The following is a 57671-nucleotide window of genomic DNA, read 5'->3' on the forward strand; positions in this document are numbered from 1 at the left end:
GAAGTGAAAAAAGCCGAATTCGTGTGTAGTAACACGAGAGTTGACAAATTACCAGCACCAACTTTGCCGGAGTATGCTTTTATCGGACGTTCGAATGTCGGTAAATCATCATTGATTAATGCGATGACCAACAAAAAAGGACTTGCCAAAACCTCTCAAAAGCCAGGTAAGACCCAGTTGATCAATCATTTTATCATCGACGACACGTGGTATTTGGTGGATTTGCCAGGATATGGTTTTGCCAAAGCCTCAAAGACAAGTCGTAATGAATGGGAAAAGTTCATCCGCAGATACCTTACTCACCGGGATAATTTGCAATGCGTTTTCGTGTTGGTGGATAGCCGGCTTGAACCACAAAAGATCGACCTGGATTTCTGCTATTGGCTCGGAGAATGCGGGTTGCCTTTTATGTTGGTTTTTACAAAAGCCGACAAGCAATCGGCTGTCAAATCTGATGCTAATGTTGCGAAGTTTAAAAAATCATTGCTACAATGGTTTGAAGAGGTACCACAGATTTTCCTTACCTCGGCGGAAAAGAAAATGGGGCATGAGCCTATTTTGGATACTATTGCTGAAGTTAACAGCCGATTTGTTCGCCCTGAGCTGGATGGAAACGAACAGTTTCAGCCTAGATTTTAAGTTCGGATGAAAAAATATTTGTCTTTAGTTTTATTTGCCCACAGTGTATTCGCATTGCCATTTGCCTTTATAGGTTTTTTTTTAGCTCTGCATACAACGGAGTATGCTTTTTCGTGGAAATTATTAGTGCTGATGCTTGTATGCATGGTAACGGCTCGTAATGCCGCTATGGCATTCAATCGCTATCTGGATAGAGATATTGATGCGATAAATCCGAGGACAGCCATGCGTGATATTCCTGCAGGAAAGATTTCAGCGAGTAATGCATTGGTTTTTACGATTGTAAATAGCCTCATTTTTATAGGCGCGACGTATTTTATCAATTCTCTTTGTTTTATGCTGTCGCCGGTAGCACTTTTTGTGGTACTTTTCTATTCTTATACGAAGCGTATAACACCCTTATGTCACCTTGTTTTGGGGGCTGGACTGGGATTGGCGCCAATAGGCGCCTATATGGTGATTACCGGGCAGTTTGCAACAGTACCCGTGCTCTACGGCTTTGCAGTGCTGACCTGGGTGAGTGGATTTGATATTATATATGCTTTGCAGGATGAAGCGTTTGATCGGGAAAATCAGCTCAATTCTATACCGGTTTGGTTAGGGACGAAAGGTGCCATGCGCGTTTCTGAATGCCTGCACGTATTGTCCTTTATCTTTATCTTAATACCGGCATTTTTGATGCCCGTAGGCTGGATTTATTATTTAGGGGTGATCTTTTACGCCGCACTGCTCATCTACCAGCATACCTTGTTTTCTTCAACAGATTTAAGCCGGGTCAACCGTGATTTTATGACCACTAACGGCTATGCCTCGGTACTCTTTGCTCTGTTTTACCTCTTGGATATTTGGCTGATTAAATAAACGTTTTAGCATAAAATAAGAAAGGCTTTAGGATTTCCTAAAGCCTTTCTTATTTTTGCATCTAAACCCATATAGATGAAATGAAGAAAAATTTCCTTTTTGCCGCTATTTTAGGTGTATCATTAACCTCACGGGCACAAAAGCTGCCGGCCTATGTAATTCAATATAACCAAAGTTTCAATGGAAATGCAGCTGCTAATCAGAATGCCATTCTGGTTTATGCAAACGAGAAAGAGACGTTTGTAAGTTCAGAGAAAGAAATGAAGGGACAGTTGGCGGCACCCTACGAACGTGTTTTAGTGCAGCGTGATGCGGGCAATTCCCTACTTAAAATTGCTAAACTCAAAGACGGATCAATCATCCTGACAAAAGATGCTCTTGCACTTGGAAAGCAGCAGTTTAATGCAACCAACGAGACTAAAACAATCTTAGGCTACCCCTGTAAAAAAGTGGAAACGAGTATCAACTCTAATAAAATAGAAGTTTGGTATACCGACAAATTGGGAATAAAGGCTGCGCCTACGGAACTGGGTCAGGATCTTGGTTTGGTACTTGAAGTGATCCGCAACGGGAACACGCGCACCTTTGCAACCAAGGTAGAAAAGGTAAAGGCTCTTCCTGAGCAACTGAGGTTAACAGGAAATGAGCAACTTTATGATGAGCTCACCTATAAGGATCTCATCTGGAAGAATCGTTTTGTTCAAATACCGATTTTTAGAAAGGAACGCGTACGTTTCGCTGATGATGTCAGGTCAGATTCTATCTTGCGTTTTGCTCATGGGACAGTTATTGTTAAAAAAGTGAAAATTCCAAAAATAAAGAGCGGTGACAATGTATTTGTACAGTTGGTGGAACAATCCAAAGGTGACGCTTACGATCGCACCGGGTCAGTTTTTATTATCCCGACCAATAAGGCGCAGCACTTTTTGGATGGGATGAAAAATGGCATGGGCACACTGCCGAAGTATGAGAATGGAAATGGTAAGACCTATCAAGGTGTTGTGAAAACACCTTCCTTTGAACCTATTGTGGAATTGATGCGTTTCTTTACACCCTTTGGTGTTAAGCAATTTAACTACCTTCAGTTAAAGGGTAAAGTTTGGCAGGACTCGGTGCTGTACCGTCAAGATGTTTCTGAATTAGCAGGCATGCTGAGCGGACAGGAGGTTTATGTGGGTACCTTTATTGGTAATTTTGATAAAGAGGGTCATGAAGTGAGTGTTGAGTTGACGATACATCCCGGCTTCGATGCCGCCTCACAGGGCAATCTGAAAAAGGTGATGTCTTTATTTACGACGACCAATGTCATGGAAATGGGGGGGCAGGAGTATGGATCTATGTTTGACAAGGAGAAGGGTTTGAAAGTATCTTTTCATTTGGACCAAGACGCTAAAAATGTGCAATTACGTTACATTACCACAGGGCATGGCGGCTGGGGTAAAGGTGATGAATTTGTGCCTAAGGAAAACCGTATTTTCCTCAACGATTCATTACTCTTCAAATATACACCTTGGCGCAGCGACTGCGGGTCTTATCGGTTGTTTAATCCAGCTTCAGGCAATTTCGCTACCGGTTTGTCGTCCTCTGATCTGAGCCGTTCCAATTGGTGTCCTGGTACTGTCACACCGCCCATCTACATCGACTTGGGTGATTTAAAAGCTGGTGACTATACGATGCAGGTACAGATTCCACAAGGAGCTCCTGAAGGAACAAGTTTTAGCAGCTGGAATGTAACGGGTACCTTGCTATTCGATTAATCATTTTTTCATCGCTGTCATGTGCAACCGTATGATGATACATGACAGCGATATTGCCTCATTTTTATTACGTGCGTTAAAGAGGATAAGCGGTCTCGCTTTTAGTTTCCGATAATACAAAGTAGGTCTGTACGGTGTTCACTTGAGGTAATACGGCCAGACGATGTCGCAAAAAAATATGATAGGCATCCATATCTTTGGTGGCAATACGCAACATAAAGTCGTAAGAACCCGCCATTTGGTAGCATTCCATCACCTCGGGAAATTTAGCTACTTCTTTTTCGAATTCATTCAACACTTCAAATGTATGTGCTTTAAGAAAGACCTGAGAAAATGAAATCAGCCCAATACCTATCTTATGACGGTCTAAAATAGCCACTGTTTTCTTAATATAGCCTAAACGCTTGAGCTTTCGAACGCGTTCGTGAACGGCTGCAATAGATTTATTGAGTTCAAAAGATAGCGCTTTGTTGCTCAGTGATGCATCCTGCTGTAGGAGACGTAATAATTTTACATCGATTTCATCTAATTCCATAATCTGAATATTTTCGGTACTGCTGTAAAAATACACTATTGTTCTGTATTATTTACTGTTTTTAATGTTGTTTTACTTAATTTTTATCGAAATTAATGTTATATATTGAATATTATCTTGTCAATAGTCAATTTTGCAACAGAATAATCATTTATTAAAATGGCTGAACAAGAATTATTAAGCGCGTGTTTGTCGCCTACATTGGACAAGAGATTTAAACATCTGTGGAGATTGGTAGGAAATACGCCTATGCTGGAATTGCAGTATACTTATCGAAGTAAACCAGGGCGAATTTTCGTAAAATGTGAGAATTACAATCTAACGGGCAGCATAAAGGATAGGATGGCGCTGTATATTTTGTATAAAGCGTATATGAATTGTCAGATCCGCCCCAGTGATGTGGTGATTGAAGCGACAAGTGGGAACACCGGGATTGCGTTTTCAGCAATCGGTAAAGCTCTTGGTCATCAAGTAAAGATTATTATGCCAAACTGGCTGAGCAAGGAGCGTACTGATATTATCCGCAGTATGGGAGCCGATATTCAACTGATAAGCAAAGAAGAAGGCGGCTTTTTGGGTAGTATCCGTTTAAGTGAGGAACTTGCTTCAAAAGGTGGAGTTTTTCTGCCAAGACAATTCGAAAATCAATATAATGCTGAGGCGCATGAGAAAACCACAGGCTACGAGATTGTGAAGCAGTTAGAAGAGCAAGGCTTGGTGGCGGATGCTTTCGTTGCTGGTGTCGGTACGGGTGGTACGGTCATGGGGGTAGGCCGAAGCTTAAGAAAGCTCAATCCAAATGTCCGCGTTCATCCATTGGAACCTGCAGAAAGTCCGACATTAACCACAGGGCATAAGGTGGGATCGCATCGTATCCAAGGAATTTCCGATGAGTTTATTCCAGCGATTGTGGATTTAAATGAACTTGATGCTGTTGTTTGTGCCAATGATGGCGATGCCATTATCATGGCACAGAAGTTATCGCGGCAATTGGGACTGGCTGTTGGAATCTCTTCAGGTGCAAATGTTATCGGAGCGATTAAATTACAGCGTGAACTGGGCGATGACGCGGTTGTAGTGACCCTGCTATGTGATGACAATAAAAAATACCTAAGTACTGATTTAGTGAAAGAGGAGCCTGTAAAAGAAGGATACCTTTCTACGGACATAGATTTTTCAGGTTTTCAACCTATTTGCAGATTGCCAAACCCGGTATTTGGTGCTTAAAAAAAGATTTAGTTTCATATGTTTATAGTTAACTCGGGGAGTCTCTAGCTCCTCGGGTTTCATTGTTGAAAAACCAATTTAATACCTAAGAATAATACAACATGAAAGTCAATTTCAAACTATTTATCCTCTTGTTGTTACTGATTGCGCCGCTTGGTATGTTTGCCCAGTCTGACACAACAAATTCGATGGAAGGAATCGAATTTACGGACGGCAGCATAAGTCCCGACTCCTTATCTTTTGAAGAATCGCCGGATACTGCTTCGGTCAAGGCTGATGTAAATAAGCCGACCACAGTGGCCGCTGCAGCGGCGACCAAGCCTGCAGCCGAAGGCAAAAAGTCGTTGTGGAGTATTTTCATAGCGGGACTAGTAGGCGGTTTTGCGGCGTTATTGATGCCGTGTATTTTTCCGATGCTGCCTTTGACGGTGAGTTACTTTACCAAACAGTCGGGAAGTCGTGCAAATGGCATCAGTAAAGCCCTATTATATGGATTGTTTATTATAGTGATCTATGTGGCTTTGGGGATGCTCATCACGATCTCATTCGGCTCAGATGCCCTCAATGCGCTTTCGACCGACGGTATCTTCAATTTCATCTTCTTTTTGTTATTGGTCGGGTTTGCGGCTTCTTTTTTTGGCGCATTTGAAATTACATTACCAAGTTCGTTTGTCAATAAAATGGATGCAAAATCAGATAAAGGTGGTTTAGTGGGCTTATTCTTTATGGCTTTCAGCTTATCACTGGTCTCATTTTCTTGTACAGGACCGATTATAGGCACACTGCTGGTGGAGGCAGCCTCGAAAGGCGAAAGGCTAGGGCCAGCGATCGGTATGCTGGGATTCTCTATTGCCTTGGCGATTCCGTTTGGTTTGTTCGCCATGTTTCCTTCTATGCTTAAATCTTTACCTAAATCGGGTGGGTGGTTGAACAGTGTAAAAGTGGTACTTGGGTTTTTGGAACTCGCTTTAGCGTTGAAATTTTTATCCAATGTCGATTTAGCTTACCACTGGAATTGGTTGGATAGAGAGGTGTTTCTGTCGCTTTGGATTGCTATCTTTGCGCTAATGGGCTTATATTTAATTGGTAAGATCAAATTCTCCCATGACAGTGATTTGAAATTCCTATCGGTTCCCCGGACTATTTTGGCTATTGTTGTATTTTCTTTTGTGGTGTATATGGTTCCAGGTTTGTGGGGTGCGCCTTTAAAATCGATTTCTGCTTTTTTACCACCATCGGCAACACAAGACTTTGATTTATCTTCGGGTGTAAGTACCGGGACTGCGCATTCGGACGGGAAAATTAAAAAATATGCTGAAATCTTTCATGAAAGGGGTACCCCGAAAGGATTTGATCCGTATTACGATTATGAACAGGCATTAGCGACGGCTAAAGAATTAAATAAGCCGGTATTAATTGATTTTACGGGTTGGAACTGTGTTAATTGTCGTAAAATGGAAGCGAATGTTTGGACGGACAAAGCGGTAGCCAAATTGTTGAAGGAAGAGTTTGTTATGGCCGAACTTTTCGTTGACGATAAAACAGCATTAGCTGCAAACGAACAATTTGTTTCGAAATACAGTGGTAAAAAGATTAATACAATCGGTAAGAAGAACAGCGATTTTCAAGCAGCTACATTCGATAGTAATTCGCAACCGCTGTATGTAATTGTCGATCCAATGGGCAAAAAACTGGTGCCTCAAAGTGGAGCCAACTATAATGTAGCGGAGTATAAAGCTTTCCTTCAAAGTGGTTTAGATGCCTTTAAACAAAAAAACTAACCCTCCTCATATTCTAATTTTATCCTCCTTGTTGTCATAGGCAAGGGGGATTTTTTGTTGTTAATATTGACTAAAAAGTGGCTGGTTAGGGGCTATTCGAATATGAAAAATGGGGCGGTTCTGCTGGGGTGCGGTGATGTAAGCTTTGGTCAAAAAAAGAAGCCTTGTCCATTTGGGACAAGGCTTCTTTGTATACGATAGATTATGGAAACTATTAGAAGTCAAATCTGACACGGGCACGAATTCCCCAAGCTGGTGCATCGACGTGATCAAGATAATTCAACCGTTTTACGTAGTCTACACGCAATATTTTGAAAATGTTGGAGAGACCGATACTGGCTTCCATATACGGTTGTGAGCCGAAGGTGTAAGAGCTTTGTACACCATCCGAATTGTGCTGCCAAGTAAATACTTTCGAACCATAATTAGGGTCGTCAGGATTGTTTTCTTTGCGCAGTCCACCGTAGACACCCTTGAAACTAAATACCTCCCGTAATTTAAGCCTTTTGATCAAAGGAATCTTATTCAAAAGAAAACCATTCATGTAGTACTGTACATTTAATGATGCGTTATGGTCACTGACAAACTCAAGGAAGTTCATCAGGTTATACGAATTCAATTGATAGGCATAAGTCTGGTTGGCGCGGTGAATTGTTAAGAAAGGGAATGGAATTTCTTTCCCTGCGATATAATTCCCCTCAGCTGTGACGTCTGCAAATCCAAACTGACTAAAATAGAAGCGCTTAAAGGCGCCAACATTGAAGTTGTGATAATTGTATTCACCTTTAGCCAGGCCTTTGATTCCCGCGGTATAGTTGAATGTAAAGATCGGGTATTGATTGAAAATAGGTGTTCTATAAATCTTTCCTTGATAAAACTCTTCATGAGGGGCATATCTAAAATTAACGGACAATTCTGTTGAATTCAATTCGTTAAATAACCTGCTCTCGTTATTGGCATCAATCATTTGGTAGGTTAAGCTTCCGGCTGGCGTTTGTCTGTTAATATTGAAAGCCGCTCCGACCGCCACGTGATTTAAAAATTCTTTTTTGTACTCTAAACCATAATTTGTCTCATAGATATATCGATCATTATCCCCACGTTTGAAAGACAGTAAAAAGTTGTCTTCCTGAATAAACTCGAGCTTTTGCCCAGGAATCTTGGTGTCTTTTTTATAAGATGCCCTGATGTAGTGCATAGGAAAAGAATAGACAGATTTGTTATTGAACGCATAGGTTCCACTGAAAAAATATTTCCATTTCTGGTCTTTAAATCCGTAAGCAGCATAAGTTTCAGCATAGAAACGCTTGCTCAGCGATTCCGTGGTACGGCCACCGACACGCAAACGGAAACCTTCTACGGGATTAAAACTATAGAACGTATTCACAGGACCGATTTCAACCGGACCAGCCTGTTTGTAACCGGAAAGTACCAGCGCGGCGATGTCCATGAATGTACGGAATGAAGGAATCTTTTGTAAGGTATCAATGTTATGATAGATGTTCAATTCGTTTTGCGCAAGGGCAAGTGGGCGCTGTGTTTCAAATAAAGTCTTCATTGCTTTCTTGTTTTCAACATTATAGGCGATTACCGTTGACGGACCATCATAGATACTGTCGGGTTGTTGTATGCCTACTTTATAATTGTTGTAATCCACTGTCCGGCTGCCGCGGATTCCCATACCTTTCTCCGTTAACGAAAAATCGATACCCAGCGTACTTGTTTTTAGGTAGAAGCGGCTTTTGCTATCTTTCTCAAATTTAAGTTGTATCTGAAGATCACGCACGAAATTTAAGTTGATATCATCAGCAACCGTCATGTTGGCGCCCTGAACGGCATAGTGGCCATCCAATGTGACATAGAGTTGGCCTTTGAACAACATATCTGCTTTGTTGCGTGGAAAAAAGCTTAATTCGACTACCCAGGGTTGTACAGTCTTTATGGTATCCGTAATGAAAAACTTATAAAAAGTGGGTGCTGAATTGGCAATCGGACTCAAAAACTGATTAGTAACCAGGGAGATGTTGTTATCATAAATATCGACTTGTTCATAAAGTTTATTGAAGTAAGCTGTCAAACCATCGTTATCAATAAATTTAGGATCAAATTGTGCGCGCTGATCCCCAAGGATATACTGTTTAGTTTTGCTTGGGTCTTTACGATAATAGACCTTTGAGATCTTTTCCTCGATGAAAGCTGGCAAGACATATTTGTTGGCCGTTTTAGCCGAATCGTCTGTTTCGAAAAGAAATTGATAGTTTTTGAAGATCTTTTTATTGACAAATTTTTCCGAAAGATTACTTAATCCTAAGGACATTTTTTCATACTGGTCGTATTGCGCATATTGCTGACCTGCAAGTCTATTTTTTTCCTTATTCTCAATGACTTTTCGGATCAGTGCAACGGCAGGATTATCTTTGTTGCTATATTTTTTCTTTTTGGCCTTGACAACAACTTCTTCCAGCATATTGTCCTGCTGATCCATTAAAATTTCTTTTGTTTGCGTTGCATCATTCGTTACAAAAGCGTCTTTGCTGTCATAACCGATATAGCTTGCTCTAATTTTTACATAAGATGTCGGAAAGACGAGTTTAAATTCACCATTGGCGTTGGTCGATGTCGTGGTTCCGGCAGAAGCTGGAGCACCTACTACGGCGACGGTGGCGTAAGGTATAGGGCTCTTGGTCTTTGCGTCTCTAACGATACCCGTAACAGTTTTATTTTGGGCAAGGGCCAAAGATACCGTTAGCACGAGTGTTATCGAAAAAAAGAATTTAGTTATGAAGGTCTTTGCGTCTATGTTAGCTCTCATTATATTGCTATAATCTTGAAAATTCAAAATTGTTTTCTTGTTCCAACTTTATTTTTGACTTTATAGGTATTAAAATCAAAAAATCAGTGAACAAAGGAAATAAAAAATTAAGAATAATTAAAATTTTATTGTAATATAATAGCAGTGACCAGTTGCGTACTTTTTTGGTGTAAAATATTGTTTACTAAATGTTTATATCAAATTATTGATTTAGGGTACTAATTTTAATACTAGATTTTGACTTGGCGATGATTTTCCGCTGTCTTATTTATTGACTTTTGTAACGATATAGTCAGTCCTATCAAAAATCTGGTTCAATTTCGAAGGTCATTTCTTGCTTTGAACTGGGATGAATAAAAGTAATAGAAGCAGCGTGTAAATGTAGTCTATTGGCTTTTCTACCATACAGATCGTCGCCAACGATAGGCGTGTTTAATCCCTTTGGGTGCACAGCATGCATGCGAAGTTGGTGGGTTCGGCCTGTCAGCGGATAGAATCTAACTCTTGTCTGGTTATTTTCGACGGCCATTTTTTCCCATTTTGTCTGTGCCGGTTTGCCGTAGGTATAGCAGACCATTTGTCGGGGCCTATCCTCTAAGTCAACGCGCAGGGGTAGATCGATTAAACCCGAATTCGCTTCGATAATGCCATCGAGCAAAGCAATATATGTTTTCTTGATGGTGTGCTGTATAAATTGATCTTGAATGAATTTATGGGACGCTTTGTTTTTGGCAACAATCAGCAGGCCGGATGTGGACATATCCAAGCGGTGGATAATAATCGGACCTGCTTCAGGATAGCGTTGGAGAACGCGATTGTAGACTGAATCCTTAACATATATGCCAGGTACAGACAGAAATTCAGCGGGTTTATTGATAATGATGATATCTTCATCTTCGTAAATTTGAGGAAGTTCTATCGCCAATGTAGTTTCCTGCTGCATGGGATTAGGATCTACGACCAAGCCTTCGAGCATATATCCTAAAATTGGTTCACATTTTTTGCGGCAGGCAGGGTAGTAGTTTTTGTGTCTGCGTATTTCGGAGGCAGGGGAACAGCCCCACCAAAATTCGGCTAAGGCGACCGGTGTCATCTTGTTTTCATAGGCATATTGCAAAAGCTTAGGTGCGGCACATTCTCCGGACCCAGCTGGGGGCGTTGTGTTGTCAAAATCTTGGAACACATCCACTACATTTTTGTATTGTCCTTTTGCATTGCGAAAATTATATTGTTCAAAAAGTTGCTTTTGAAGGTTGCCCGAGCGTATTTTTCGCTCTTCTTTAAGCGACGTAATCGTCGATAGCAATTCTTGCAGGTGATCGCTTTCCTGTTTCATGGCGATATGCATTTCATACTGAAAGCGCTGAAGCTGTTGTTTGTCTTTTAAACTCTGGCGCTGCATATCTTCCATGAGTAATGCATAATCTGCATCCGATAAACTGGACTTTAATAGCGTACGTGTTTCCTTTCGATTCTTCTTTTGCGCCTTCAATTTTAATTTAAGAGCGTCAAGTGACTCCCCCCATTCACTTTTTAACAGGTCGAGGTTACGCTTGGCATTTTCCAGCTCGGCACTTGTTTCGAGGTTTTCAATTTTTCGGTTCAGCGCATTAAGATGTACTTCTTCGTTTAGAAAAAAGCTATTATCTTCGAGCATATCGAAAATTGGCGGTACAAAATGCTGGTTTTTATTGCTTCCCGCCAACTTACCGGAAACAGCGGCGAGATAACCAAGTTCTTCGTCCTGGTTTTTAACCACCAAAACGCCAAACATTTTTCCAATGGGAAGTCCCTCTCCAGTGCTATCCAAGCCAAAATTGTGTGTCCATTCGTTCTGCTTTTCAATGTAATGTTGAAGTTCTTGTGCCGCCATTGCGGCAAGAGGGTGTGGCTCATAACAAAACGGAAAGGTAAATCGTGCCGGAAGTTCGATTGTTGAAATATCCTGTTTGAATGTGTGAAAATAAGTGTTGTTTTCCATTTGGTCTGGGGCGTTTCCTCAAAATAAATATGTCGGCAAAAATACAACATTATGTCTTAAATAATTGCTTGATCGTTTTTTTATGTCAATAGGGGATGCGATAATTTGTTCAAATTTGGCGCCTGTATTTTTTGTTTTTATCGCATTGTTTCGGTAAATTTAATCAAGCAATTAAAACATATTAGTTAACAAAAAAAAATACAGAATGAAAACTTCAATTGGAATTAAAGATGCCGACTTGAAAAAAGTCGCCAAGTTGCTAAATGTGCTTTTGGCAGATGAACATGTTGTCTATATGAAGACACGTAATGCGCATTGGAATGTGGAGGGCGCGGATTTTCATGCTGCTCATCTATTTTTGGAATCGCAATACGATGAACTTGCTGAAGTAATCGATGAGGTTGCAGAGCGTGTGCGTACACTGGGGCATTATGCCGTTGGCACCTTTGACAAATATTTAAAGTTGACCCGTTTAACGGAGTCTACTTCCGAAAAGACAGATAGCCTTTCCTATTATAAGGAACTGTTAGCTGATCATGAAGCAATTGCGATGTCGATTCGTGCTGATCTTGCGGCAGTTGAACAGACCGCAGACAATGGTACGGAGGACTTTTTGGTTGGTTTGCTGGAAAAGCATGAAAAAATGGCTTGGATGCTGCGTGCACATTTTGTGAAATAGGCTGTAGTCACTTTACTACAATTCGTATAAAAAATCCTGCTTACAAGAAATTGGCGGGATTTTTTTTGTGTTTTGTTGTCGACACAGGATTAATTTTCTATCTTAAAGAGGAATTAAGCCTTCAGAAACTTTTTAATATATTACAACTATGCTTGAAGACGACAACCTAAATCAAACCACACTAAATGAGGAGGAAAATGATGGTACTTTGGAGAGTATGCATCATGTGAATAATCCAGTATTGGATCTACCTAAAATTGAGAAAAAATACCTAGAAACCATAGTTGACCATAGTCAGAATGATAAATCTTATTATTTTTCCGACAGCAAAGCGAAGGTAGAAATTAAGATTGTAACCGACGAGATCGTACGGGTACGGCTCGCGCCTGAAGGAACTTTTTTGGAAGACTTCTCTTACGCGTTAGCCAAAAAAGATCACCGTGTAAGCATACACCAATGTAAGGAAGAGACAGACCATTATTTAGTCCACACGAACACCATTTCCTGTAAGATCAATAAAAGCGACTTTTTAATTTCTTTTTCGGATCGTTCCGGTAAGCTGTTTAACGCCGATCTGGCACCAATGCATTGGGAGGAAAACCCAGATTTTGGAGGCTACTATGTATATAGTACCAAAGTGGCCTTTGCAAATGAAGCTTTTTATGGTCTAGGTGATAAGGCCACCAAATTGAATCTGAGAGGTAAAAGACTTAAAAACTGGAATTCAGATACTTATGCTTTTGCTTACGATCAGGACCCACTTTATAAAACTATTCCGTTTTATATTGGTTTAAAAGATGGGGAAGCTTACGGAATATTTTTTGACAATACGTTTAAAACATATTTTGATTTTGCTGCCGAAGACCCGGGGAAAACGAGCTTTTGGTCGGAAGGTGGAGAGCTGCAGTACTATTATATTCATGGTCCGCGTATCATTGATGTTATCCGTCGTTACCATACATTGACTGGCACACATTATCTGCCACCATTATGGGCAATCGGCTATCATCAGTGTCGCTGGAGTTATTATCCAGAAGCCAATGTGCGTAAGGTCGCTAAAGAATTTAGAAAGCGGCAGATTCCATGTGACGCCATTTATCTTGATATCGACTATATGGAAGGGTATCGCTGTTTTACATGGAATAAGCAGTATTTTTCAAATCCAAAAAGTATGATTAGTGATTTGGCAAATGATGGCTTTAAAACCGTAGTGATGATCGATCCAGGAATTAAGGTCGATGAGAACTATTGGGTGTTCAGAGAAGGGAAGGAGAACCGGTATTTCTGTCGCCGAGGAGATGATTATTTTATGGAAGGATTTGTTTGGCCAGGACGCTGTCAATTTCCTGATTTTACCAATCCGGAGGTTCGGCAATGGTGGGGTACATTGTATCAGGGCCTTGTGGAAGATGGTGTTGCAGGTTTCTGGAACGATATGAATGAACCGGCTGTATTTGGTCGGGGAACATTTCCAGATGACGTACGCCATCAATACGACGGCCATCGGGGGTCGCATCGTAAAGCACATAATATTTATGGTATGCAGATGGTGCGCGCAACGTATGATGGTTTAAAGAAATTGTATAAAAACAAGCGCCCATTTACCATTACCCGAGCGGCTTATGCCGGTACACAGCGTTATTCTTCGGTTTGGACAGGTGATAATCTGGCTAGTTGGGAACACCTCAAATTAGGAACCTTACAGTTGCAGCGATTGTCAACTTCCGGAATGTCCTTTTGTGGGACGGATATTGGTGGATTCACAGGCGAACCAGACGGAGAATTGTTTACTCGATGGATGCAATTTGGTGTTTTCTCGCCGTTTATGCGTGTGCATTCCGCTGGCGATACGCGGGATCGCGAGCCGTGGAGTTTTGGGGAGGACTGGGAGCAGATTAACCGGAAATTTATTGAACTCCGTTACCAGCTGTTGCCGTATATCTATACGTGCTTTTGGGAGCAGACAAAATATGGTTATCCAATACTGCGTCCAATTTCTATGGTTGAGCAACATATACCAACAAACTGGCAGCGTGAAGAAGAATTCTGTTTTGGAGATAAAATATTGGTATCCCCGGTCTTGCAGCCGGGACAAAAGAGTAAAATTGTCTATTTGCCGGAAGGTTGTTGGTACTATTATTTCAACAACGAAATCTATGCCGGAGGTAAAGAACATACAGTCGCTACGCCGATCGACGAAATGCCGATCTTCATTCGTGGGGGATCTGTGATTCCGGAATATCCAGTGATGCAATATACTGGTGAAAAGAAAATTGAAGAGCTGCAGCTCAATGTTTACTTCGCTGATGGTGTGACGCGTTCGTATGTGTATTCAGACCACGGCGACACTTTTGCTTATGAGCAGGATATTTATCTCGAAAAATGCTTTACGGTATCCGGACTCAACGATTCTTTATCGATCAAGCAAACCAGAGATGGTTTGTTTACCGAACGGTACGAAGAATATAAATTACAGTTAATTGGCTTGCCATTCCGTATTAAGAAAGTTAAGACGGATGGAATAGACACAAAAGTACAACAAGATGAAAAGGGGCGATATTGGATTAATGTCGCACGTGAATTTGATAATATATTGATAGAAGGTTAAACATGGCCAATGAAGTAATTCCGCATAGTCTATTTTCTGAATTTGATGTCGCCTTATTCCAGTCGGGTAAGCACTTTAAATTATACGAAAAGTTCGGTTCACATGAACTGGAAGTCAACGGTGAGAAAGGCGTTTATTTTGCGGTTTGGGCTCCAAATGCAAAATCTGTTGCTGTCTCCGGCGACTTTAATTCTTGGAATAAAGAGCGTGATGCGCTTTATGTGCGCTGGGACGGCAGCGGAATCTGGGAGGGATTTATTCCTGGCCTAGCTAATGGTGAGGCATACAAGTATGTTATTCAGACCTATTCGGGCGAACAGCTTGAAAAAGGCGATCCATTTGCATTTAAATGGGAAGTTGCACCCAGGACTGCGTCGCTGGTACATTCGACTTGGTACGCGTGGCAAGACAAGCAATGGATGCAGGAGCGCGTCATTAAAAACAGATTGGATCAACCGTGGTCTGTCTACGAAGTACATTTAGGATCTTGGGTGCGCGATCCGGAAAGTCCTGAGACTTTGCTGAATTACCGGGAAATAGCCGTGCAGCTTGTTTCTTATGTCAAGGAGATGAATTTTACGCACGTGGAATTTATGCCATTGATGGAACATCCCTATTATCCTTCTTGGGGATATCAGATCACAGGATATTTCGCGGCAAGCTCGCGGTATGGCTCGGCACAGGACTTGATGTATTTGATTGAAGAGCTTCATGCAGCAGGTATAGGGGTGTTGTTGGATTGGGTGCCTTCTCATTTTCCGGGTGATGCTCACGGTCTTTATCGATTTGATGGCAGCAGTCTATATGAACACGAAGATCCAAGGAAAGGCTTTCATCCTGACTGGCAATCCTATATCTTCAATTATGGCCGCAATGAGGTAAGGTCTTTTTTGATCAGTAACGCATTTTACTGGCTGGATCGTTTTCATATTGATGGCCTTCGGGTAGATGCTGTTGCGTCTATGTTGTATCTGGATTATAGCCGAAATGCGGGAGAATGGATTCCCAATGAATATGGTGGCAATGAAAATTTAGAAGCGGTACAGTTTTTAAAAGAGCTAAACGAGGCGGTATATAGTCATTTTCCACATGTGCAGACAATCGCTGAGGAATCTACTTCTTGGCCTGGGGTGAGCAGGCCCACTTATGCGGATGGCCTAGGTTTTGGTATGAAGTGGATGATGGGGTGGATGCACGACACGTTGGATTATTTTAAGGAGGATCCGATTAATCGTCAATATCATCATGATCGCCTGACTTTCGCAACTGTCTATGCTTTTCACGAAAATTTTATGCTTCCGTTGTCGCATGATGAGGTGGTGTATGGAAAGCATTCGCTGATTTATAAAATGCCCGGGGATGAATGGCAGAAATTTGCCAATCTCCGCACATTGTATCTCTTCATGTATACTTTTTCAGGAACAAAATTATTGTTTATGGGGGGCGAATTTGGACAGACGGCAGAGTGGAACGTTAATAAATCGCTGGATTGGCATCTTTTGGACTATGCTCCGCATCAGGGTATGAAACAATTTGTAGCAGAGCTGAACTCCTTATATAAGGTGCAACCGAGCCTTTATCAAAAAGCTTTTGAAGCATCAGGCTTCGATTGGATAGATGCAGGCGACCGTGAAAATTCAGTCGTGGTCTATTGGCGCAAGGGATTTGATGCGTGGGATGATACAGTCGTTGTGCTGAACCTAACACCCGTTGTTCGCGAGCATTTTCGCATAGGTCTGCCTTATGCTGGAGAATGGGAAGTGGTTTTCAATTCTGACGACTTGACCTATTTCGGCTCAGGAATTCATCAGCCAAATATTCATACTGAACACCTGCACTGGATGAATCAGATACAGTCTGCTCAAGTTCATTTGCCGCCATTAGGTGGTTATGTTCTTCAAAGGAAGAAAGAACTAAAGGGTGTCAATTCGGCGGAAGAAAAGGCTGTTAGCGCTGTTTAGCACAGCGCGCAAAAAATTATGTAATGGAATAAGTGTAGATTTAGATGGGAACTTGGTATTGATTTTCAGGTTCGTTATAATGCGTTGTTACAACTAATAGGAAGGCAGCTTTTTGCCTTTAACACAGATAAAATATGGACTTATTCTAATGAAAGTTTTTCACTTAAGTGTAGAATGTTATCCCGTAGCCAAAGTTGGCGGGCTTGCGGATGTCGTAGGGGCACTGCCCAAGTATCAGGCCAAGCTTGGTTGGGAAGCAGCAGTCGTTATGCCTTGGTATGACCGCCCGTTTGTTCGGGATCACGCTTTTACGGTTGTTCACGAGGGGTCTTTTTATCAAGGATCCGAATTGTTGAACTATGCTGTTTACAAGCAGGCGGAGGATATACTGGGTTTTGAACTCTATTTAATCAAGATTCCAGGCAAACTCGATCGTCCGGAAGTGTATTGCTATGCGGATGAGGGTGAGCAATTTATGGCGTTTCAGCATGCGGTATTAAGCTGGTTTAAGGCAAAAGCTATACGGCCTGATATCGTGCATTGTCACGATCATCATGTCGGCTTAATACCTTTTTTGATGAAATATAGCCATGACTACATTCATCTCGCCGATGTAAAAACTGTGGCTACTGTACATAATGGGCAATACCAAGGTTGGACTACGTGGAACAAGGCAGTTTTATTACCTGCTTACGATAGCTGGAAATGGGGGCTGTTGGATTGGGATGGTTTAATTAACCCACTTGCCGCCCTGATCAAATGTTGCGATGCGTATACGACAGTATCTGAAGGGTATCTGGAAGAGCTTTATGTAGAAGCAAATGGTTTGCAGCAGCTTTTTTATGATGAGCGGGATAAATCGGTCGGAATTGTCAATGGTATCGACTGGGAGATATGGGATCCTGCGACTGACTATACGCTAATCGCGAATTATGATGCCAAGCAAGCTTTTGCGGGTAAATTGAAAAATAAAGAGGCCTTGGCAACGCAATATAAAATCGATCCAAAGTTGCCATTGCTCGTTTTTATTGGTCGCTTTGCCACTGAAAAGGGTGCTGATTTACTACCGGATATAATTTTGGAATTAACAGCCAAATATCAAGGTAGATTAGGTATATTTATACTAGGTGCCGGAGATCCTGCGATCCAGTCGCGTGTGAAATTGCTCGTTGATGCTGACGTAGAAAATTTGGACGTGTTCTTTGGTTATGATGAAAACCTGGCACATTGGCTGTACGCGAGTGCGGACTTTCTTTTAATGCCTTCCCGGGTGGAACCTTGCGGGCTTAACCAGCTCTATGCTATGAAATATGGCACATTGCCGGTTGTGCATCGCGTGGGCGGACTAAGAGATACTGTAATTGATCTTGATAACGACGGTTATGGTGTTGGTTTTGACGGTCTGACAATACCTGTAATTACGGAAGCTATTATTCGTGCTACCACTTTTTACGCAAGTAAAAAGCAGTTTGAAGAGAATCAACGTAAAATGATGCGCTTGGATTTTTCTTGGGATAAATCTGCTGCAAAATATATAAGTCTATATAACCAAATAATGTAATTTGATATGTCACGTCACAATGTAGTAGCTATCGTCTTGGGCGGGGGAAGGGGCTCACGTCTGTATCCATTGACCGATCAGCGGTCTAAACCAGCAGTTCCCATTGCAGGGAAATATCGTTTGGTGGACATTCCTATCTCGAATTGTCTTAATTCGGGTTTCAATAAGATTTTTGTATTGACTCAGTTCAATTCTTCATCGCTCAACTCTCATATTAAAAACACCTATAACTTTAGTATTTTTAGTAAGGGGTTTGTCGATATTTTGGCTGCAGAGCAGACCAACGATGGTGACAAATGGTTTGAAGGGACAGCCGATGCGGTACGTCGCTCGTTCCGCAAGTTGGCGAGCATTGATTATGATTATATATTGATCTTATCCGGCGATCAGTTGTACCAAATGGATTTTGATGCCTTGGTAGACTTCCACGTCGAAAATGAGGGTGATCTGACGATTGCGACCATTCCTGTAAATGGAAAAGACGCGACGGGCTTTGGGATTCTGAAATCGGATGAAAAAAATCACATTACTTCTTTTATCGAAAAACCGAAGACGGAGCAATTGGTGGATTGGAATTCCGAAGTGAGCGATCATTTAAAGCGTGAAGGGAGAGAATACCTGGCGTCCATGGGGATCTATGTTTTTTCTAAGAGCGTGCTCAAGCGTATGCTCGAGGAAAATGAAGGGATGGATTTTGGTAAAGAAATTATTCCGGATGCGATCGAAACCCATAGGGTGCTGAGTTACCAATTTGAGGGCTATTGGACTGATATTGGAACAATAGGGTCTTTCTATGAAGCGAATATTGGTCTGACCGATAATATCCCAGCCTTTAACCTATTTGACAAAAATACGGTTTTCACGCGTCCGCGGATGTTACCACCATCAAAAATCTCCGGAACAACATTAATCAATTCGGTTATTTCCGATGGATGTATTATTCAGGCCGATAAGATCGACCGCTCGGTGGTTGGCGTTCGTTCGCGTATCGGGACAGGATCTGTGGTGCGAGGCACTTATATGATGGGATCCGATTATTATGAGGATCTTGTTGATATGGAGGAGGCCAAGCGGAAAAATGTTCCCGTAGTAGGTGTCGGTGAGCGGTGTTATATCGAAAATGCGATTCTGGATAAGAACTGCCGTATTGGCAATGATGTGCGTATTAACGGCGGCCCGCATCTTTTAAATGCTAACCACGCAACTTATACCATTTGTGATGGGATCGTGGTCGTCAAGAAGAATGCGGTTATTCCAAATGGTACGACGATAGGATTGACGTCCATCTAAATTTTATTGTACAAGGGAGATAATTTAGTTGTATCATTTTATGTTATACTTATACACGTCTCTTAAAAGCAATCACCCGGACACAATTTACCTCTAGTGGAAAATAATGTGACATGGTACTGTCTTTGCTGTTAAGGAACATATAATATCATAAAATAGTATGCGATTTAGACAGATTATCTCCCTTTTTTTTGTGTTGTTTACCCTGGTCAACTGCGATACGTCTTTGATGGTGCAGGGGACTGGCGTATTGCGCGATGCAGCGCGTAAATTTGAGCTTCGGAATGGCAATAGGACGGTGATTTATATTCCGATGCGGCATTTGGGCACACGGGTATACTATGATCAGATCCAAAACACCGTCGATTCTCTTCAAAAATCAGGATATGTCGTTTTTTACGAAAGTATAGCCTATCAGGTAGATAGCGCTGCGCAACGTGATCTTTATGACCGCAAGTTCAGAAAGCTGACGGGCAATCGGCTCGCATTGCAGCAATGCATTGAAACACCTGGAGATACTTCAAGAGTACTCCGGGCGCCCATGTACCGTAAGCTGGGGCAGCGAATTATTAGTCAGCCCGATTATTTGTTTTTCCGGGTAGATTATGAGACAGCCGTGAATGCCGATATTCCCAAAAATAAATTGCTTGACGAGTTTGAATACCTGTATGGTACCATCAATCTGGATGCATGTGATTTTAAAACGCCATTGAATGAGCCTTATTCCTGTAAGCCCATGAAGACAGCGTTAAAAAATAAATTTGATAAAGAATTTATCATGAAAAAAAGGGAAGAGAATCTTGCGTCTTTAGTGGCTGATGCTCCGCAGCAAAAGATTTTAATCTTATTTGGAACCTCACATTTTAAAGGCTTTTTGCGTAATTTGCAAGCTCGGGATCCCAAATGGATACAGATCAAATAGTATGTTAGAAAAACTGTTCATTGTACTGCTTATACCGGTAACGATTTATGTCGTATATTATCTGCTAAATCGTACGGCCAAAAATAGCAAAGCCATCAAACGTGTATTGAGTGACGAAGGTAAGGAAATTCTCGAAAGAGAAGTCGCCTACTACCGCAAATTGTCCACTGCTGACCGAGCGGAATTTGAAGCGCGCTGTTTAAATTTTTTGGATACCGTCAAAGTGGAAGGTGTGGGGGTAGAGATTGAACTGAAAGATTATATGATGATTGCTGCAAGTGCGATTATACCTATATTTTCCTTTAAAAAATGGACTTATCCCAACCTAACGAATATTATGGTTTACCCTTCACAGTTCAATACGGCTTATGAATTTGAAGGGCATGCCGATCGCCATATTATGGGTATGGTCGGGGAAGGCGCCATGAACGGACAGATGATTTTGTCCAAGTCTGCTTTGGAGTATGGATTTAGAAATCCAAATGATGGACAGAATACCGCCATTCACGAATTTGTTCATCTCCTCGATAAAACCGATGGTACAGTGGATGGTATTCCAACACAATTAATGGATAAAGCTTCGGTACTCCCTTTTATGAACTTAATACGAACAGAAATTGAAAATATAAAAGCCAATAAATCGGATATTGATGTGTATGGAATGACAAATCCGGCAGAGTTTTTTGCTGTTGCATCGGAATATTTCTTTGAAAATCCAGAAAAATTTAAACAGCATCATCCGGAGCTTTATGCGGCGCTTTCGGAAATTTTTGAACAAACCTAATAATTGATAATTGAAATTTTAGGTGTAAGAAAGGACTATTCGATGAATTGTTCATTATTTTGGGAGCTTCGCTAAAGTTTTGTTAACTCTCTTTATTAACTATAACTGTTATGCCTAAAACTACACTTTACTCTACGATTACCCTAGTTTGCATCCTCCTCTGTAGTAATCATCAGGGGCTGGCCCAGCAGCGTTTCACTCCAGCGCCACCCTTTACGGAAATGGCCGACCCAACAAAAGATACATTATCCGATTGGTCAAATGTTGAAGAGGGATTACACGCTTCCTTTGTATCTATTGATAAACGTTATCCCAAATCCCTAAATCCCAATTTGACTGCCCAACGCGCAGCAACGGTATACGCCTGGAAAGGCGAGCAGGTGTCAGCTCAGTTTATTCTATGGACTTCAGCTGCTGCACCTCATGTAACTGTTTCTGCAGATGATTTAAAGTCCACCACTAGTAAATCGATTCCTGGCGATGTGGTACAGACGCGCTTTGTGCGGTATGTCATGACAGACGAATTTGCGAGTGGATGTGGGTACCGTAAACCAGCGGATTTTAAGGCTTCGCTTTCTGCAGATATGTTGGATAACCTCAAAAGTTACGATCTCGAAGCAAAAAAAGTTCGTCCTGTCTGGGTTACTGTCAAAGTGCCCAATGATGTAACGGGGGGAAATTATCATACAACACTCTCGATTCATCAAAATGGTATCGTGAAAGAGCAGCTGCAGCTGACAGTTATCGTTCAAAACCATGTGCTGCCTCCCGCGTCTCAGTGGAGTTACCATCTGGATCAGTGGCAACATCCTTCGGCAGTTGCTCGCGTGAACAAGGTGAAGATGTGGAGCGATGCACATTTTGAGACTTTGAAACCGACGATGATGCAGTTGGCGGCAGCAGGGCAGAAGGTCATTACAGCTACGCTCAACAAAGATCCCTGGAATGTACAAACCTATGATCCCTACGCCGATATGATCATCTGGAAAAAGGGTAAGGATGGATCTTGGTCTTACGACTATTCGGTATTCGACCGTTGGGTCACCTTTATGATGGGGCTGGGGATCAGTAAGGAGATCAACTGTTACTCTTTATTGCCATGGAATAATGAGGTTCATTATTTTGACGAAGGAAAAAACCAATTGGTCAATGTTACAGCAAAGCCAGGAACAGCGATATTCGAAGCATTATGGTCGTCTTTCTTAAAAGATTTCAGTAAACATCTGCGTGTGAGAGGCTGGTTGAAGATAACCAATATTGCCATGGATGAACGGAGCCGTGAGGAAATGGATGCTGCCGTCGCCTTGTTGGAGAAGGTCACTCCTGAATTTAACATCGCGTTTGCAGATAACCACAAAAGTTACCAGCGTTATCCCAAAAGTATCGATATCAGCGTTGCTGCTGGCGATCCTTTTGATCAGCAAGATCTCATTGCCAGAAGAAAGAAGGGATATGTAACGACATTCTATGTGTGTTGTTCTGACGAATTTCCAAATCAATTTACGTTCTCCGACCCCGCAGAATCTACTTATATGGCTTGGTATGCCCTAGCAGCTGGCTTCGATGGCGCGTTGCGCTGGGCTTTTAATTCATGGGTGCTAGATCCTCTGCGTGATTCTAGGTTTCGCACGTGGCCAGCAGGAGATACCTATATTGTCTATCCACAGGGAAGAAGTTCGATCCGCTATGAGCGCATGCTAGAGGGAATACAAGACTACACAAAAGTGAACATGTTAATCAAAATGTTGGAGGAATCAAATGATCAACTTAATTTAACGAAACTGAATGCGAAAATTGCAAAACTCAATACAGCGAAACGCTATGCAGACTGGAATAAAGACCTCAATGACGCAAAGAATTTTGTGAATGAACTGTCCCAAGAAATCAGACCGAGCGGCAAATAGCCAATATGGGTTGTGCCCGAGGAAATTGGCAAACCATTACCCCTATAATATTGTTGTTAACATGTAGCGGTTGGCTAAACAGCACAAATCGCTTGATTACATTCTAAAATTATATTATGCGTATGAAAAATGTAGCACATCAGATTGTTGACCTTTTAAAGAATGCGGGAATTAAGCGTATTTATGCCGTAACGGGCGATAGTTTAAATTTTTTCAACGAAGCGGTCCACGCCGATGGAACGATGCAATGGATACATGTAAGACATGAAGAAGCTGGAGCATTTGCCGCAACAGCAGAAGCAGATTTACATGGGATTGCCTGTTGTGCCGGTAGCAGTGGACCGGGGCATGTGCATCTGATCAATGGTGTGTATGAAGCCCACAAAACGCGTGTACCGATGCTTGTGATTGCGTCGACGTGTGCTACATACGAGTTTGGAACAGATTATTTTCAAGAAACCAATCCAATCAAATTGTTTGATGATTGTTCTTGCTACAATCAAATGATCACCCGGCCTGAGCAGGTGCAGCGCATGGTTCAGAATGCGCTTCAACAAGCCATATCTAAACGGGATGTTGCTGTTATCGGGCTTCCTGGGGACGTCTCTGAAATGGAGGCGGTCGATATGAATACATCGTCGAAAGTATTTTTTACTGAGCCTCAGGTGAGACCTTCGGACATGGAAATCGGTCGTCTTGCACAGTATATCAATCAGGCCGAAAAAGTGACTTTATTTTGCGGTGTAGGTGCAAAAAAAGCACAAAAGCAGATTGTTGAATTATCGCAAAAGATCCAAGCGCCAGTTGGCTATTCTTTTAAAGCAAAGCTGGATATTCAGCGCGATAACCCCAACGAAATTGGTATGACCGGACTGTTAGGTATGGCTTCGGCTTTTCAAAGTATGCATCAATCGGATCTTATTTTACTTCTAGGGACCGACTTTCCTTATAAGGATTTTATACCTACGAATAAAACCATTATTCAGATTGACATTGAAGGTGAAAAGCTAGGACGTCGATCTATAGTAGATTATGGGCTGGTAGGAGATATCGAACATACCTTAAAAGCTGTATTGCCCTTTATAGAGGCGCGATCCGATACGGAATTTCTAGATAAGCAGTTGGAGTCGTACGCGAAGGTGAAGGAAGATTTAATGACTTACGTAGACGATCGGGGTAGCGAATGTGCTATTCAACCTGAATTTGTTGCCCATGCAATTGATCAGAAGGCCAGTGATGATGCTGTTTTTTTGCTGGATACAGGAATGTGCTGTGTTTGGGGAGCGCGTTATATTAACCAGCGCAAGGACCGTATTATGTTGGGTTCCTTCAATCATGGTTCTATGGCAAATGCCATGCCGATGGCTATTGGAGCAGCATTGACACATCCCGAACGCCAAATTATTGCGTTTTGCGGTGATGGGGGATTGTCTATGTTACTGGGGGATCTTGCAACAATAAAGCAATATAACTTACCTATTAAAATCGTTGTTTTCAACAACCGCTCACTTGGTATGGTCAAGTTGGAAATGCAGGTGGCAGGTTTGAAAGATCAGGAAACCAATATGGTGAACCCCGACTTTGCTCTGATTGCGCAGGCGATGGGTATCCGCGCATTTACAGTAACGCAGCCCGAAGATGTGGATAGGGTACTTAACGAAGCACTCAACATCACCGATGAGCCCGTTTTGCTGGATATTTATACCAATCCGAATGCGCTTGCCATGCCCCCAAAAATATCATTTAGCCAAATGAAAGGCATGACAGAAAGCATGGCTAAGTTGATGTTATCGGGTAATTTTGAAGAAGTATGGGATACCATTAAGTCGAATTATAAGCATTTAAAGTCGCTTTAGTTATTGCTGAGAAACTGGTCAAGAAACACACAATGCCCTCGAAAATCAGCTTCGAGGGCATTGTGTTAAAGTAGAATTTGGAAGAAATATTATCTTAATATTGACGTTGAACAAACCATAGGCTTTTCAGTAACTCTTCCTTACAGCGTCTGAGTTTTTCAATTTTCGATTCTGGAGAAATTCCAACTTGCTCATTAACAATAATAGCTAAGTCTGTTTCAATCGACAATTTTGTGAGTGAATTACATCCACTATCAAATTTCTTAAAGCTTACATCTTTCATACTAATATTGGTTAAGAATTCCTGAATTTTATCACGTACAATTTACTAATAAAAATTAGCTTTACAATAAGCCTTCGATAATTTTATTGTTACTAAATTGTTTATTTTTAATAGCTTATCGGTAACATTGATAGCCTATTTTATTTAATAGATAAACAATTTTTACATTTTTTTGTTTTGTGAATTTTAAAATTCTAAATGTTAGTTATTTAAAACAAAATTTATTTTGAATTGCTTTTTATAGTGTAGATAAAAAATACAATATGAGAATAATCAATTTTGGATTTATACTATTGCTGTGTAGCACTGCTTGCCACCAAGAAAAGAAAAACCAGGAGTCTTCAACGAAGCGGGATACTACTGTGTATGATGCTCGACCATTGGAAGGTTCGATACCTTCTACCGGAAAGAGTACTTATCAATACCTTAAAAATGGCGATACAATTTCATTGGCAGTCGTTATCGACGGGGAGAAGGTAAATGGTGATTTAAGCTATGCCTGGAAGGAAAAAGACCGTAACACGGGACATATTGAAGGGGAATTAAAAGGCGATCTATTACTGGCTGATTATACCTTTTCTTCTGAGGGACAGGAATCTGTCCGACAGGTAGCGTTTAAACTCTCCAAGGAGCATGCGCTGGAAGGTTATGGCGCAATGGAGGAAAAAGCTGGAAAAATGTCTTTTGTTGATATAAACAAGCTAGCATTTGATGAAAAATTCCCGCTAAGAAATGTATCTGGAGATAAATGAGATTAGCTTTGGGATAAAAATTAGTAGGCCGACTAGTAATGCTGTGATGCTGCTTATCATCACAGCAGCTGCGGCTACATCTTTAATCTTTTTTATGGTTGGGTTTTCCTCGTTACAGGTAAAGTCTGCTATATTTTCCACCGCGGTGTTTAATAGCTCACAGACGAACACGAAGCCAATGGAAAATAGCACGGCGATCCATTCGTTTACACTGATGTTAAGTATAATGGAGAGAATTAAGGCGATAACAGCCGCTACGCTGTGCACCCTGAAATTGTGTTCCTCCTGCCAAGCAGTCTTTATTCCGTTGAAAGCATAGCGAAAACTCTTTAATCTTGCACTAAATGAAAAGCTATCTTTTGCCATTGTTGTCATTTCTATTTGATATAAAGATAATGCTTTATGAGGGTCTAGGATGCACGATTTTTAGTCTTTTTTTACACCAAGCTAACCCTGTTATACTATTCATTTTATCTCGTGTTTTAAATCTAAGTCTACTTTGTCCTCCTTTTCTTTCGAATGCCTCCTAATTTTCATTAAATTGCTGTATGATCTATAATTTTGACAAAACAATTGTTCGTCGTGGTACCGATTCAGTCAAATGGAATCAGCAGAACTATGAAGATTTGATTCCGCTTTGGGTGGCAGATATGGATTTTCATGCAGCACAACCTATCGTAAATGCACTGTCAGAACGGGTTCAGCATGCCATATATGGTTATGCTTCTGTCCCTTTTGCGTTTTACAGGGCGATTATGAACTGGTCTTTTCAACGGCATAAATTTGCCCTTCAGCAGGAATGGCTGCTCCCTGTTATTGGTGTTGTACCGGCACTTTCGGCTTTAGTTAAAGCATTTACCGCTCCTGGTGACAAGATTCTGGTTCAGGAACCTGTCTATCATTGTTTTTTTTCCGTTATTGAACGTAATGGGGCGGAGGTTGTATCCAATGACTTAAAGTATCACGATGGGCAGTATAGCATCGACTTTGAGGATTTTGAATTTAAGGCAAGCGACCCGAGAGTTAAGGTATTTATCTTTTGCAGCCCCCATAATCCCGCAGGACGGGTTTGGACTCGAGCGGAATTAGAACGTTTAGGAGATATCTGCTTGCGGCATCATGTTTTAGTTATTTCAGACGAAATTCATTGTGATTTGGTATTTGATGGCTATACGCATATTCCATTTGGAAGTATCAGCGCTTCCTTTTTGGCAAATTCAATTACCTGCATTGCGCCGAGCAAAACCTTTAACTTGGCAGGCTTACAGGTTGCTACGGTCGTTGCAGCAGATCCTGAGCTCAAGAAGAAGGTCCAGCTCGCTTTTCTTGCGAATGAGATTAGTAGTGTAAGCCCCTTCGCCATAACAGGTTTGATCGCCGCATATGAATCGGGTGGGGAGTGGTTGGATCAGGCGTTAGATTATATTCACGCCAATTATTTGTATTTAAAAGATTTTATGACTGAGCATCTTTCGGCTTTGCATGTACTTCCTTTGGAAGGCACCTATCTTGTATGGTTAGATTGTAGTGCTCTGGGCGTTTCAAGTCGAAAATTGGGACAGCTGTTATTGGAAGAAGTGCATGTTCAGGTTAACGTAGGAGCAATGTACGGAAAAGGGAGCGACACCTTTATCCGGCTAAATATTGCCTGTTCAAGGGATGTTTTAACCAGCGGCTTATTGCGGTTAAAAACAGTTTTTTTACCGTTACTGCAAGCTGGGCAATAGTGGATAGTCATCCCGACACGAAAGTAAGCTATTCGCGCGGGTGTTGACATCATCGTGTCGGGACGAACAAAAAAACCGCTACATTAGACGATGCAGCGGTTTTTTTGAGACTTGTTTCAGTGCATATTAAATACCCATTTCTTTCAGAATGAACTGTGCATTATCAATTTTATCGGCAACCCAAAGGACATAACGTATGTCTACGCCGATGGATCTACTATAGCTTTCGTTCCAGGCGAAATCATTGATTGTTGCGTCATAGGCACGATCAAAATTTACGCCGATCAATTCGCCATTGGCATTCATAATTGGAGATCCTGAATTTCCTCCGGTCGTATCCATATCATATAAAATATTCACAGGGACAGATCCGAGATCTTTTTGCAGGTAAGGTCCAAAATTTTTGTTGAGATAAGCTGTTTTGATTTCTTGTGGATATTCAAACTCAGGTAAGCCCAGGTTTCCTTTTTGAATGATTCCTTCGATCGTGGTGAACGGTTTCATATAGGTTGCGTCAGCAGGAGAATAACCTTTGATGTGACCATAAGTCAAGCGTAAGGTAGAGTTTGCATCCGGAATAAAGTTTTTGGCCTGAAAGATTTCCTTAACAGCGACATAATCGCCCATTAATTTGTTGAGTACTCCTTCGCGTCTTTTCTGCTCAGCCGCGTACTCGAAGATATCGTTATGTAGCTTATCCTGGAAATCCAATAATTCGTCGTTAAATTTTAGAAGCGCATCGGCATTGGCCAAGACGGTATTCAGTACATATTGTTGATCGCCAAGTTTGCTATTCTGAATGATTTCAGTCGCAAACTGCTGCGCTTTTTCATTGTTGACTTGCAATTTCTGAATAGAGGCAAGTTGATTTTTGCCCTGAAAGGCAACGGCATCTTCCAACATTTTAGCGAAAATCCGCCTATCGGCCTGTTTATTATAACTTTCGTAAGTTTCGTTGAGAGCCGTTTTTAATTTTTCGATATTGAGATCGAACAATTGTTTGGCCGATTGGGGTGACCTCTCCTTGGCCAAGAAGGCTTTCAACATGTTGATATCGCGAGCGACTTTCAATAGGCTCGTGCTGTTGTAAATGTTGTTGATCCAAAGCTCCTTTAGCGCATCTTGATCACTCAGCTGGTAATAAGCGTCAATTTCAGCAAGGAGGTTTCCATATTTATTTTTAAGTTCGGGCTTACTTAGAATAAATTCCGCCAATGCTTCGTCTTCCTGTTTTTTTGTCGAAAGCAGGTTGATACCTTTTAAACCCTTGAGTTTGCCACGATAGTTCTTTAATACATTGGCATTGCGTTTTATACGAGTGGCTAAGGATAATGCAATATCAGTATTGTCTTTTCCAGCTTCTTCCATTTGTCTATTTTGGAAGTCGTATAGATTGGATACGTAAGGTAAAAGATATTCTTGTTGATATCGGATATATTGCGCTGGGCGGTGGCGGAATGTTTTTCCGGGATAGCCGAGTATAAAAGTAAAATCATTTTCCCGTACGCCATTTGGATTGATCTTAAGGTGTTTTTTGGGCTGGTAGGGAACGTTATCTTTTGAATAAGGAGCAGATTTTCCGTTTTTGTCTACGTATGCCCTCAAAAAAGAGTAATCTCCAGTGTGGCGAGGCCATACCCAGTTGTCTGTTTCTCCACCAAATTCGCCGATATTTTGACGGGGAATATAAACTAGACGAACATCCTCGATCGTTTTATAGCGAAACAACACATAACTTTTTCCGATAAACATTTCCGACACTTCGGCTTTAATGGTTGGATCCTCTTTTTCAGCTTGTTTAACTAGTTCCTGTTGTTTACGTTTTATGGTATTGATGCGTTCTACAGGATCGCTGATATTGGCCACAGCATTCAATATTTTGGCTGAAACATCTTCGTAAGAATCGGTGATTCTGATTTTTAATCCTTTAGCTTCAATCTCTTGTTCTTGGTTTTGCGCGACAAAACCATTTTTCAGGTAATTGTTTATTGCTGTACTGGCAAGCTGCACAGCCGAAAAGGCACAGTGGTGATTGGTTATGATCAGTCCACGATTGGAGACAAACGATCCTGTACATCCGCTGACTTGAACAAGGGCATCTACCAGACCGATCTGGCCAGGGTTGTAAATGTCTTTCTCACTGATCTTTAGTCCAGCTTTCTTCAACCCAGCCCTATTTAATTCACTTAATGGAAACATTCCCTCGTCCGGATTCGCCTTGGTATAAGAGCTATTTGCCACGGTTAAGAATAAAGCTAGCGCAATTGTCGTATGATTTATAAACTTCATAGGATTTTAACTATCAACTGTTGTAAATCTCCAAATTTAAGAAAAGCATTTTGATGAAATCGATTTTTTATGCGAACAAATGTAACAATAGTGGATATATAGGGCTTTTTTGGCAAGGTATTTATTGTATAATGTACGAGCCAAATACTTATGCTGAGTTTAATTATAAAGGATTTGACTATGGTTTACGACAGGATTCGTAGTTTTGTGCTTTAAAGATAGTAAGATGACCTTAATCCAATTGGAATATATTGTAGCTGTTGATACCTACCGAAGTTTTGTTGCAGCTGCCGAAAAATGTTTTGTCACGCAGCCAACATTGAGCATGCAAATTCAAAAACTTGAAGAGTCTTTAGGAGCGAAAATCTTTGATCGCAGTCGACAGCCTGTTATTCCAACAGAAATCGGCGAGAAAATTATTCTTCAGGCTCGACTAGTCTTAACAGAAAGCCGGAAGATCAATGAAATTGTTCAAGATAAAAAAGGAGAAATTGAAGGCACCTTAAAGGTCGGTGTCATTCCAACAATTGCCCCTTATTTACTTCCCAATGTGTTGGCCACATTTATGGAGAAGTATCCGAAACTACAATTGCAGATATGGGAATATACGACAGAACGAATTGTCCATGAATTGAAAGTCGGACTTTTGGATTGTGGTGTGTTGTCAACTCCGTTAAATGACCCTGGGATATTGGAATCGCCTTTGTTTTATGAAAACTTTGTTGCTTATATTTCGACCAATAGTTCCCTATTTTCAAAGAAAATACTTAGTGGTGATGATATTGCTGACGATAAGCTTTGGTTACTTAATGAAGGCCATTGCATGCGCGGTCAAGTACTTAATATTTGTCACCACAAGCACAATCAAGATCTTACAGGAAGATTCGAGTACAATACGGGTAGTGTAGAGACGTTAAAGCGCATGGTGGATGTCAACGACGGAATCACGATATTGCCAGAATTATCGATTTGGGATTATTCTGATGAACAATTGGATCGGATCCGTTATTTCAAATCGCCAGAACCGGTACGGGAAATATCCTTGGTAACGACCCAAAATTATGTCAAAAGACATGCAATCCAGGCCTTAGAAAAAGAAATACTAGCCGTAGTGCCTGATAAATTTAAAACAAAAAAGAAGAAGGAAGTGTTGAGCTTTCAATAAGATGATATGGGAAACCTCAAAGGACGTTTTTTTAGAAAGATAGACCAAATTAACCAATGGCGGATGAAAAAAGTTTCGAACAGAAATTTTATCATTCTATTGGCATTTTTGGTGGGAATTGTTGGCGGTATCATGGCGTCTGTGCTGAAGAGGCTGACTCATTTTATTGCGGCAACTATACAAGATGATATTGATTGGAAGGTAAAGTACTCAGTCTATTTGATTTTTCCATTGATCGGGATCTTGCTTAGTGTATTTTTTGTCCGCAAGTTTTTAAAAGGGAAGAAGATGGAGCACGGTATTACACCGATCATCTATGCCATTAGTCGCAAGGGAAGCCGGTTAGACCCGAGTAATATTTATTCTCAGGTAGTCACCTCTGCCATTACTGTGGGTTTTGGTGGATCTTGTGGTTTGGAGGCTCCAGTTGCTTTGGGTGGGTCTTCTATTGGTTCTAATATAGCCCGCTTTTTTGGTTTACAGTATAAGGAAGTCACCATGTTATTGGCTTGCGGAGCCGCAGCGGGAATTTCAGGGGCGTTCAACAGCCCTTTGGCGGGAATGATTTTTGCGATTGAGATTTTACTGCCTGAATTTTCTATTCCTGTGTTTATTCCTTTATTAATTTCCTCGGCCCTGGCTTCAGTAGTGTCGCGAGTCTTGTACAATGAACCTCTATTTAGTACGTTTAATTCCGATTGGCAGGTTTCGGCGTTACTATTTTATTTGCTGCTGGCGGTACTTATTGGTCTTTATACTATTTATTTTGCGCGTGTTTCCAGAACTGTTGGAAAATGGTTTGCAAACATTAAGAATCCCTATAACAAAGTTTGGGTGAGTGGTATTTCCTTAGGTCTGATGATTTTTATATTTCCCGCATTGTACGGTGAGGGATACATTACCATACAGCAAATTCTCAACGGGCAGTTTAACTCGATTGTTAAAAACAGCTTGTTTTCGAATTATAAGGACATTGGCTTAGTAGTCTTTGGTTATACGATATTGACGTTATTTGGAAAATCCTTTGCTGCATTGTTTACATTGAATGGGGGAGGCAACGGGGGCGTTTTTGGCCCAAGTTTGGTAATGGGAGGCCTGTTGGGCTTTGCGTTTTCATACGGTATAAACTTGACTGGAATTGCCGAGTTAAATGTGCCAAATTTTGTGGTAGCGGGAATGGCTGGTGCTTTGAGTGGCATTATGCATGCTCCGTTAACCGGTATATTTTTGATTGCAGAGGTGACCGGAGGTTACACATTAATGGTCCCGTTGATGTTGGTATGTTCAATTTCTTATTTGATCAATCGGACCGTATTGAAACACTCCATTTATACTAAAGTATTGGCGGAATCTGGGGATCTGATTTCATATGAGGATAAGGATCGATCGGTACTAAGTATGATGCGAATAAAATATGTATTGGAAACTAATTTTGTCATCCTGCGTCCTGATGAAACACCTAAAAGTAGGCAAACGGACATTATCCATAGTAAGCGTAATATCTTTCCGGTGGTCGATTACGAGGGCAAATTTATTGGGCTTCTTTATAGCGAGTTTCTATTTTCAGCGTTATTGGGCGAAGTAGAGGGGGGAGATACGACCTTTGAAAAATTAGCTCAGAAGCCAAATGATACAGTAGGAATCAATGAAAATATGGAAATTGTGATGGCCAAAATGAATAAGGATGATACCTGGATACTTCCTGTTTTAGGGGCCGAAAACAAATATATGGGCTTCGTCTCCAAATCGAGTGTATTTAATAAGTACCGCGCATTACTGATACGTCAGGGACATTATTTGGAATAGCTAGAACACGTCATCTTCGGTATAAGCTTTCTCGGGTAGATTTAGACCCGAGGAAGCTTTAAGAATTTCTTAACCACGCAAAGCCATGATCTTGCTGACATATTTCCCGATGATATCAAACTCGAGATTGACTGTGCTACCTACTTCCACATGTTGCAAGTTGGTATGTTCGAGTGTATAGGGAATGATCGCGACGGAAAATTGATCGTCTCTTGAATCTACGACTGTCAAGCTGATACCATTTACAGTAATGGATCCCTTTTCTACGGTAATATTTTGTTTAGAGATATCGTATTGAAAGGTAAAAACATAACTACCATTTTCGTCTCGCTTGGCTATGCAACAGGCAACCTGATCAACGTGCCCTTGTACGATATGTCCATCAAATCTGCCACCAGCCAAGGTACAGCGCTCTAGGTTAATCAAGTCTCCCACCTTTAATTGTGCCAAATTTGTCTTTTGCAGCGTTTCGTCAATTGCCGTTACCTGATGAAGATTGTTGTTCAATCCCACCACGGTAAGGCATACCCCATTGTGGCTCAGACTTTGGTCTATTTTAAGTTCATTGGAAATAGCGGAACTGACATAAAAATGAAGATTGCTTTTGTCCTGTTCGATATTTTCTATTTTTCCTAGCGTTTCTATAATTCCAGTAAACATGATGCTTTTTTTGATTGATTCAAAGTTACTAAATAATTAAATGAATCATCTATGTTTAGCTCCTACAAAAATGGGCAGTAAAGTTCATGAGTATAGCATTAAAAAAATGTGAAAAGATTGTAGTGTACATTTTACACTTACTAATCCTTTTGTGAAGGCTGTCCTAAAGCAAATTTATGGGAGTTGAAAAAAAATATAACAAAATTTTTGTTTATATCATTTGAACCATTATCTTTGTGATAGGTTTAGGTTGATTGCCTCTACAAAGAGGTATTTATAAAAGCTTAGCAGGTCGCCCGACCAATGCTAAGCTTTTTTTTTAGCACCTATTTTTCATAGTTATTCCACCACATTTTGAATGTACGTTTTTGCTTTCTTTGTTATATCGACACTTTGTGCGGATCAGGCATAGCAAGTATTCGTGAAGGTTTATTGAATAAAAGTATGGGGATATAACAAATTTACGCGCTGGTTAGCTCGTGCTGATTACGTAGATTGATGATGATTACAGCCGTTAAAATAAGCAGTATGCCAAACCACTGAAATCCCGTTACGACTTCCTGCAAAACAAACATGGCAGAGAGTGTTGAAATAGGAATCTCTAGGCTTGAAATTATATTACCCATTGCTATTCCAGTTTGAGGTATGCCTTTTGTAAATAATAAAGGCGGAAGGATGGTGCCAAAAATCGCAATAAGCAGTCCCCAGGGTAATGCTTCAATTTGCATATACCGGACGATATCAATATTCCAAAATACCACGATGAGTAATAGTCCGCCGAGAACTAGGAATTGGCTGCGCACTAGACTTGGTAATTGCTTCTCTATAGAACTTGACGCATAAATCGCTAGTGCATAACTTATCCCGGCTCCGAAACCTAATAGTATTCCTTTGTAGTTAAGGGCAATATCATTTTGCAATATATTAGTAGCAAAGGCAGTTCCGACTAGGACAATAATAACACCTATTATTTTTCCACGTGATGGGAATTTTTTTAGAAGCAATGCTTCTGCAACTAAACTAATCCAAATAGACTGCATCAGTAGAATAATCCCAATGGATACTGGAACGTATTGAATGGATAGATAATAAAGTGTTGTGGTCAGCCCTAGAGAAATGCCCCAGATCATCAATTTAATTTTCGATGAGAATTTGATGACGCTATATTCTTCTACGTTGCGTTTTGATAAAAGATTCAATGCCAGCAAAACGAGAAATCCGAACATAAATTGCAAAAAGGTCAACAAGCTGGTATGTATACCTAAATGATTGGCATATTTTACAATTGTTGCAAGAAGTCCGTAACTGCAAGCACCAGCAGCGACATAGAGTGTTGATTTATAGTCCTTCATTTTGAAAATAGTTTTGAAATAAAGCCAATTGCTGTGATAATGATTTGCTCCAGTAGGCTGTATCATGTCCTCCTTTTGATTCCATATATAAGTGCTCGATATTTTTGCTGGTCAGATGCTTATGAAATGTTCTGTTCATTACCAGGATTTGTTGGTCTTCGGTTCCACAATCGATAATATAGTGCTGCTCATTTTGCATCATCCTATCTTCATTGCTGTAAATCCGTTCGCTGTCGTTTAGAGCTTTTAAATCTCCCAGTACTTGGTCTACCTGATAGCCTTGATATCCTTTTCCGAAGCGATCGAAATCTATGGCACCGCAGGAGCTTCCGACAATTGAAAAGGTGTGCGGATAAGCTATACCGATGTGTAGTGCTCCATAACCACCCATGCTCCAGCCGAGTATCCCTCGAGCACTTTTATACGGTAAGGTAGGGTAGTGCTGGTCGATGTAGTTGACGAGTTCGGCACCGATAAAAGAGCTGTATTGTGAATGAGGATTTATGGGGCTATCGACGTACCAGGAATTGAAATTTCCATTGGGCAGGACATAAATAGTTTGAAATGTTTTTGCTTTTTGAAGTAAGTCGGGAATATCGTCCTGCAAAGTGCGGTCTGGATTGCCACTATAACCATGAAGAATATAGACCGTTTTATATTGAACTCCATGTTGGATGTCGGGTGTAACGATAATGGTCTCTATATTTTTGTCCATCTTTTCACTATGGACTTTTGTTCTGATTATCTGTTGAGCTGTTAGCGGTAGGATAAGAGCAGAGAGTAGGAGTGTGCATATTATTTTCATGTCCTAATAATTTATCTTTATAGGACAAAATTCTAAAGTTTAAATGTAGAAAACATGTACAAATGTTGATGGAATTATGATTTTAATTCTTTACGGATTCGGCTCAGCTGTGTTGGCGTTACTCCTAGATAAGACGCTATATGGTGTTGTTTCAGTCTTTTAAAAAGCGATTGATTTTTATAAAGCTCTATATACCGCTCTTTGGCAGATTTCCATTTGAGTTCAATTTCAAGTGGTTCTTTTTTTACGACCCAATTCTTTTCGAGATAAGCAATCTGAAAAAGTGCTAAATCATGGCGGGTTGCTATAAGTTCGCGAAACACTTTAGCGGAATACTGGATCAATTGGACATCTTCGAGTGCAACGATACTGAATTTACTTGGTTTTTCTTCGATGATTGCAGCAGTAGAAGCACAAAAGCTGTTTTCCTCGAAAAATAATTTGTAGACGATATTGCCGTCAGCATCCGGTCTATAATAGCCTAATAGTCCCTTGCAGACGAAGTAATAGTATTTCGCATATTCTCCAGCGCGTAGGATGAGTTCGTTTTTTTTGAACTGTTTTACATGAAAGATCGTTTTCAAAACTTCTGTTGTGGCCGGGCTAAGCGCCGCATAGCTATTCATTTCGAAGAGGAGTTTTTCTATCATCAGGAGCGGCTGTTAGTTTTTAATGCCTGTTAAGCCAATGGACAAAGTTAATGAAATGATCGCATGAATAACACTTTTTAGTGGATTGTATATTTCTTTATCTAAGTCGTTACGGTAGCCGATAAAAAGAGGATATTGCCTTCAAGAGCGTTTGTTCATTGGTGAAATCTGTACAAGGTGTTTTTTTCTGCTGGGGCGAAAAACCAATTTAGTACCTTCTTCAATCAAGCCCTTATTTTTTTCGCGAAACTCTTGCAGAGTAGTGCTCCTCCGGAAAGATTGTTTTTCCGGTATTGCTATCTTCGATTTCTTGCAAGAGCGCGTTTTGATCTATGCTGTTGCTATAATAAACCGTTGAATTTTGTACAGATAAACTGTTGTTTTACCCCTTTTAATCGGCAGTGTTGTACTTATACCCTTGTGCCTGATTTGTCAACGCGGTATCGTTCGCCGTTGAATTGTACCCATGCGTAGTCTTTTGTTCCAAATTTAATGATATCTAGACTGTTAACATGGAAAAGCTGGAAGTTGTAATCAGCTTCGAATAGGTCAGCTTTTTCAAAAACTGCTTTTGTCTTCATATTTAGGACTTTGTCACAGTAACCGTATAGGCTGTTACCGATGAGTACTGGAATTAAATCTGGATAGGCTAAATCAGTGTCCACTGATTTATCTTGGGGCAAGATTAGGCAGGTTCAAAATGGTCAAAATAAATAATGCAAAAATTTTCATCGGTTATCATAATTAGCGCGCATAACAAGATTATTAAATTGGCCTTTTTGAAAAAATCCATGGAAATAGGGGTTTTCATAAGACTCATCTAAACATTGACCGATTGGAATTTGGTATTGTAAAAGAATTGTTAGATTTGAGGACCGAATTGTACGTTAGATCCACGGAGTTCGAAAAAAATTAAGTGAGAAAGATTGGTAATATGACTCATGTTTTAACAAATTATCTGTTATCTATAACAGAACTGTCTGTGGAAGAAATTAGCTTTTCTGTACAGTTTTTCAAGCCGACTTACTTAAGAAAAGGTGATTTTTTTATCCGTGAGGATGAACCCTGCCGTTATATTGGATTTATCGCTAGCGGTGCTGTAAAAGCATACGCTTTAGATCGCGAAGGAACAGAAAATATAACCTGTTTTAAATTTGAAATTGAGTTTGTCACTTCTTTTTCGGAGTTTGTTGCGCAAAAAGAATCTAGAAGGAGTATTAGGGCAATCGAAGATAGTGTAATCTTTAGCATAAACTACGCCGATTACCAATATCTGCTACGCCAAGTGAATAGTTGGCATGGAGTTGTAAAATCTGTGATGGAGCGGGAGTATAGCCAAAAGGAAAGTTATCTGTTAAATTATAACAATAGGTCAGCTTTAGACAAGTATCGCTATGTGCTATTGAATGAGCCGATGCTGATCCAGCGGACTGCAACGCAGGATCTGGCATCGTATTTAGGTATTACACAGCGATCGCTTACCCGGGCGAAACATCAAATATTCCGATTGGGTATCTTATAGGACAAATGTCCTTTAATTCTTCTGATATGCGGTGTAGGTTTGCACAAAAAAACTATGTTACGTCAAATTGCTCGAGAAGTATTCCAGCTGTCACTGCTACCACGAAACAGTGTCAATTGCTATGTTATCGAAGGTGTATTGGTCGACTCCGGAATACGGAACTCCTATAGCTCTATCCAGAAAGCACTTCAGGAAATCCCCGTTTACCAGCATGTACTCACCCATGCTCATCCGGACCACCAAGGCTGTTCGGATCAGGTGTGCGCTGAGTTTGCGATCCCCTTATTATGTCATCCCGATGAAGTTTTTAGGACCGAAACGGGCTTGGTCACTAAAGACTATCCCAATCGGCATCATTGGATAGCAAAGCTACAGCAGAAGTATTGGGCAGGTCAGGGGCATGCCGTGAGCCGTACAGTTGTTGAAAATGATACGATTGGAAACTTTAGGATAATAGAGACGCCGGGACATTCTACTGGGCATATTTCTTTGTTCCGCGAACATGATGGTGTACTTATCATCGGTGATGCAGCAACAAATATGAGTTTGCTTACGACAAAGTCTGGTTTGCACCTGCCGCCAAATTTATTCACTTCGGATCAACAGCTCAACATTAGATCACTCGAGAAGTTAGCAAAACTGGCCCCATCCATTATCTGTTTTGGTCATGGCCCCGTTATGAGAAATACAGATCGGAAATTTGAGCGGTTCGTCACTGAATGCAGCAGTAAGTTTTAGTTTATTAGGAAAAATCAATTACGAATACCGACGAGCTTAAACAAAGAAAAGCTAATCGTAAGATTAGCTTTTCTTTTGTGATCCCGCTGGGATTCGAACCCAGGACCCATACATTAAAAGTGTATTGCTCTACCAGCTGAGCTACGGAATCTTACTTCTTATTGATGAACTACCGTTCCTTGTTTGAAGTGATGCAAAGATAGGGTTAATCCCTATTTCTCGCAAGTATTTATGTGATAAAAATGCGGTCTAGCTCTTTACGGCTTCATTTTTAGTGATTTATTTTTTGTTTTAGGAGAGGAATTCCCGGTCTTCTTCCGATAATTGGGGCTTTCGTTCGTTGCTCTCTTCGTCAGATTCGTCTATATTGTCCTGTTCATACACCTCTTGTTTCTTCTTTCCGATTTTTAGGACGAATACAAATGCGATTCCGGCAATAAAAAAGGCTAATAGCAGCTTCCATAGTGCGACCTGTGTTTCTCCGAGAAAATTGAGCGGCACCGATTGTGGGTTTTTGACACAGACCACTGTGACGATCACCGTTATGAAAATTAAAAAGATATTACGCATGTTTCTATAGACTATGTATTATTATTATTATTATTATAACAGCGAATATAGGGAATATCTGTTTTTAATTGATGTCGATCTTTGCACGATTTAAGCGTAGTGAACTTAAGATAACCGAAACTGAACTGAAACTCATGGCAGCGGCAGCAATCATCGGTGACAGTAGAATTACGAACGATGGATACAGCAGCCTGACACCACTGGAATACCGAGTACGTTATAGAGAAAGGCAAAACCTAAATTTTCCTTATATTATGCAATATTTTGTGACTTAGAAGCTTTGCCTTGGCCTTTTAATTCGCCACGTTAGGGAAGATATCCAACCCCGTTGAAAAAAAGACCAGCAGGTATAAACGAAAACTGGTAAACATAACATGAGCTGTACTCATCCGGACCAACTTTGAAGCATAATTTTTCCTACTGGATTGCCGGAAAGCATTTCGCCCATGGAAAGCACAAATATAGGAATAGTGAATAGTATGGAAATCCATAATTTCATACGTAGATCACGATATGTTTGATCTTCTGCCTCATCACTACCATTCGCCATAGTTACCAAGTCCATTTCGCATATGGGACAATTTCCTGGATGCTCCTGTACAATTTCGGGATGCATGGGACAGGTATATTGATGGTTCGTGTGCTCGATCGTTGTGCTACATTTTTCGCAGGACATACCGGAAAGTTTATAGTGGTGTTGCATAGCGTTATCTTTGTCGAATAAAGTTAACGGTTATTTTAGCTGGGGAATTACATTATTATCAGGATCTATTGTAAAATTTTTGCAGGTTAATAGGTATTTTTCGGTAGGCTTCCATCTTGTCAGCAGAACTATTTATCGCCTTAAGGTGGTAGATTGCGATGTCAAAAGAATTTTACTGAATTCACGCTATACTACGCAGAATAGTAGGGCTTTCTTGTTGTCGATGAGATAATCAGTATATGAGATTAAGATAGGAGCATTGCATGTGGATGTTTGATCAAGGTGCTGATGGTTGCTTCATTTTTCAGGATTTCATCATGAAAAGGAGCAGGAATCATCAGTTTAAATGTTTTTCGAGCAGTTTTTATCATAAAAAGGGCACCGTGTACGATCTGTTTATCGTCAATGATCAAAGTATGTTGCTTTGCCACCTGACTGCCTAATTTTTCCTTTTCTATAACTTGTAAAAGTTGCTGCATTGTTTTAAAATATTTAGCCAAAATTACTAAATACTTAGCATTTTTTGCTTTTTTTCTGGACGTTGTTATTTTAAATTTGGTCCTTGCTTTCTGTTTTTTATTGTTTTTTTTATAGATAACAAACGTTTTAGCAAAAAAAGTTTGCAAAATTAAGTGCAAACGATTGCGTATTTATGTTGCTAAAATGCTCGCTATTAAAGCGATGTGTTAGCTAAAACTTGTTTAACTTTTTTAGCTTTGTGCAACAAATATCCAATAAAACAATATTATGAGTGGTATAACTACATTAGGTCAATTTATTATTGAAAAACAGGCTGATTTTCCATATGCCAAAGGTGAGCTCTCCCGTCTCTTACGCGATATTGGGATCGCAGCAAAGATTGTAAATAGAGAGGTTAATAAGGCCGGATTAGTTGATATTTTAGGCGACGCCGGACAAGTTAATGTACAAGGTGAAGGACAAAAGAAGCTGGATGTTTATGCGGATGAACAATTTATTAATGCGTTGCAAAGTGGGGGAGAGTGCTGTGTGGTTGCGTCCGAGGAACATGAAAATCCAGTGTATATCCAATCTGGGATTTCCAAAAATGCGAAATATATTGTATGTATTGACCCATTGGATGGTTCAAGCAATATTGATGTAAATGTGTCTGTCGGGACAATCTTCTCTATCTACAGGAGGATATCTGACACGGGCGTTTCCTGCAATAGCAATGACATTTTACAGCACGGGACAAAGCAGGTAGCGGCTGGTTATGTGATCTATGGTAGTTCGACGATGTTAGTATATACGACAGGAAAGGGAGTAAATGGCTTCACATTGGATCCTTCTATCGGTGAGTTTTGTTTATCTCATCCAGATATGAAAATTCCTGCTTCAGGTCAGATCTACTCGATTAACGAGGGTAATTATTCTAAATTTCCGAACGGGGTAAAGCAGTATATTAAATATTGCCAAACGGAAGATCGTGCAACGCAGCGGCCATATGCTTCGCGGTATATTGGCTCAATGGTGGCGGATATTCACCGCAATCTCCTTAAGGGAGGAATCTTTCTTTATCCAACAACCTCTGCACATCCTAATGGCAAATTGAGATTGATGTATGAATGCAACCCCATTGCATTCATTATTGAGCAGGCAGGGGGCAAAGCTTCTAATGGCGCTCAGCGTATACTGGATATTGAACCTACAACTTTGCATCAACGATCAGCTGCTTTTTTGGGTAATACCGATATGGTCGAACTACTGGAAGATTTCTTAAAAAAATACATTGATTGAATCTGTAGTAATTCAATGACAGGTAAGATTCTTTAGACCATAAGAATTATTTATCTTTACACTCAGAAAATGGCTTCATTATTGCCAAGCCATTTCTTTTCATGATTTGTCGTATGTTACGTTTTTTAGTGTTTATTTCGTTTGTTTCAGTAGTGTTTTTTTCTTGTAAAGAGAATCCTCCTACATATGGCGATGTTTTGGCGAAGGGGTTTGAAAATAAATCCTATAAAGATTTTGATACAATTGCGTATGTAAAAATCTTCCATGAAGTGTACAGTAAGGAAAAATCGAAGTTGGTTAATCCAAGCTGGATGAAGGAATTAGCTGATTCCACGGACGGCATGACTTTAATTTCGGAACATCTCTTTGATGGTAGCATTGATACATTGCTGGCGTATTTTGAACGAAGTGAGGAACATGGCATTCGTACTAGTTATTTCCATACTTCAGCCATTAAAGAAACCTTGTTTTCTCTGCGGAAGCTGAAAACTAAAGACGTTGCGGAGGTCTACCCTTTATTAGCTAAGCTTGATTTATTGAGTACAGATGGACTGGTAGCTTATGTAAGTAGCCTAAAGTATGGTGTTGTCAACCCCAAGCGGCTCTATGGACGATATTTTGTTCCTCAAAAGCGTATGAACTATAGCAAAGTTGTGCACTTGCTGGACAGTGTGAAAATTGGAACTGTATTGACCGATATCCAACCTAAAAACCAATACTACGTTAAGTTTCAGAATCTGTTGCAAAGTGGAAATTTATCTGGTACGCAACGGAGCCAAGTGCTAATGGTATTGGAAAAATTGCGTTGGATGGGACAGGATTTTCCAGAAAGATATGTCTTTGTTAATATCCCTGAACAGCGTCTGCATATTATGGAAGATGGAAAGACAATCCAATTAATGAATGTATGCGTAGGTGAAACAGAAAATCCCGCCTATTCACGAAAAGGCGAGAACCATGAAACTCCTGTTATGCAGGGCATGTTGGATGCCATGCAAGTTAATCCAGTGTGGAATATTCCAAATAGTATTGTTAAAAAGGAGATATTAGCAAGCGTCCGAAATAATCCAAACTACCTGGCGTCGCGCAACATGGTTGCTTATTACAAAGGTAAACAAGTGGATCCTGCCACTGTCAACTGGAATTCCGATTCTGTCGAGAACTTTCGTTTTAAACAGAATCCCGGTTCGGATAATTCCTTGGGGAATGTGAAATTTTTATTTGAGAATCCATATTCCATTTACCTACACGACACGCCGGCAAAGCAAATGTTCGGGCAAAGTAATCGAGCCGTCAGCCACGGCTGTGTTCGTGTGGAAAAACCCGTGGATTTGGCATCTTACCTCGTCAATAATGAGAAACAGGCCGAAAAAATTGCGAAGGAAATTACGACAGATTCCATTTCGAAGTCTCGTTGGGTCACTCTTAAACGCCAGATGCCAGTTTACATCACCTATTATACGACTTGGTTGGATGATGGAGGGAACATTGTTACATATCCTGATATCTATGGTTATGATCCGCGCTTGAAAGAGGCGTTAAAGAAATATTGGGCTAACTAATAGCAAAGGCTTAACACGTCGAGTTAAGCCTTTGCTATTAGTTAGTATTGGGAGTTATAGGCAAGTGCTATCCGAACAAAAGGATAATCTTTGTTTACATTGTTATGGTCTTGATAGTGACCTTCCAATCTGAAGTAGCCGGAGTAAAGGTTTACACCGAAGTTTTTCCAGATACGCATGGAAGCGCTCGTGGATGCAGTATGTAGAAAATGGTGCGACTTATTGCCACTGATGGTTACAAAATAACCACCACGATAGTCTACACCAAATTTAAAGCGATTTAATGTGCTCAATGTGGCTGAAACGCGAACATCTGCTCCGGGACCATAATCATATGTACGGCTTTCACCAAAATGGAGATAGGGATCTGGTACAGCGGCTAATACCACAGGCCCACCGCCAAGAATGGTTGTTAGCTTGCTACGGCTGCCGATATTGAAGTTGGAAAAGACATTATAATTGATACTCTGTGATCCATAGTAAAAAGCTTCGTTGCGTAGGAAGTCGAAATGTGCAGACACTATGCCACGGTGGCGGCCTGTTAAATTAGATAGAATACGACTACCATATAGCGAGGCATATACATTGACAGCATTAACGATAGAACTATCATCTGATCCAAGTTCTAAGTTGAGGAAGAAGTCATCAAAAGGTTTCTTTTTATCTAAATTATCGTTTGTATAAATCAATTTGATACGTGCGTAGATATCATTTTTCCCTTTATTTAATACATCGTGTTCCTTGGCGTCAAAGCGCCTTAGCCCCAATTCAACTTCGGTGTGAACCAAGGAACTGTCGATAACGGCACCTTTGACCTTATTGCCCCAGCGCCCATCCAGAAGCCGATTAAGCCCATTTATTGGATTGATCAGCATCGCCAGTAGCTCTTTTTTATTGCGCTGTCCTTTGGTCAAACTTGGGCGGGAAAGAATATGATGCGATAGTCTATGGGTCATTTCACCTAAAATTGTTCCACCAAAGCTTGTATTGATGATATCATTGATAGAAGGTGGCTCGGTTTCACCTGCAGTCTCCCAGATATAGCTACCGGCAACGGTGGCAGCTGTTGATTGCAGGAAACTATAATTGTTGGATCGAAACGAATTGAAATAAAACTGCCCATGATAGGGGTGTGCCATTTGGTTTGTTGCGAAAAGATTATCATCCCACGTCCACGCTGAGAGTTTTAAATGGCTGAAAAAATTTTTAAAAGAAATATGCGAAACAGGATCTTTACGGATGAAGTAATTTACGGAGGCTGGAATGGCCTGGATGGAAAACCATTCAATTCCAGCTCTTAAAAAGTTTTTTTTCTGATAATCGAATATACTGTCAGTTTGTTGTGTGTTGAAAATGGGATGGTGTTCCCACAATTGCGGATTGTTATCGTGGAACACGTTATATTTATCGAAAAGTTTAAATCGAGACAGACGTTCTGAAGGTATTAGCGAATCGCTATCGGCCAGAATTGCTGCTCTGCTGCTCCCGAGCTGAACAAGCAAGAGATAGAAAAATATAATAAGACTATAATGAAAGCTAATCGCGCGTAGTTTGAAAGAGATAAACATACTGTTTTGCAATAAAATTTGTAAAGAATAACAAATATAGCATAAAAGTGTTTGTGCGATTAGTACCTTTGATGCGTTTTATCGTGGTTCAAGTAATTTAGAAATGAACAATACCTTCGACATAGTTAATATAAAATCGATCAATCTTAAGAATGAGCTGTTCGCAGGACTAACAGTTGCAATGACGATGATTCCGGAGTCGCTCTCTTTTGCTATTTTAGCGGGACTGCCACCTTTAACTGGACTTTATGCTGCATTCTTGATGGGGTTGGTTACTTCCATTCTGGGCGGTAGGCCTGGAATGGTATCCGGGGGTGCGGGAGCCACTGTGGTTGTTTTGATGGCGCTTGCAGCAAGTCATGGAATAGATTATCTCTTTGCTGCAGTTGTATTGGCTGGCATTTTTCAATTTTTGGTAGGGCTATTTAGGTGGGGAAAATTTGTGCGCTTAATTCCCCAGCCTGTGATGTATGGCTTTTTGAATGGTTTGGCCATAATCATATTTATGGCTCAAGTGGTACAATTTAAAGTAAGCTCTGGAAGCGACGCGGTATGGATGTCGGGTACAACGTTGTGCATCATGGGCGGACTTACTTTGTTGACGATGCTGATTGTAATTGGATTTCCGCGTATCACAAAGGCCATCCCCGCCTCGTTGGTTGCTATTCTGATGGTATTTGGCGTAGTGTCTCTTTTAGGTATTCCAACAAAGAAAGTCGTTGACATAGCATCCGTCAGTGGAACTTTACCGCGTTTACATGTGCCCATGGTTCCTTGGAATTGGGAAACCTTGCAGCTGATTTTTCCGTATTCATTGGTAATGGCAGGAGTCGGACTGGTGGAATCGCTGTTGACACTGAACATGGTCGATGAAATTACAGCGACAAAAGGAAATGCGAACCGTGAATCTATGGCACAGGGGATAGCGAATGCAATCAATGGATTTTTTGGCGGAATGGGGGGATGTGCCATGGTCGCGCAAACATTGGTCAATTTAAATGCTGGTGCACGTACACGGCTTTCTTCTTTTATAGGAGCAATGACCATCTTACTGATTATTTTAATAGGAGCGCCTTTTATTGAGCAGATACCAATGGCAGCGCTGGTCGGCGTGATGATGATGGTAGCGATTGGAACCTTCCAATGGGTGAGTTTACGTATTGTCAATAAATTTCCCAAATCAGATATTTTCGTGGGGATACTTGTCGCAGCGATTACAGTGATCTTGCATAATTTGGCACTTGCGGTGCTCATCGGTGTAGTCATATCTGCACTTGTATTTGCTTGGGATAATGCAAAGCGTATTCGGGCAATAAAATATATGGATTCGGAAGGTATTATGCATTATGAAATATATGGACCACTTTTTTTCGGTTCTACAGCTAATTTTTTGGATAAATTTGATGTTTTAAACGATCCCGAACGTGTTATATTAGATTTTAAGGAAAGCAGGGTAGTGGATATGTCTGCTGTGGATGCACTTAACAAAGTTACCGAGCGCTACGCCGCACAAGGGAAAAGAATAGAACTTTGGCACCTCAGTGAGGACTGCCGCTCTCTATTGAAAAATGCTACTGGTGTTGTGGTGGTTAATATCATGGAAGATCCAACCTATCACGTCATGCCGCGGACCTAGACTGCTACTTTTTTTGTAATTCAATAAATAATTCGTTTCCCTGTCGCTGTGGAATGCTTTTGGAAGAATCTATTAGCTGCAAAATGTCAAACTCGGATTGGAATAGCTGCTGATATTCCTCTTGATTCCCTCCGAAAGGAGGCCCTTGCTGAGCGAATTCCCTTTTAAACAACAATCCTATAAGGATACCGTGAGGCTTCAACAGGGTAAGCATTTGCCGTACATAGCTTGGACGTAATGATGGGTGGAGAGCACAAAAAAAGGTCTGTTCAATAATGTAGTCGTATTGGCCCTGATGCTGAAAGAAATCTTGACATATTATCTGAACATCAGGGCTGACTGCGAATTCTTCGCTGACTTTTTCAACCAAGCTTGGTGCAATATCCAATAATGTTATTTGACTGAATCCTTTATCCAGAAGAGCCTTAGCCTCATGCGCGTTCCCACAACCAGGAATTAAAATACGCGCATTTTTGGCAATGGATTCTTCAGCGTAGCTAACGATTGCAGGAGAGGCATATCCAATATCCCATCCCGTTTCTTTGTTCTTGTAACGATCGTCCCAATAGTTTCCATCTAACAATGAAGAATTCATATCTGTTTCCTTATACATGAGCAAGTTAAATAAATATTATGTCAGTATCGAAATAAACCCGTCGATAACCGCGGGTATTTGCGGATGCTGCTCTATTTACTTGCTAAATTAATATTATCTTTGCGTACCGTACAATAGATAAAGGATAAATGATCGACTTCAAGAGATACATTGTTTTTTATTTCATACTGGTCTTACTTTTTGTATTTCCGGCTCTCTCATTCGCGCAAATCAACTCGGCACAATCTTCGGATTCGAGTGAAAGGTCGCATTTTTTTAACAAAATTAAGTATAGCGAATTGATAATTCCTGCGGGATTAATCTCGTATGGTATTGTTTCCAAAGGAAGTCCTTTTTTTAAAGGAATAGATGAAGATATTAGAAATGGGGTATCGAGAGGTAACAATCCACAGATTAAATTAGACGACTTCAGTCGTTTCGCTGGAACTGCGGGAGTTTTTGCTTTGGATGCTGTCGGGATACCTGCCAAGCATAACCTGAAACAACGCCTATTTACGGCCGCTGTCTCTAATATGATCATGACGGCTACCACGAGGATTATGAAATCTACCATACCTGTTTGGCGACCAGATGGGTCGGCAAATAATTCTTTTCCTTCAGGACATGCGGCAACCGCTTTTGTTGGTGCCGAATTGTTGTGGCAGGAATACAGAGAAGAGTCAATTTGGTACGGTATCGCAGGCTATGCTGCTGCGGCTGGAACGGGGTATCTTCGTATGTACAACGATAAGCACTGGTTCTCAGATATAGCTATGGGAGCGGGTGTAGGGATATTAAGTGCCAAAATCGCCTACTGGCTGTTACCTCTTGTGGACAATAGATTACAAAATCCAAAAAAAAGCTATGTGATATTACCAATCTATACTGGAGGACAATTTTGTCTAAATGCCAGCTTACAATTTTAAACTCCTGTTTTTTTTCATTCGGCCCTTCAGTGGCCCCATGTCCAAGTCAACTTTTGCCCTAACAATGTTTTTAAAGTGATCTGCTTGGATACCAGTTTTCAATTTTTTACACTTTCCCTTTCCTATCTCTCACATGTAACGTTTATATGCATGTTGATTTAAAATAATCCTTTTTATTTCGTTAATAGGATATTGTTATCTAAATTTAATACATAATCTAATAAACTTTTACTGTTTTTTATAAAAAGAAAAACATGCTAATTAAATAAACCAAATTTGAACCTATGGGTTCTTTATTATTTTAAACCAATTTATAATTATGATGAGAAATTTTTTTTTTCATGGAAAAGCGAGACCCATTAGTCTTTTGGGGCTTTGCCTGCTGTTTAACCAGCCTGGTTCTTATGGGCTAAATCTAGAACGGACCAACGTTATTGTAGTTCAGGATCTGGTCACAGGGGTTGTTAAAGATGAGAAAGGGCAGGTATTAGCTGGCGCTACCGTGACTGTCAAAGGAACATCCGTTCAAGCATCTTCCAATCAGCAAGGTGTTTTTGCCATTCGCGCGAATCGCGGTGATGTCTTAATTTTGAATTACCAGGGATTTGCGAAGCAAGAGGTAGCCGTCTCCAGCGGCAGCATTCAAGTGACCATGTTATCGAGTGACCACGCTCTCGAAGAGGTTGTGATCATCGGTTATGGTAAGCAGCGGAAAGGGAATATTACCGGTTCGGTCGCTACCGTAAATGCGGAACAGTTAAAAAATATCCCCAGTTCAAATCTTTCCAATTCGCTTGCCGGTAGGGCCGCAGGAGTCAATGTAACGAATACTTCGGGGATGGCAGGAGCGTCGTCGAGCTTACGCATTCGCGGGAGTTTTGCCGAGCCGCTTTATGTAATTGATGGGATAGTTCGGGATAAGGCTGCTTTTGATGTGCTAGAAGCGAACGAAGTTGAACAGATGACTTTTTTAAAGGATGCAGCAACTGCGGCAGTATACGGTACACGGGCAGGTAATGGCGTTGTTGTCGTAACGACTAAAAAAGGTACAGCACAAGCACCAGTTTTTAATGTACAAAGTAATTATACCTTTAATACACCAACCCAAGAGCTGCTTGCTAATTTAACCACTGCAGTGGATGAATTGACCTATCAAAACAGAGTTGCCGAGTTCCGTGGTCTATCTATTCCAAATGGACAAAAAGAGTTTGATTATTTTAAGGATAAAAATTACAATGTAAATGAGGTGATTTGGCGCAATCCTTTTACGCATAGGCAATCCATCTCTGTCAATGGTGGCGGCGACAAGATCACGTATTATAGTTTGTTAAGCTATCGTAAAGAAAATGGATCATATAAATCGCTTGACCATGAGAAATTTAATCTGCGAAGCAATATCTCTGCACAGATTACAGAGGATTTTAGCATGGATTTTAATATTTCAGCTAATCAAACCAATTCGAAACGCTTTTTTTGGCCATTTAGCACGTCTTCCAATGACGATGATTTTGATGTATCGGATTTCTATCGCGTTACCTTCAACTGGCCAAAGATGTATCCTTTTTATCTGAATGCAGATGGTACCCCTAGCAACACACCAACGGCTTATCCTGTACAGACCCCCATGGGAAGTTGGCAGGCTTGGAACGTTATCGATCAAGTTATCGGGGATCGATATATTGACCGTAAAGTTCGACAGGTCAATCCAATCATGACCTTAAACTTGAAGCTTGATAAGTTGGTACAAGGACTATCGACAAAAATTGTAGGTAGTTATATTGCTGAAGATTATATGCGCAAGCGCTATATGAGTTTTCAAAAGAACTATACTTTTACATCCCTGAATCCGAATGACAACCGTTTTATACCAGCACCACCTTCGGAAGCCAACATTAATATTTTTACTTTTAGTCAGAGCCAGCCATTTATGGACTACAGCCCGCAGCGCTTGTGGCAATATCAGGTGAACTGGTTTTTAAATTACAGTCGCAAGTTTGGTAAACATGCGGTTGATGGGACATTGGTTTATGAACAGTCTAAAAAAGGAGGAACTTATGTCACTTCACGGGCCGAAAACCCGATCACAGCGCTAGATCAGATGTTTATTTATCCTACTGATCGTAATTTTAGGTCGACATCTGCTAATGAAACAATTGATTCACGACGGGGTATCATTGGTCGCGCTAATTACAATTATGCAGATAAGTATATTGCTGAATTTTCTTTCCGCTATGATGGGTCACCATTGTTTCCGACGGATAAGCGGTGGGGTTTTTTTCCATCGGTTTCAGCGGCTTGGCGTGTGTCGGACGAGAATTTTTTTACGGATATAAGAAATACGATATCGGATTTGAAGTTCAGGGCATCGTATGGTACAACGGGTAATGATTTGGATGTGAATGCCGATAGGATCGATCAATTTGGCTATTTAGAAAAGTATACGACCTCGGGTGGATATATGTTCGGTGACCGCTATTATAACGGTATAGCGTATGGAGCAACGCCAACGCAGAATCTAACCTGGACGACTTCAAAGAGCGTCAATATGGGCTTAGATTTTGGATTTGTCAATAATAAACTGACAGGTAGCCTAGATCTGTTTTCCCGTAAGGAAACCAATATTCTTGGCCGAAGATCACTGAAAGTCCCGGACAATTATGGACGTTTGCTTGCTCCAGAGAATTATGCGGCGAGAAGTTACAAAGGCGGGGAGATTTCTTTGGGCTGGAATGACAGGGTTGGTGAAGTGGCCTATGGGCTCAATGCAAATCTGGGCTATGCGAAGGACCGCTGGGATATTTTTGATGAAGAACCGTCTTATGCATTTGGACAACCGCAGAACTTTCGTTCCAGGATTGGACGGCCGGAAAATAGAATTATAGGCTTAGAAGCGCTGGGTCTAGTGAGGACGCAGGCAGAAGCCGATGAATTGAAGGCAAAGGGATTTAAAACTTACGGAAGAGATCCTTTTCCCGGAATGATCTTATATAAAGATATTCAGGGAGCGAACTACTCAAGTGGGCCAGATGGAAAAATTGATGATAATGACCTACAGTTATTATCGGACAATAATTCTCCGCGGATCAATTATGGATTTGGATTCAATGCGAGCTGGAAAGGTTTTTATGTTTCTACCTTGTTTCAAGGGGTTCTTGCCTATGATCGTATGATCAGTAATCAGGAAGGTGGCGGCATGCGCCAGCACGGCGATACCTTCCGTCCATATTATCCGATTTGGGCTTCAGATGTGTGGACACCTGACAATACTGATGCTAAATATCCCCGTCCAACAGGCTATTCCAGTTGGGCCGAGTCTGGTGCGGCGCCTTCGTCATTCTGGATAAAAAATGGAGCCTATCTACGATTGCGTGATATTAATGTGTCCTACAGATTGCCGAAAAGTATGACCGAGATGATACGCGTAAAAGATGTCAATTTGTTTTTTAATGGAACAAATTTGTTTGTTTTCTCACCGATGAAAGAGTTTCATGATCCAGAGCAAAAACTGTATGATTCTTATCCAGTCATGAAAACCTTTACGTTTGGACTTGATGTTAAATTTTAAATGAAAAAAAGATGAAAAAAATATATTATCCTTTAATCGCCTTGGCATTATGTATGTCCTCTTGTAAAAATGTATTGGACATTGAAGATCTCAACTCGCTGGATGAAGCTAAAGTATGGGCTGATCCAAATCTAGTCAATGGTTATCTTGCTAATTTATATCCATTATTTGGCAATTGGAGTTCGGGTGCTGATGGGAATTCTGAACAATTGATTGGTATTTCTTTTCCATTGGATGCGGTAACAGTCAACAATAGCTCTTACAAATCATGGGATTATACGACTATCCGAAAAATCAATACAGCTATACAGAAAGTTACTGAGAGTACTTTTTTAAAAGGCGATTTTAAAAAATCGGTAATTGGGCAGGCGTTGTTTATGCGCGCCTTTATGTATTTTAACATGGTGAGGATTCACGGTGGTGTTCCTTACATTATTGTTGCGCAAGATTTAAAGAACGATGATCTTAATGTTCCTCGCAATTCGACAAAAGAATGTTTTGATCTGATAATTAAAGATTTGGATCAGGCTATTTCGCTACTGCCAAAAACCATTGGAAAAGGGGCTGCTGAATATGGCAAAATTGATGGTGATTTCGCTGTAGCTTTTAAGGCAAAGGTGCTGTTATATAAAGCATCTCCCCAGTTTAATCCTTCCAATCCTTATGGAAATTCATATTGGCAGGAAGCCAATATAGCAAATAAATGGGCTTATGATCAGCTTAAAACGGATGGTTATAGTTTGACTTCAGATTATTCCAACATTGCCCTAGTTGAAAAAGGACCAGAGGTCGTATTTGCCGTGATTAATACCTATCCAAATAAGGTTGCCAGTTGGGATAATGGTGTACGGCCAGGTTCTGAAAGTAGGGGGCCAGCGGGGGCTGTTCCATCTTGGGAATTTGTAAAAGCTTTTCCAATGAAGGATGGAAAGTTGTACTCAGATCTAGGAGGGAAATATTATAAGACAGAAGATCAATTTTTGCATTCCTATTGGGAAAACCGGGATCCACGTTTTGAAAAATCTATCGTATGGAATGCAAAGGTTTATGAAGTGTCAGGCAAGACTGGCAAACGGCAATACACTTCGGTAGGTATTGCTCCAGCGTTGGACGATTTTGGTGTAAACCTCAAAGCAAAGACACCTTCTTCCAATCTAGACCGGTATAGTGGATTTTTTATCTTAAAAAATTCCAAATTATCATTAAAGCAAACAGAAGTGGAAACGCAGTATGATGTGGACTTTGTTTTAATGCGCTACGCCGAAGTAATATTAAATTATGCTGAAACAGCAAATGAAACAGGAAACTTTGCAACAGCATTAGAATTGGTTACGCAAATAAGAAAAAGGGCGGGAATTGAGCCCGGTGCAGATAATAAATATGGTATAACAGCAACGACAAAGGAGCAATTGCGTGAAGCCATTTTAGCGGAGCGCAATATTGAGTTCTGTTTTGAAGGGCATCGCTTTTGGGATTTGAGAAGACTGCGTAAACTCAATATACTAAACAATACCACCAAACATGGGGTCGAAGCTATTGCCATAAATGCCAATGGAACGGAGATGAATCTGGATGATGCAAATGTATTGGCCAAAGCATATTCGCTGAAAGAAAACCAGTTCAAATACAGTGTGTTACAGGTGCCAAGCACAGGTAATAAAGTGAATCTGGTGCCAGATACCTATTATTTCTTTCCGATAGCACAATCTGTCATTGATAAGAATCCAGCTGTAAAACAGAATAAAGATTGGGGCGGGTCATTTAATCCAGCCATGGAGTAGTCAGGATAGGTTTATAGCGTAGAACATCTTCAATGGCAAAGCTGTTGAAGATGTTTATGTAAAATTCCGGTGATTCTGTTAGCATCATATTTTAAAAGAGCTGTTTTTAAGAATAATAGTGCAAATTGTTAAATGCACTTTCCATAGATTGCAATGTAGGAAGCATACTTATACTTTATATCCAGCCTTCTCTAGCAGATTTTGATCCTAGCTCAGCCAAAGACGAACTGCGTGATTTAGCAAGAATATTTGAGGATATCGGAGACGCCCTCACTTACAAACTCCATTTTTACACCGGCAATATTGACGATGTGATAATAAAACTTTCTGGGATGGAAAACACCGAGCATTTTTATACACTTCGAGCTCAAATGACGGCGGAATACTCCACGCACTGTCACTCAAAATTGTTTTTTTACCAAATGGTAAATAAGCTAAAGGATATTATTTTTTAATTTGCACAAATGGAAGAACTGATTGAATATATTCTACAATTTGGAAGTCTTAATAAGCAACAGATTGAGCTTGTGATAAGTAAGGGACAAATCCTGCAAATAAAAAAAGAGGACTATTTCTCTGAGGCGGGTAAAATTCCAAAGGAGGTTGGGTTTATAACAGAAGGTGTTGTCCGTGGCTGCTATTATAATAATAAAGGCGAAGAGATTACCCGTTGTTTCATCAGCGAAAACAGCTTGGTATGTGATTATGTCAACTTCGAGGCAAATTCTTTATCTTCCGAATACTTGCAAGCGATTACAGATTGTAGCCTTATTGTATTTTCAAAGAAAAATTGGGAAGAGCTATCACATACTATAGTGGGCTGGGACAATATTAAAAACAAAATGGTACAGCTTTGCATGTACCAAAAGTCCAGAAAAGGCCCTGTGATTTCGCAGGATGCTACCACAAGATACCTTGAGTTCTTGGAAAATTATCCTTCATTGACCAACCGTGTTTCATTATCACACATCGCCTCCTATTTAGGTGTAACACAACAATCTCTTAGTAGAATCCGGAAAAACGTCCGCTGATGCACTTTTTACCATTTGGTAAATGATTCCACTATTTAATGCTTCAATTTTGTACTTAAAATTACAAAATATGAAAACAGTATTAATTACAGGAGCAAACAAGGGCATTGGTTTTGAAACTGCCAGACAACTTTCGGAGAAAGGATTTTACGTATTCATTGGAAGCCGTCGTATCCAAAGCGGTTTGGATGCAGTTCAGAAACTTAAAGCGGAAGGTTTTTCAAATGTGGAAGCGGTAGAACTAGATGTTACTGACCCAGCATCGGTACGGACGGTACGGGAAGAAATAGGCAACAAGATTTCGGCTTTAGATGTACTTATCAATAACGCAGGAATCAACGGCGGTAGCAATCCTTACACCGTACTGGAAGCTACGAGTGAAGAGTATATTGCTGCATTTAAAACAAATTTGGTTGGTACAGCCAACGTTACACAAGCTTTTATAGATTTGCTTAAAAAGTCCTCAGAACCAAGAATTGTCAACTTGAGTACTAGCGTAGGCTCTCTTTCATTGCAAAGTAATCCGGAATGGCCTGCCTACAACTATGCTAAATATGGGGTTTACGCTATATCAAAAGCAGCTCTTAACATGTACACCATTCAGTTAGCCTATGAATTGCGTAATACAAATTTTAAAGTAAATGCTGTTTGTCCGGGACTTACGAAAACCGACTTTACATTCTTTAATGGCGGCGAAGTCTGCGTTGCTGCTAACAGAGTTATCAAATATGTCCTGATTGATAATGATGGCCCAACTGGTAAATTTTTTAGTGAAGAAAGTAATCCGGTGATAGGAGAAATTCCTTGGTAAGATAGTTTTCAATTAATAAATGGATTGGTTCATTTTCGATACAGTCTATCATCTATGATAGGTATAGGTTCGTCTTTCAGTCGTTGAACTTTTGTACAAAGTAAATTCGGACTTTTAAACAAAGTGATCCTAAGAAATACACTCTACTTTTGTTCCGACATAACAATTAAAATTTCTAAAAATGGAACAGAATAATTATCAGGGAGCATTACAACACCCAATCGGTTCAGGTTTTAACGCAAAATCAATTTCAATGGACTTAATAAAAGGTATTGATCTTACAGGGAAAATTGCCATTGTAACTGGCGGCAATACAGGCATTGGTTTGGAAACTGTTAAAACACTTGCTTTTGCAGGTGCAACCGTCATTGTACCTTCAAGGGATAAAAAAAAAGCAAAGAAAAATCTACAGGAAAATAACAATGTAGAAATTGAAGAAATGGATTTGCTCGATCCTGCTTCCATTGATGCTTTTGCAGATAAATTTTTGGCTTCGGGAAGACCTTTGCATTTGCTTATCAATAACGCAGGCATCATGTGGGTTCCGCTACGCAGAGACGCTCGTGGTATTGAATCTCAATTAGCCGTTAATTATTTGGCACAGTTTCAATTGACTGCAAAACTCTGGACTGCACTTAAAAAAGCCAACGGTGCAAGGGTGCTTAATGTTTCATCACAAGGGCATCAATTTGCACCTTTTAATTTTGATGATCCAAATTTTGAAAATCGGGAATACGAAACGCTCGTGGGATATGGTCAATCTAAAACTGCTGTCAATTTATTTTCAATAGAATTGGATAATCGTGCAAGAGAGTTTGGGGTAAGAGCTTATTCCATTCATCCAGGTTCTATTGCAGGAACAGAATTGGCAAGAGAAGCTCCTTTGGAAAAATTTATACAGATGGGTTTTTGCGATGAACAAGGAAATATTTTATCTGAAGTTGCTTCTTCACTCAAAAGCATTCCACAGGGTGCATCTACAACAATTTGGTGTGCTACTAGTCCGCTACTAAACAACATTGGCGGTGTGTTTTGTGAAGATGCCGACATCGCTGAATTGTCGGCGGGAAAAGATGTTTCAGCTAGTGGTGTTAAACCTTATTCGCTGGATGAAACTAACGCAAGACGTTTGTGGGAATTAAGTGAAAAATTGGCGAACATCACATTTAAATGTAAGTGATGGTCCAAAAGGGTATTGGTCTGAAAACCACTATCCAATTTTTTAAACAGTCATTGAGCGTAAATGAATTAATCCCGAAATTGGATTTTGTAAATTTATATCTCACTTATTCAAAAAAAATGGAGCACGTATCAAAATATATAACACCCGAAATAAAATTGTCTTGTTACGAAGACAAGTTTTCAAGAACAGAAATAGTATTTGATCACCATATGCTTATTTGGTTCATCTCTGGTGAAACCAAAATTGTGCAATCAGACGCTACGCACATTTTTAAGACGGGGGATATATTTCTCATTCCAAGGAATAAGCCTGCAACAATTATCAATTATCCTAAGGATGGATTGCCGCATAAAACCGTTGTAATGCTGTTGACTGAAAAAATTCTTCGCGAGTTTTACAGTAGCGTAGAGGTAAAAATAAAGGTTACACCAATGTCAAGAATTCACAGTTTCAGTAATCACCCATTGCTTGAAAGTTTTCTTTCGTCCTTAATCCCTTACTTTGATATGAAAGCACCTATTCCCGAAAATTTGGCATTGCTTAAAATAACAGAAGCAATAAGTATTCTAAGGGTAATTGATGGGGAAATTGACGGTTTACTGTCAAACTTTGACGACCCGCATAAAGTTGATTTAATCAGCTTTATGGAGAAAAACTATATGTTCAATATGCCTTTGGAAAAGTTCAGTTACCTGACAGGAAGAAGCCTTACAACGTTCAAGCGTGATTTTGCAAAAGCCTTTAATCTTACACCACAACGTTGGCTAACTCAAAGGCGATTGGAGCTAGCACACTACCAACTTGCAGAAAAAAATATTAAACCAATCGAAGTTTGTTACCAAACGGGTTTTGAAAACTTATCGCATTTTTCGTTTGCATTTAAAAAGCATTTTGGGTATGCACCAACCGAGTTGGTGGCCCAAAGAGCAAGCCGTTAAATTTCTGTCTAAATAATTTTTAGAAAAATGTTAACCCTATTGATGATGCTCTGTTATTTTCAAAATAGAAGGAAAAAGTAGCCAACTCCGTTGAATATCGGAGGCCGCATCAATAGAAATAAAAAAGGTACTGCCTT

Annotated in this window: 47 protein-coding genes, 1 tRNA gene and 1 pseudogene (1 of these 49 only partly in view); 31 read left to right on the forward strand and 18 right to left on the reverse strand. The window is 40.4% G+C overall.

Annotated features, from left to right (window positions below; translation table 11 throughout):
• The 3 genes from yihA to J2X77_RS00470 form a co-directional block, all read left to right on the forward strand.
• A protein-coding gene (gene yihA, locus J2X77_RS00460; RefSeq protein ID WP_209575637.1) for a ribosome biogenesis GTP-binding protein YihA/YsxC crosses the window boundary here: on the forward strand, positions 1-639 show its 3' portion. The gene continues 3 nt to the left of window position 1, outside the view; only the last 639 of its 642 coding nucleotides appear in the window; its start codon lies off the left edge, out of view; it ends in the stop codon at positions 637-639.
• Between the two features lie 6 nt (positions 640-645).
• On the forward strand, positions 646-1500 hold the full coding sequence (locus tag J2X77_RS00465; RefSeq protein ID WP_310078511.1) for a UbiA-like polyprenyltransferase: 855 nt from the start codon (positions 646-648) through the stop codon (positions 1498-1500).
• An 80-nt stretch (positions 1501-1580) separates the two neighbouring features.
• Positions 1581-3257: a PNGase F N-terminal domain-containing protein gene (locus tag J2X77_RS00470; protein WP_310078512.1), complete on the forward strand. Its 1677-nt coding sequence runs from the start codon at positions 1581-1583 to the stop codon at positions 3255-3257.
• A gap of 76 nt (positions 3258-3333) precedes the next feature.
• Here J2X77_RS00470 and J2X77_RS00475 read toward each other — a convergent pair whose 3' ends face one another.
• Positions 3334-3792, reverse strand: coding sequence for an Lrp/AsnC family transcriptional regulator (locus tag J2X77_RS00475; protein ID WP_370877880.1), 459 nt, complete (start codon positions 3790-3792; stop codon positions 3334-3336).
• A gap of 159 nt (positions 3793-3951) precedes the next feature.
• Between J2X77_RS00475 and J2X77_RS00480 the strand changes: the two genes are divergently transcribed.
• The gene (locus J2X77_RS00480; protein ID WP_209575631.1) at positions 3952-5019 is read left to right on the forward strand and encodes a PLP-dependent cysteine synthase family protein; all 1068 of its coding nucleotides are present in this window, start codon (positions 3952-3954) and stop codon (positions 5017-5019) included.
• A gap of 101 nt (positions 5020-5120) precedes the next feature.
• Positions 5121-6800: a thioredoxin family protein gene (locus J2X77_RS00485; protein WP_209575629.1), complete on the forward strand. Its 1680-nt coding sequence runs from the start codon at positions 5121-5123 to the stop codon at positions 6798-6800.
• Positions 6801-7014: 214 nt separating this feature from the next.
• Here J2X77_RS00485 and J2X77_RS00490 read toward each other — a convergent pair whose 3' ends face one another.
• Together J2X77_RS00490 and J2X77_RS00495 are read right to left on the reverse strand one after the other, a co-directional pair.
• Positions 7015-9612: a DUF5686 family protein gene (locus tag J2X77_RS00490; protein WP_209575627.1), complete on the reverse strand. Its 2598-nt coding sequence runs from the start codon at positions 9610-9612 to the stop codon at positions 7015-7017.
• A gap of 301 nt (positions 9613-9913) precedes the next feature.
• Entirely contained in the window at positions 9914-11593 is a 1680-nt protein-coding gene (locus J2X77_RS00495) for an RluA family pseudouridine synthase (protein WP_209575625.1), read from the reverse strand.
• A gap of 205 nt (positions 11594-11798) precedes the next feature.
• Between J2X77_RS00495 and J2X77_RS00500 the strand changes: the two genes are divergently transcribed.
• The 9 genes from J2X77_RS00500 to J2X77_RS00540 all read left to right on the forward strand — a co-directional run bounded on the left by J2X77_RS00500 (position 11799) and on the right by J2X77_RS00540 (position 25158).
• Entirely contained in the window at positions 11799-12272 is a 474-nt protein-coding gene (locus tag J2X77_RS00500; protein ID WP_209575624.1) for a Dps family protein, read from the forward strand.
• 148 nt (positions 12273-12420) lie between these two features.
• A complete protein-coding gene (locus J2X77_RS00505) occupies positions 12421-14880 on the forward strand; it encodes a glycoside hydrolase family 31 protein (protein WP_209575622.1) in 2460 nt (819 codons plus the stop codon).
• A 2-nt stretch (positions 14881-14882) separates the two neighbouring features.
• Entirely contained in the window at positions 14883-16841 is a 1959-nt protein-coding gene (gene glgB / locus J2X77_RS00510; protein WP_209575620.1) for a 1,4-alpha-glucan branching protein GlgB, read from the forward strand.
• A gap of 148 nt (positions 16842-16989) precedes the next feature.
• The gene (locus tag J2X77_RS00515; protein WP_209575618.1) at positions 16990-18402 is read left to right on the forward strand and encodes a glycogen synthase; all 1413 of its coding nucleotides are present in this window, start codon (positions 16990-16992) and stop codon (positions 18400-18402) included.
• A 6-nt stretch (positions 18403-18408) separates the two neighbouring features.
• Positions 18409-19692: a glucose-1-phosphate adenylyltransferase gene (locus J2X77_RS00520; protein ID WP_209575616.1), complete on the forward strand. Its 1284-nt coding sequence runs from the start codon at positions 18409-18411 to the stop codon at positions 19690-19692.
• A 160-nt stretch (positions 19693-19852) separates the two neighbouring features.
• A complete protein-coding gene (locus J2X77_RS00525) occupies positions 19853-20614 on the forward strand; it encodes a hypothetical protein (protein ID WP_209575614.1) in 762 nt (253 codons plus the stop codon).
• Position 20615: 1 nt separating this feature from the next.
• The gene (locus tag J2X77_RS00530) at positions 20616-21398 is read left to right on the forward strand and encodes a zinc-dependent peptidase (RefSeq protein ID WP_209575612.1); all 783 of its coding nucleotides are present in this window, start codon (positions 20616-20618) and stop codon (positions 21396-21398) included.
• 110 nt (positions 21399-21508) lie between these two features.
• Complete coding sequence (locus J2X77_RS00535) at positions 21509-23302, forward strand: DUF4091 domain-containing protein (RefSeq protein WP_209575611.1); 1794 nt, start codon at positions 21509-21511, stop codon at positions 23300-23302.
• Positions 23303-23424: 122 nt separating this feature from the next.
• The gene (locus J2X77_RS00540) at positions 23425-25158 is read left to right on the forward strand and encodes a thiamine pyrophosphate-dependent enzyme (protein ID WP_209575608.1); all 1734 of its coding nucleotides are present in this window, start codon (positions 23425-23427) and stop codon (positions 25156-25158) included.
• A 94-nt stretch (positions 25159-25252) separates the two neighbouring features.
• Here J2X77_RS00540 and J2X77_RS00545 read toward each other — a convergent pair whose 3' ends face one another.
• A complete protein-coding gene (locus J2X77_RS00545; protein ID WP_209575606.1) occupies positions 25253-25441 on the reverse strand; it encodes a hypothetical protein in 189 nt (62 codons plus the stop codon).
• Positions 25442-25704: 263 nt separating this feature from the next.
• Here J2X77_RS00545 and J2X77_RS00550 point away from each other — a divergent pair, with 263 nt between their 5' ends.
• Positions 25705-26193, forward strand: a complete 489-nt coding sequence (locus tag J2X77_RS00550; RefSeq protein ID WP_209575604.1) for a hypothetical protein — start codon at positions 25705-25707, stop codon at positions 26191-26193.
• Here J2X77_RS00550 and J2X77_RS00555 read toward each other — a convergent pair.
• The gene (locus J2X77_RS00555) at positions 26167-26559 is read right to left on the reverse strand and encodes a diacylglycerol kinase family protein (RefSeq protein WP_209575602.1); all 393 of its coding nucleotides are present in this window, start codon (positions 26557-26559) and stop codon (positions 26167-26169) included. The genes J2X77_RS00550 and J2X77_RS00555 overlap by 27 nt on opposite strands.
• 182 nt (positions 26560-26741) lie before the next feature.
• On the opposite strand from J2X77_RS00555, the gene J2X77_RS00560 reads away from it, so the two are divergent.
• Complete coding sequence (locus J2X77_RS00560; RefSeq protein ID WP_209575600.1) at positions 26742-27920, forward strand: MalY/PatB family protein; 1179 nt, start codon at positions 26742-26744, stop codon at positions 27918-27920.
• Between the two features lie 126 nt (positions 27921-28046).
• Here J2X77_RS00560 and J2X77_RS00565 read toward each other — a convergent pair whose 3' ends face one another.
• A complete protein-coding gene (locus J2X77_RS00565) occupies positions 28047-30209 on the reverse strand; it encodes a S46 family peptidase (protein WP_209575598.1) in 2163 nt (720 codons plus the stop codon).
• A 226-nt stretch (positions 30210-30435) separates the two neighbouring features.
• On the opposite strand from J2X77_RS00565, the gene J2X77_RS00570 reads away from it, so the two are divergent.
• Both J2X77_RS00570 and J2X77_RS00575 read left to right on the forward strand, forming a co-directional pair.
• Positions 30436-31374: a hydrogen peroxide-inducible genes activator gene (locus J2X77_RS00570; RefSeq protein WP_209575595.1), complete on the forward strand. Its 939-nt coding sequence runs from the start codon at positions 30436-30438 to the stop codon at positions 31372-31374.
• Between the two features lie 6 nt (positions 31375-31380).
• On the forward strand, positions 31381-33180 hold the full coding sequence (locus tag J2X77_RS00575; protein WP_209575593.1) for a chloride channel protein: 1800 nt from the start codon (positions 31381-31383) through the stop codon (positions 33178-33180).
• A 69-nt stretch (positions 33181-33249) separates the two neighbouring features.
• On the opposite strand, the gene J2X77_RS00580 is transcribed toward J2X77_RS00575, so the two are convergent.
• From J2X77_RS00580 to J2X77_RS00600, 5 genes are all read right to left on the reverse strand, one after another.
• A complete protein-coding gene (locus J2X77_RS00580) occupies positions 33250-33840 on the reverse strand; it encodes a riboflavin synthase (protein WP_209575591.1) in 591 nt (196 codons plus the stop codon).
• A gap of 461 nt (positions 33841-34301) precedes the next feature.
• Positions 34302-35192: a DMT family transporter gene (locus J2X77_RS00585; RefSeq protein WP_209575589.1), complete on the reverse strand. Its 891-nt coding sequence runs from the start codon at positions 35190-35192 to the stop codon at positions 34302-34304.
• Positions 35179-35997 (reverse strand): alpha/beta hydrolase family protein, encoded by an 819-nt coding sequence (locus J2X77_RS00590; RefSeq protein WP_209575587.1) that lies wholly within the window; start codon positions 35995-35997, stop codon positions 35179-35181. Before J2X77_RS00590 ends, J2X77_RS00585 begins: the two co-directional genes overlap by 14 nt.
• A gap of 74 nt (positions 35998-36071) precedes the next feature.
• Positions 36072-36647 (reverse strand): Crp/Fnr family transcriptional regulator, encoded by a 576-nt coding sequence (locus tag J2X77_RS00595; protein WP_209575584.1) that lies wholly within the window; start codon positions 36645-36647, stop codon positions 36072-36074.
• A gap of 410 nt (positions 36648-37057) precedes the next feature.
• Positions 37058-37228 carry a hypothetical protein gene (locus J2X77_RS00600; protein ID WP_209575582.1) on the reverse strand — a complete coding sequence of 57 codons (171 nt, stop codon included), beginning with the start codon at positions 37226-37228 and terminating at the stop codon, positions 37058-37060.
• A 401-nt stretch (positions 37229-37629) separates the two neighbouring features.
• On the opposite strand from J2X77_RS00600, the gene J2X77_RS00605 reads away from it, so the two are divergent.
• Both J2X77_RS00605 and J2X77_RS00610 read left to right on the forward strand, forming a co-directional pair.
• On the forward strand, positions 37630-38169 hold the full coding sequence (locus tag J2X77_RS00605) for a Crp/Fnr family transcriptional regulator (RefSeq protein WP_310078514.1): 540 nt from the start codon (positions 37630-37632) through the stop codon (positions 38167-38169).
• A 54-nt stretch (positions 38170-38223) separates the two neighbouring features.
• Positions 38224-38907 (forward strand): MBL fold metallo-hydrolase, encoded by a 684-nt coding sequence (locus J2X77_RS00610; RefSeq protein ID WP_209575578.1) that lies wholly within the window; start codon positions 38224-38226, stop codon positions 38905-38907.
• A 78-nt stretch (positions 38908-38985) separates the two neighbouring features.
• Here J2X77_RS00610 and J2X77_RS00615 read toward each other — a convergent pair.
• The 5 genes and pseudogenes from J2X77_RS00615 to J2X77_RS00635 all read right to left on the reverse strand — a co-directional run bounded on the left by J2X77_RS00615 (position 38986) and on the right by J2X77_RS00635 (position 40806).
• Positions 38986-39058 (reverse strand) — tRNA-Lys (locus J2X77_RS00615).
• 140 nt (positions 39059-39198) lie between these two features.
• Positions 39199-39477 (reverse strand): LapA family protein, encoded by a 279-nt coding sequence (locus J2X77_RS00620; protein ID WP_209575576.1) that lies wholly within the window; start codon positions 39475-39477, stop codon positions 39199-39201.
• A gap of 64 nt (positions 39478-39541) precedes the next feature.
• A pseudogene (locus tag J2X77_RS23640) lies at positions 39542-39726 on the reverse strand (hypothetical protein); the annotation flags it as partial.
• Between the two features lie 136 nt (positions 39727-39862).
• Complete coding sequence (locus tag J2X77_RS00630; RefSeq protein WP_209575572.1) at positions 39863-40153, reverse strand: heavy metal-binding domain-containing protein; 291 nt, start codon at positions 40151-40153, stop codon at positions 39863-39865.
• A 272-nt stretch (positions 40154-40425) separates the two neighbouring features.
• Entirely contained in the window at positions 40426-40806 is a 381-nt protein-coding gene (locus J2X77_RS00635) for a hypothetical protein (protein ID WP_310078515.1), read from the reverse strand.
• A gap of 121 nt (positions 40807-40927) precedes the next feature.
• Here J2X77_RS00635 and fbp point away from each other — a divergent pair, with 121 nt between their 5' ends.
• Both fbp and J2X77_RS00645 read left to right on the forward strand, forming a co-directional pair.
• Complete coding sequence (gene fbp / locus J2X77_RS00640; protein ID WP_209575568.1) at positions 40928-41938, forward strand: class 1 fructose-bisphosphatase; 1011 nt, start codon at positions 40928-40930, stop codon at positions 41936-41938.
• 113 nt (positions 41939-42051) lie between these two features.
• Positions 42052-43500, forward strand: a complete 1449-nt coding sequence (locus J2X77_RS00645; protein ID WP_209575566.1) for a L,D-transpeptidase family protein — start codon at positions 42052-42054, stop codon at positions 43498-43500.
• Positions 43501-43541: 41 nt separating this feature from the next.
• Here J2X77_RS00645 and J2X77_RS00650 read toward each other — a convergent pair whose 3' ends face one another.
• Entirely contained in the window at positions 43542-45068 is a 1527-nt protein-coding gene (locus tag J2X77_RS00650; protein WP_209575564.1) for a DUF3943 domain-containing protein, read from the reverse strand.
• A 103-nt stretch (positions 45069-45171) separates the two neighbouring features.
• On the opposite strand from J2X77_RS00650, the gene J2X77_RS00655 reads away from it, so the two are divergent.
• Complete coding sequence (locus J2X77_RS00655) at positions 45172-46704, forward strand: SulP family inorganic anion transporter (protein ID WP_209575563.1); 1533 nt, start codon at positions 45172-45174, stop codon at positions 46702-46704.
• A 4-nt stretch (positions 46705-46708) separates the two neighbouring features.
• On the opposite strand, the gene J2X77_RS00660 is transcribed toward J2X77_RS00655, so the two are convergent.
• Positions 46709-47317 (reverse strand): methyltransferase domain-containing protein, encoded by a 609-nt coding sequence (locus J2X77_RS00660; RefSeq protein ID WP_209575561.1) that lies wholly within the window; start codon positions 47315-47317, stop codon positions 46709-46711.
• Between the two features lie 281 nt (positions 47318-47598).
• Between J2X77_RS00660 and J2X77_RS00665 the strand changes: the two genes are divergently transcribed.
• The 8 genes from J2X77_RS00665 (at position 47599) to J2X77_RS00700 (ending at position 57534) form a co-directional block, all read left to right on the forward strand.
• Entirely contained in the window at positions 47599-48225 is a 627-nt protein-coding gene (locus J2X77_RS00665) for a phosphatase PAP2 family protein (RefSeq protein WP_293939260.1), read from the forward strand.
• A 319-nt stretch (positions 48226-48544) separates the two neighbouring features.
• Positions 48545-51790, forward strand: a complete 3246-nt coding sequence (locus tag J2X77_RS00670) for a TonB-dependent receptor (protein ID WP_209575557.1) — start codon at positions 48545-48547, stop codon at positions 51788-51790.
• 11 nt (positions 51791-51801) lie between these two features.
• Positions 51802-53571: a RagB/SusD family nutrient uptake outer membrane protein gene (locus tag J2X77_RS00675; RefSeq protein ID WP_209575556.1), complete on the forward strand. Its 1770-nt coding sequence runs from the start codon at positions 51802-51804 to the stop codon at positions 53569-53571.
• A gap of 125 nt (positions 53572-53696) precedes the next feature.
• Entirely contained in the window at positions 53697-54026 is a 330-nt protein-coding gene (locus tag J2X77_RS00680) for a hypothetical protein (RefSeq protein WP_209575553.1), read from the forward strand.
• Between the two features lie 9 nt (positions 54027-54035).
• Positions 54036-54602, forward strand: coding sequence for a Crp/Fnr family transcriptional regulator (locus tag J2X77_RS00685; RefSeq protein ID WP_209575551.1), 567 nt, complete (start codon positions 54036-54038; stop codon positions 54600-54602).
• A 70-nt stretch (positions 54603-54672) separates the two neighbouring features.
• Positions 54673-55413 (forward strand): SDR family NAD(P)-dependent oxidoreductase, encoded by a 741-nt coding sequence (locus J2X77_RS00690; RefSeq protein WP_209575549.1) that lies wholly within the window; start codon positions 54673-54675, stop codon positions 55411-55413.
• A 181-nt stretch (positions 55414-55594) separates the two neighbouring features.
• Positions 55595-56593 carry an SDR family NAD(P)-dependent oxidoreductase gene (locus tag J2X77_RS00695; RefSeq protein WP_209575547.1) on the forward strand — a complete coding sequence of 333 codons (999 nt, stop codon included), beginning with the start codon at positions 55595-55597 and terminating at the stop codon, positions 56591-56593.
• Positions 56593-57534, forward strand: a complete 942-nt coding sequence (locus J2X77_RS00700) for a helix-turn-helix domain-containing protein (RefSeq protein ID WP_310078517.1) — start codon at positions 56593-56595, stop codon at positions 57532-57534. Before J2X77_RS00695 ends, J2X77_RS00700 begins: the two co-directional genes overlap by 1 nt.
• The last annotated feature ends 137 nt before the right edge of the window (positions 57535-57671 follow it).

It is taken from the genome of Sphingobacterium sp. 2149 (assembly GCF_031455655.1).
Lineage (GTDB): Bacteria > Bacteroidota > Bacteroidia > Sphingobacteriales > Sphingobacteriaceae > Sphingobacterium.

What these genes read in the sequence shown, in the direction of transcription:
- J2X77_RS00520 (WP_209575616.1), top strand. Translation starts at nt 18,409, where the DNA reads ATGTCACGTCACAATGTAGTAGCTATCGTCTTGGGCGGGGGAAGGGGC.
- J2X77_RS00695 (WP_209575547.1), top strand. Translation starts at nt 55,595, where the DNA reads ATGGAACAGAATAATTATCAGGGAGCATTACAACACCCAATCGGTTCA.
- J2X77_RS00685 (WP_209575551.1), top strand. Translation starts at nt 54,036, where the DNA reads ATGGAAGAACTGATTGAATATATTCTACAATTTGGAAGTCTTAATAAG.
- J2X77_RS00575 (WP_209575593.1), top strand. Translation starts at nt 31,381, where the DNA reads ATGGGAAACCTCAAAGGACGTTTTTTTAGAAAGATAGACCAAATTAAC.
- J2X77_RS00600 (WP_209575582.1), bottom strand. Translation starts at nt 37,228, where the DNA reads ATGAAGACAAAAGCAGTTTTTGAAAAAGCTGACCTATTCGAAGCTGAT.
- J2X77_RS00565 (WP_209575598.1), bottom strand. Translation starts at nt 30,209, where the DNA reads ATGAAGTTTATAAATCATACGACAATTGCGCTAGCTTTATTCTTAACC.
- J2X77_RS00690 (WP_209575549.1), top strand. Translation starts at nt 54,673, where the DNA reads ATGAAAACAGTATTAATTACAGGAGCAAACAAGGGCATTGGTTTTGAA.
- J2X77_RS00660 (WP_209575561.1), bottom strand. Translation starts at nt 47,317, where the DNA reads ATGTATAAGGAAACAGATATGAATTCTTCATTGTTAGATGGAAACTAT.
- J2X77_RS00590 (WP_209575587.1), bottom strand. Translation starts at nt 35,997, where the DNA reads ATGAAAATAATATGCACACTCCTACTCTCTGCTCTTATCCTACCGCTA.
- J2X77_RS00480 (WP_209575631.1), top strand. Translation starts at nt 3,952, where the DNA reads ATGGCTGAACAAGAATTATTAAGCGCGTGTTTGTCGCCTACATTGGAC.
- J2X77_RS00505 (WP_209575622.1), top strand. Translation starts at nt 12,421, where the DNA reads ATGCTTGAAGACGACAACCTAAATCAAACCACACTAAATGAGGAGGAA.
- J2X77_RS00610 (WP_209575578.1), top strand. Translation starts at nt 38,224, where the DNA reads ATGTTACGTCAAATTGCTCGAGAAGTATTCCAGCTGTCACTGCTACCA.
- J2X77_RS00525 (WP_209575614.1), top strand. Translation starts at nt 19,853, where the DNA reads ATGCGATTTAGACAGATTATCTCCCTTTTTTTTGTGTTGTTTACCCTG.
- J2X77_RS00630 (WP_209575572.1), bottom strand. Translation starts at nt 40,153, where the DNA reads ATGTCCTGCGAAAAATGTAGCACAACGATCGAGCACACGAACCATCAA.
- J2X77_RS00500 (WP_209575624.1), top strand. Translation starts at nt 11,799, where the DNA reads ATGAAAACTTCAATTGGAATTAAAGATGCCGACTTGAAAAAAGTCGCC.
- J2X77_RS00515 (WP_209575618.1), top strand. Translation starts at nt 16,990, where the DNA reads ATGAAAGTTTTTCACTTAAGTGTAGAATGTTATCCCGTAGCCAAAGTT.
- J2X77_RS00650 (WP_209575564.1), bottom strand. Translation starts at nt 45,068, where the DNA reads ATGTTTATCTCTTTCAAACTACGCGCGATTAGCTTTCATTATAGTCTT.
- J2X77_RS00550 (WP_209575604.1), top strand. Translation starts at nt 25,705, where the DNA reads ATGAGAATAATCAATTTTGGATTTATACTATTGCTGTGTAGCACTGCT.
- J2X77_RS00570 (WP_209575595.1), top strand. Translation starts at nt 30,436, where the DNA reads ATGACCTTAATCCAATTGGAATATATTGTAGCTGTTGATACCTACCGA.
- J2X77_RS00465 (WP_310078511.1), top strand. Translation starts at nt 646, where the DNA reads ATGAAAAAATATTTGTCTTTAGTTTTATTTGCCCACAGTGTATTCGCA.
- J2X77_RS00495 (WP_209575625.1), bottom strand. Translation starts at nt 11,593, where the DNA reads ATGGAAAACAACACTTATTTTCACACATTCAAACAGGATATTTCAACA.
- J2X77_RS00475 (WP_370877880.1), bottom strand. Translation starts at nt 3,792, where the DNA reads ATGGAATTAGATGAAATCGATGTAAAATTATTACGTCTCCTACAGCAG.
- J2X77_RS00595 (WP_209575584.1), bottom strand. Translation starts at nt 36,647, where the DNA reads ATGATAGAAAAACTCCTCTTCGAAATGAATAGCTATGCGGCGCTTAGC.
- J2X77_RS00535 (WP_209575611.1), top strand. Translation starts at nt 21,509, where the DNA reads ATGCCTAAAACTACACTTTACTCTACGATTACCCTAGTTTGCATCCTC.
- glgB (WP_209575620.1), top strand. Translation starts at nt 14,883, where the DNA reads ATGGCCAATGAAGTAATTCCGCATAGTCTATTTTCTGAATTTGATGTC.
- J2X77_RS00485 (WP_209575629.1), top strand. Translation starts at nt 5,121, where the DNA reads ATGAAAGTCAATTTCAAACTATTTATCCTCTTGTTGTTACTGATTGCG.
- J2X77_RS00585 (WP_209575589.1), bottom strand. Translation starts at nt 35,192, where the DNA reads ATGAAGGACTATAAATCAACACTCTATGTCGCTGCTGGTGCTTGCAGT.
- fbp (WP_209575568.1), top strand. Translation starts at nt 40,928, where the DNA reads ATGAGTGGTATAACTACATTAGGTCAATTTATTATTGAAAAACAGGCT.
- J2X77_RS00530 (WP_209575612.1), top strand. Translation starts at nt 20,616, where the DNA reads ATGTTAGAAAAACTGTTCATTGTACTGCTTATACCGGTAACGATTTAT.
- J2X77_RS00545 (WP_209575606.1), bottom strand. Translation starts at nt 25,441, where the DNA reads ATGAAAGATGTAAGCTTTAAGAAATTTGATAGTGGATGTAATTCACTC.
- J2X77_RS00555 (WP_209575602.1), bottom strand. Translation starts at nt 26,559, where the DNA reads ATGGCAAAAGATAGCTTTTCATTTAGTGCAAGATTAAAGAGTTTTCGC.
- J2X77_RS00490 (WP_209575627.1), bottom strand. Translation starts at nt 9,612, where the DNA reads ATGAGAGCTAACATAGACGCAAAGACCTTCATAACTAAATTCTTTTTT.
- J2X77_RS00560 (WP_209575600.1), top strand. Translation starts at nt 26,742, where the DNA reads ATGATCTATAATTTTGACAAAACAATTGTTCGTCGTGGTACCGATTCA.
- J2X77_RS00580 (WP_209575591.1), bottom strand. Translation starts at nt 33,840, where the DNA reads ATGTTTACTGGAATTATAGAAACGCTAGGAAAAATAGAAAATATCGAA.
- J2X77_RS00655 (WP_209575563.1), top strand. Translation starts at nt 45,172, where the DNA reads ATGAACAATACCTTCGACATAGTTAATATAAAATCGATCAATCTTAAG.
- J2X77_RS00540 (WP_209575608.1), top strand. Translation starts at nt 23,425, where the DNA reads ATGAAAAATGTAGCACATCAGATTGTTGACCTTTTAAAGAATGCGGGA.
- J2X77_RS00700 (WP_310078517.1), top strand. Translation starts at nt 56,593, where the DNA reads ATGGTCCAAAAGGGTATTGGTCTGAAAACCACTATCCAATTTTTTAAA.
- J2X77_RS00675 (WP_209575556.1), top strand. Translation starts at nt 51,802, where the DNA reads ATGAAAAAAATATATTATCCTTTAATCGCCTTGGCATTATGTATGTCC.
- J2X77_RS00670 (WP_209575557.1), top strand. Translation starts at nt 48,545, where the DNA reads ATGATGAGAAATTTTTTTTTTCATGGAAAAGCGAGACCCATTAGTCTT.
- J2X77_RS00470 (WP_310078512.1), top strand. Translation starts at nt 1,581, where the DNA reads ATGAAGAAAAATTTCCTTTTTGCCGCTATTTTAGGTGTATCATTAACC.
- J2X77_RS00645 (WP_209575566.1), top strand. Translation starts at nt 42,052, where the DNA reads ATGTTACGTTTTTTAGTGTTTATTTCGTTTGTTTCAGTAGTGTTTTTT.
- J2X77_RS00620 (WP_209575576.1), bottom strand. Translation starts at nt 39,477, where the DNA reads ATGCGTAATATCTTTTTAATTTTCATAACGGTGATCGTCACAGTGGTC.